The following is a 55,244-nucleotide window of genomic DNA, read 5'->3' as shown; positions in this document are numbered from 1 at the left end:
CACCAGCACCGGCACCAGGGCGAAGGCGATCACCACCGCCAGGGTGCCCGCGAGAATCGCCATCGGCCCGCCCTTGAGCGCGCCGTAGACGTTCTGCTGCGCGGCCATGGCCACCACGATGGGGATGTACACCGCGCCCCAGAACTCCACGCCCTGTTCGGACTTGCCGGCGAACAGCCCGCGCTTGTGCAGGTAGCTGCCCAAGCCGATCAACAGCAGCATGGCGATACCGACGCCGCCGACATTGGCCGGCACGCCGATCAATTTGCCCAGCAGCTCACCGATGAAAATACCCACCAGGGTACAAAAGGCCAGAAAGGCCACACCGTAGATAATCATTGTTGTTGTCCTCAAAGTGCATCGTCGAAGTTGTTGTTCTTGTGCTTCGTCAGCCTGAGTCGGTGCTCTATCGGTCGCGGCTTCCCTCCTCACTCAACAGGGCTTGCAGGGTGTCCAGGCGCGCGCCGTCGAAGGCAATCACCGTCCCTTGGGCAAACACCCGGCGGGCCAGCCCGGTCAGTACCGCACCGGGCGGCAATTCGATCTGCAGGCGCACCCCGCGCTCGTAGGCGCCTTGCACGGTGCCGCGCCAATCCACCACCCGGCACATGTTGAACGCCAGGTCGTCGCGCAGCTGCTCCAGCGTGCGCAGCGGTCGGGCCCGACTGCCACTGAGGTAACCCAGCACGGGCATCTGCAGGGGCACCTCGGCAAAGGCCGCGGCCAGGGTCTGGGCCGGTTGCTCCAGCAGCGGGCAATGGGACGGTACGCTGACCGCCAGCCGCTTGGCCACGCCGACTCCGCAACCCCGGGCCAGCTCGGCCACCGCCTGCATCGCCGCATCGCTGCCGGCGATCACCACCTGGCTGTCGGCGTTGATATTGGCCAGGTACACCGGCGTCTGCGGGCTGTGGACCTGGGCCAGCAAATCCTCCACCGCCGCCAGGTCCAGGCAGATCAATGCGGTCATGCCATAGCCCTGCGGATACGCCTGCTGCATCAACTCGCCCCGCAGGCGCACCAGGCGCAAGGCATCGGCAAACTCCAGGGCCCCGGCCACCACCGCCGCCGGATAGGCACCGATGGACAGGCCCGCCACATAGTCCGCCCGGAGCGGCGCTTGCAACAGGGTCCGGGCACTGGCCACGCCGGCGATCAGCAGGCACAACTGCACCGCCCGGGTGCTGGCCAGGGCCTGGGGCGAATCCAGGGTCAGTACGTCTTCCCCCAGGACCTCACTGGCTTCCTGCAGGCAGGCGCGGGTTTGCGGGCTTGGCGGCAGACGCTGGAGCATCCCCGGCTGCTGCGCGCCCTGGCCCGGAAACACCAACAGGCTGCTCATGCCACCTGCTCCAGAAGGCACCAAGGATCACTGACCAAGCGCGCGCCTTCGGCACTCTTGAGCAGCACCCGAGGCGCGGCTCCCGCCCATTCACGCAGCGCCACGGCCCCGGCCGGAACCTGCAGTTGCAGGTCTACCGGGCACTCGGCGCGCTCCAGCAGGGCCAGCAGCTCCCGGGCCTGAGCCCGGGAAAAGGGTTCCGGTGTGCGCAGGATCAGGTCCAGGTCACTGTGCTGATGCAGCGCAGCCACCCCGGAGGCCAGCTCGAAACCGGCACTGCCGCTGACGCCCCAGACCAGGCCCAGGGCATTCAGCTCGCCCCGCAGTTGCTGCAAGGCCTGAAGCGCCGGCAATGAGCGCGTGCCACTCAACTGGCACAGCGCTTCGGGGTACACCCCACGCTGCACCGAGTCCAGTGCCAGCAACGCCGGGTAGCGCTGCTCGCGGGTGCGGCCGCGCAGGCCGACCGCGATCTGCCCCGGCGCCGTCAGCGCCCGCCGCACCACCACCGGCTGCCCCGCCTCCAGCACGGCAAAGGCCCAATCCGGCGCATCGGCGGCCAACTGCGCCGGGGTCATGCCCCACAGCAGGTCGTGGGGCAGCCAGGGGCCGAGGCCGTTCACCATTGTTCCCGCAGCAATTGGCGGACCCGGCTCGACGCCGCCCGGTTCGCCGCCCCCAGCCGGCCGCTCAGGTCGACGCCCTTGGCCCGCACATCGACGATGGCCGCCAGCAGACACTCCTCGACCGCGACCCGATCCTCGGCCGTGGGCTGTTCGATCTGCCGCACCGACAGGCTTTCCCAGAGCAGGCCCAGGCCGGCGTAGCTGTCGATGTCATAGGCCATGGGCGGCACGCTGGCGGCCAGGGCTTCCAGTTCCTCGACGCTGCGCAGGGTGACCCGCGCCGCCGAGGCCTTGCCCATGGCGTGCACCATCACCCCCGGGTCGCGCAGGGCGATCAGGCGGTTGGCCTGATACCCGTGGGCCAGAAAGGCCCCGGACATGGCCTTGCCCACCAGCAGGGCAATCACCGGGTGCCCGGCCAGGCGCGCCCGGGCATAGCTGTCGGCGGCACCGGCCAGGGCCTGATGAATGCCCAAGGCTTCTTCACGCCGGCCATAGGCCTGGCTCGGGACATCGACGATGGCGATCAGCGCCCGCTTGTGGGGCTGGTCGCGGTCGGCATCGATCACCTCATCCACCGCCTTGGCCAGGCCCCAGCCTTCCAGCAGGCCGACCTCGCCCTGGCGGGCACGGGGAAAACGATTCTCCGGGTCGGCCACCACGGCGATAAAACGCACCGGCTGCCCGGCCAGCTCGCCATCGGCCACCCGCAGCGACGGCGGCAGGCCGGTCAGCGGCGCGACGCCGCCACTCAAGGCGTTGAACCAGTTCAGGCCCCGCAACGAACACGCACTCATGAGCGGTCTCCTTGATACAGATCGCGAACCGTCGCCGCATCGATTTGCGGCCCAGTGTCCAGACGAGCCAGACGTTGCAGGTAGTGTTCGGCCTCGCGGCTGCGCTGCCGTTGCGGCAAGCCGAGGGCCAGCAGTTCGCGGACCTGGGCCTGGATCTGCGCCACATCATCCGCCACATACCGGTCCACCAGGCCACTGGCGAAACGCTGCTCGCCGCCGGTCAGGCTCCAGATGAACGGCCGGTCCCGGGAGTCGTATTCCTCAAGCCCGGCCTCCTGTTCGATCACCTGCGGGCCGTTGAGCCCCAGGCGCGCTTCCTGGGTGACCAGCAGATAACTGCACAGCCCGGCGGCAATCGACATGCCGCCAAAGCAGCCGACGCTGCCGGCCACCACGCCGATCACCGGCTGGTACTGGCGCAGGTCGACAATCGCCGCATGGATGTCGGCAATCGCCGCCAGCCCCAGGTTGGCTTCCTGCAAGCGCACGCCACCGGTTTCCAGCAGCAGCACGGCGCGGGTCGGGGTGCCGTTGCGGTTGTCCTCGGCGGCCAGTTCCAGGGCCCCGGCGATCTTCGCCCCGCCCACTTCACCCAGGCTGCCGCCCTGGAAGGCACCTTCGATGGCGGCCACCACCACCGGCAGGCCATCGATGCTGCCCTTGGCGATCACCACCCCGTCATCGGCCTGGGGCACCACGCCCTGGCGCGCCAGCCACGGCGACATGACCCGCTGGAACGGGTCCAGCAACTCACGGAAACTGCCGGCATCCAGCAAGGCCCGAGCGCGCTGCCGAGCACCCAGCTCGACGAAGCTGTGCTTGTTCAATAAACGTGCGCTGTCAGTCATGGCCGATCTCCTCGAAGCCCTGTTCCAGGCGCAGGCGCACCACCCCCGGGGTGGCGCCGAAATCATGGATATCGATCAGCAGCGCCGGCGGCGTCTGGCCGTCGAACATGCGCTCGAACAGGTGCTGCCAGCGCGCGGCGCTGCCATTGACCGAGGTCTGCACCTGGATGGTCAGTTTGCCGGGCTGCCCCGGCTCCAGCAGCACTTCCAGGTCGCCGGAGCCGACACAGCCCACCAGGGCGCGGCCACGACCGGGCTGGCCGGCGGGAAATTCAAAGGACAAGGTTTCCATCAGTTCGCTCCCGGGTGAAAGGCGTCGGCGGATTCGATCCGGTCCAGCAGCAGGCTGGCCGCCAGCAAGTCGGCGGCACCGCCGGGCGAGGCATTCAAGGTCAACAGTTGCAGGTCCAGTTCGTGCAGGCGGCGGCGCCCGGCGAGGCTGGCGCTGCCACCGGCATCGAGCACCGCCTGGGCGCCCTGTTGCATGGCCTGCAGGCCTTGTTCACCGGCGCGGTAGAGCACGCAGGTGTCGGCCAGCTGGCTCATGATCGCCAGCAAGGCATCGAGTCGGGCGTTCTGTTCGCCATGGCCCTGGGCACGGCTGCGCTTGAGCTGCGGCAACCCCCATTGCAGCACCGCGGGAAAGCCCTGCTGGGCTTCTTCCCGAGCGCCACGCACGCCGTAACGCAGCGCCACCTGGGCGCCGTGGCTCAGGGGCCGTGGGGCATAGCGATCCTCCAGCAAGGCCAGGCGCGCGGCCCGCAGCGCGACACTGCCGGCACGGGTGGATCGCGGCTCCAGCGCGGCGGCGGCCACCAGCAGGCCCAGGGCCCAGATCGCCCCACGGTGAGTGTTCACCCCGCCGGTGGTGGTCAGCATGGCTCGCTCGCCTTCACGACCGATGCGCCCCAGGGCTTCGCGCAGGGGCAGGCCGACGGCGCCGAATGCCAGCGCCGCCTCGGCCATTTCCTTGAACGCCGGCCACAGGGCCAGGGCCGAAGCGTGCATCAGGCCCAGGTGCAGGTCGCTGTGGGCGCCATTGCCACGGCGGTCCACCAGGGCCGGCTTGGGCGACAGGTCGGCCTCGTCGATCAGCGCGTCCACCGCCAGGTCCGCCAGGCGCTCGGCCAGGCTCAGGGGTTGTGATTGCAGGTTGAGTGCGTGCATTACCAGCTCCTGAACTTGGCGGGTGGGTTGTACAAGCCACCGGACCACTGCACCAGATCGGCGACGCTTTTCGCCGCCAGCAGCTCGCGGCTGGCATCGGTGCGGCGGATGCCCAGGTCTTCCGGCAAGGCGATCAGGCCTTCACGGCGCATGCGCGCGGTGTCCTTGGGGTTGTGCCGCAGGCCGATGGCGGTCACCCCAGCCACGGCGGCAATCATCGCCTGACGCTCTTCCAGGGAGCGGGCCTTGTACAGGTAGGCGATGCCCTCCTCGGTCAGCAGGTGGGTGACGTCGTCGCCGTAGATCATGATCGGCGCCAGGGGCATGCCGCTCTTGCGCGCCACGTCCACCGCGTCCAGGGTCTCGACGAAGGTCGGTTTGCCGCCTTCCTGGAAGGTTTCCACCATCTGCACCACCAGCTTCTTGCCGCGTTCGAGCATGGCCTGGGGCGCATCGCTTTGATCCTGGCGCATATCCAGCCAGGCCGGAGTGCCGTGGCGCCGCCCGCGCGGGTCGTGGCCCATGTTCGGCGCACCACCGAAACCGGCCAGGCGGCCGCGGGTCACGGTGGAAGAATGACCGTCGCCATCCACCTGCAAGGTGGCGCCGATAAACAGATCCACCGCGTACTGCCCTGCCAGTTGGCAGAACATCCGGTTGGAACGCAGCGAGCCATCGCGGCCGGTGAAGAACACGTCCGGGCGCGCGGCGATGTAGTTCTCCATGCCCAATTCGGTGCCGAAGCAATGCACGCTGTCCACCCAGCCGCTTTCGATGGCGGGGATCAGGGTCGGGTGGGGATTGAGGGTCCAGTTGCGGCAGATCTTGCCCTTGAGCCCCAGGGATTCGCCGTAGGTGGGCAGGATCAGCTCGATGGCCGCAGTGTTGAAACCGATGCCGTGGTTCAGCGACTGTACGTTGTGTTTTTCGTAGATGCCGCGAATCGCCATCATCGCCATCAGCACGTGCACCGGCTTGATGTGGCGCGGGTCACGGGTGAACAGCGGCTCGATGTAGAACGGCTTGTCGGCCACCACCACGAAATCCACCCAGGACGCGGGAATGTCGACCCGGGGCAGCTCGCTGACGTCGTCCACCAACTGGTTGACCTGGACGATGACAATGCCGTCGCTGAAGGCCGCCGGCTCGATCAGCGCCGGGGTGTCCTCGGTACTGGGGCCGGTGTAGATGTTGCCGGCGCGGTCGGCCATGAAGCCGGCGGACAGCACCACATTGGGGATCAGGTCCACCACCAGCCGCGCATAGAGCTCGATGTAGGTGTGGATGGCGCCGATTTCCAGCAGCCCGTCTTCCAGCAACTGGCTGATGCGCAGGCTCTGGGTGCCGGCGAAGGAGAAGTCCAGCTTGCGGGCGATGCCGCGCTCGAACAGGTCCAGGTGCTCGGAGCGGCCGACGCTGGGCATGATCATGTGCAGGTCATGCAGCTTGGCCGGGTCGGCCTTGGCCAGGGAGCGGGAGAGAAAGTCCGCCTGTTTCTGGTTGTTGCCCTCCAGCACCACCCGGTCGCCGGGCAGGATCAGAGCCTCCAGCGCCGCGACGATCTTGTCGGTCGGCAACACCACGCCATCGGCGATGGCGCGCACCTGCTCGAGGCGCCGCTGCTTTTCGCTGCGCCGCCGCGACCAGCGCGCGTCGGGGGAAATTATTGTTGTCATGCTCACTCCACGGGTTCGCTGTCGTGGCAGTCACCTTAGGAGTGAAAACGGGGGGCATCAATCAAGCGCGGCGTTGGATCGTTACGCTGAGGGTAATGATTGAATCGAAGGCCGGCTGTAGGTAATGGCAACACATTGGCGGTTGTTGCAGCGCAGGGGAACCGCATAGTTGCCCGGTCGCCGATGCATCGGCGGCCGATCTTAGCCGGTCGAGCCTGTTCACGGACCCACAAGCGCTTGCCTATAATGCCGGCGCTTTTTGCCGCCTGGCATTTTGCTATGGCGGCTGTGCGCGGGACACCTTCGGGTGTGCCGGAGGTTCCGTGAATTCCTCTGGTCGGCTAACCCGCGTGCAGCTGCCACCCTCTTTGTTTAGCCGCAAAAGGTAGTAGCTCCTCAAAAAACACGGAGGTGCGCTATGTCTGATTTCATCCCGCTACACAGCAATCTCACCCCTACCCCAGTGTTCCACCTCGACCGCGACGCCCCGGCAGCGGACTTGCACGGCGGCGCGGTGCAACGCATCAAGGCCTCGCGCGACCTGCTGCACAGCCTCAACTGCCTGAGCCTCAAAGGCGTCGACGAGCGTGATCTGAACCACTTCGTCAACGCCGCCCACCTGCTGCTGCAAGACGGCTGCGATGCCCTGGACGCCTTGCAGTGGCGGCTGGAAGCGTAAAGACCTCGGTCAAACCTGCCCGGTTGGCCTCTTTGGGGGTCAACCGGCGGTCTGGTCTTGGCACCGACGAGGCCCCATCCAGGTGCCATACAGCTTCTTGGAGAAGGCCTGAGCGAGGCGCGCACTGTTGTCGACGTTCATAGACCGTTTGTGCGCCTACTGCCCTGCGCTTTGGCCACCACTTTTGAGGCGTCACCGCGAGCAAGCCGCAACAAGGTCTGCACCCTATCGCCACTACGCCAATCTTTGCCCTTTGAATGGTCTCTTCCAGCTTGCGGATCTCTTTCTCGGCCAACGATAAGGGATTGTGCTTCATAGACAAGAAACTTAATCATCGGTATTTATACGGGCTTAAACAGTCACTTAACTTGTTGATGAACGCTTATTGATTCGGGCTCTTATTAACAAAATAAATTCATCGGAGAATTCCATATTGCACAGCAGAAAACGTTGATTCTTCTCTTTTAACTCAATGATTAGCGAACTGAAAAATGGGTTTCGCCGAACTAGCACTTCGCGAAGATCTTTGTTTTCAATAAAGTCTTGACGTTCATAGCCAACACGCGCGTCACACACAAACAGCCCTTCTGGAACAACTGTAATGCTTACACCATGATCGCGTTTCGCAAAACTCGATATTGAGAGCAACACCAAGCTTATTAACACCGAAATCCAGAATGGTCGCCCCTCCAAGTAGCTGGAAAACTGAAACGGAAGAGGAATCGGGAAAAATATAATTGCAAGAATTAAAGCGGTTACTCCACAGCTAAAACAAGCCAACATCATCATTGAATAGCCAACTTTGGCGTTCCATACAGCCTTCATTAGAGCTCCTTAGTTATATGCAGTTTAACGATAGGGGTTGGGAGTCTTACCAGTCACTTTGCTGGTACAGCACCAGGCCTTTATCGCGAGCGGCTTGTTGCTGCGCCGTTAGTTGGGCCATGGCGGTGGTGGAAATCAGCAGGGCGCATAGCGCACCGATAAGAGTGCGCTTAATCATGCTTTGTCCTTTTATAGACAGGTGTTATTCAACGTTTAATAACGCGCTATATAGTTCCAATACCTTGACCGCCGTTCCGGCTCACTTAAGTAAACGGTCAATATCCGTAAACAGGCACAAAATAAGAAAGCGGAGGGTGTGCCTTCTCCCACTCCTCTGCAAAAGCCACTCCTTGTTTGATTTCATCAGAAGTTAATTGTGCAGATATTTCTCCCAGGACTTTTTTACTAAAATCGGCTATCCCTGCGCCGCCTCCCGCCCCCCACCTTCAAACTTTGACATTAAGTAGGTAAGCCCGTACCCCTCAATTAAGTTGAGCGGGCAATCAAGTTCATTCGGCAGATGAGCCAGGTTGCTAGCGTAGGTGCTTACTGAGCCTATATGCCCGCCTTCAGCACCTTTTTTTACCCAATAGCCAATCTCTTCTTTGCTGCCGCCATTTTCATATAAGTAGTTGGCATAAGAAAACATCCCCAACGGATAGCCGCCCTCTGCCGAAGCCTTAAACCATTTTTTAACCGCCTTTTGGCGATTACCCGGAATGAAAAACCAGCCAGCACCGTCCTCATAGGCGCCAGCCAATAATTTCTGCGCATAACTGTCTCCAGCCTCGGCAGCCTTTTCCAGCCATCCCAGGCCTTGGCTGGCGGTGTACAGCACAGTCATGGCCTCGGTGTCGCCCTGTTCAGCGCGCTCATGGGCTAGTTTCAAGGCGGTTTTCCGCCACTCTGGGCCGGCTTTGCCAGTGCAGGTGCCCATTTGATGGCACAGGTCACTGCTGTTGCTCAAGCGCAGCATTGCGTAGAGGTCGCCCTGCTCGGCGGCGGCCTCATACCATTTCCTTGCTTCGACAGTGGTGTAGCGTTTGCTAAGGCAAATCGCTTCGGCCAGGTAATACTGCGCGGTACGGTCGCCAGCGACAGCGGCCACTTGCAGCAGAGGTTGTGAGTCGTACCAGTCACTTTGCTGGTACAGCACCAGGCCTTTATCTCGAGCGGCTTGCTGCGACTCGGTTAGCTGAGCAGCAGCGCACGTGGAAAATAACAAACCGCATAGTGCGCCGATAAGAGTCTGTTTAATCATGCATTGTACTTTTATAGACAGGCGTCATTTAACGTTCGATAACGCGTCGTACAGCTCCAATATATTGACTATTACTCCGACTCACTTAAGTAAAAGGTCAATATCCGTAGATAGGCACAAAGTAAGAAAGTGGAGGATGTGTCCTCTCCCACTCTTCTGCAAAAGCCACGCCTTGTTTTATTTCATCAGGCGTCATCTTTGCGGCTATTTTTACAAGGCTTTCTTTGCCAAAATCGGCCACCCCTGCTCCGCCTCCCGCCCCCCCGCCTTCAAACTTTGATATCAAATAAGTAAGCCCGTAACCTTTTATTAAGTCCAGAGGATAACCATGCCTATCTGGAAGATGTGCAACATTTAGAGCATAGGTACTTACTGCATCAATATAACCAGCTTCGGCAGCTTTTTTTAGCCAATATCCGACTTCAGACTTACTTTCATTATTTTCATATAAATAGTTGGCGTACATCCCCATTCCCAATGGATAACCGCCCTCCGCTGAAGCCTTAAACCATTTTTTAACCGCCTTTTGGCGATTGCCCGGAATTAAAAACCAGCCAGCGCCACTTTTATAGCGACCGGCTAGTAACCACTGGGCATAACTATCTCCAGCCTCGGCAGCCTTTTCCAGCCATCCCAGGCCTTGGCTGGCGGTGTACAGCACAGTCATGGCCTCGGTGTCACCCCGCTCGGCGCGCTCATGGGCTAGTTTCAAGGCAGTTTTCCGCCACTCTGGGCCGGCTTTGCCAGTGCAGGTGCCCATCTGGTGGCACAAGTCACTGCTGTTGCTCAAGCGCAGCATTGCGTAGAGGTCGCCCTGCTCAGCGGCGGCCTCATACCATTTCCTTGCTTCGACAGTGGTGTAGCTGCTGCTAAGGCGAATCGCTTCGGCCAGGTAATACTGCGCGGTACGGTCGCCAGCGACAGCGGCCACTTGCAGCAGGGGTTGGGAGTCGTACCAGTCACTTTGCTGGTACAGCACCAGGCCTTTATCGCGAGCGGCTTGTTGCGACTCGGTTAGCTGAGCAGCGGCGCACGTGGAAAATAACAAACCGCATAGTGCGCCGATAAGAGTGTGCTTAATCAATGTTCGGCCCCTCATAACGAATCTTGATGGCTTGAACCGGCGCAAAGGCCGGCCCTTTATAAACGCGGTCGGAGATGCAGTAATCATCTAGTCGCCGCCCTAGGTTGGCAGCACACTCACGGTATTGGGCCCGCATAGTGTTATTGGCCTCATAGAGCACCAAAACTCGCTCAGCCATAAACAAGTCAAGCCGCAGCCTATTTTCACAGTAGGCCAGCCCTGCCTGCTCCGGGCGTACACCCTCGCGGTTCATGCAGATAAGCGCATCCTCGAATTGACGTTGCGCGTCCGGCTTGCGTGAGATCCAGATCAGGCATTGGTGAATGGCCTGTTGCTGCAGCAGCCAAGCTCGATCTTCATCAAAATGTTCGGGGTCCTTGCCTTCCTCTTTGATGGTGAATACCCGCGGGGTGCTGATCAGCGCCATCAGCAGCGGGCCGAACGCCTGGGGCGGTAGGTTCAGCACCCAGTCATGCATGACTTTCTGGTTTTTGCCCCGCTTCAAGGTGTAGGCGATCTGCCCGCCGCGGCCGCCGTCGGTCAGGGCCTGATAGAGGGCCTTGATCGTCATGTAACCGCGCAGGTAGAGAAACCCCACGTCAATATTGAGGGCGCCCAGAAATCCCAGCTGCTTGACCAACTGCAAGGCGTCGCTGTCGATCCACTCCAGGTTTTTGTAGTGGTTCCTGGCCATTTCCCGGCACACCAACTCCAGCAGTTGGCCCACGCATTCGTAGCCAATCTCGAACGACATATAGCCTTTGAGGCCCACGCCCCAGATCAGCGAGCGTTGGATGGAGAAGATGAAGCGGCCCTTATGCAGTTGCAGTTTCAGCTCGCCCGAGAGGCCGGCGCCCACACCCGCCGCCACTTCAATGTCGAGCTTGGCCAAGGGCAGCCAGGGGTTGTTCGGGCTGCGGTGGGGGACCGGAGCCGGGGGCAGCACGCTGGCCGGTGGGTACCAGTAGAGTTGGCCGCTGAGCTTGCAGCCGGCTTGCGCCCCGACGAACAGATTGAACTTGCCCAGCTCGCCTTTCTTCTCGGCGATGTCCAGCCCAGCGATGCTGGTGTAACCGGTTGCCTGGTCCAGGGTCAGGTCGCGGGCCAGCAGCAGACTGGCACCGGTAAACCCCCAGGCCTTGGCGCTCAGGTTAAGCGATAGCCGGCCTAAATCCAGGGTTCGACGGCTGCCGTCGTAAGCGATGTAGCTGGGCGTCAGGGGCAGGGCGTTGCTGCGTTTGGGCAGTTCGACATTGAACAGGCTGACCTCACCGCGCCACAGGGCGACATCCAGGGTCAATTGGGCGTTGAGAACCTGTGCGCCCTTGCCCTTTTTCCATTGCGGCCCCTGCACCTTGAACGCGGTTTGCTGCATGCGGTCTGCCGGCAGCAGGCAACGTATCAGCTGTGCCTGGGTGCTGTTGTCGAACAACATCATGTTGCGCAGTTGTCGATCCTCGAAAACCATGGCCTTGAGGGTGGCTCCCCAGCGCTGGCGTTTATCCTGCGCTTGCAGGCTTTCAACCTGAAAGCCACTGGCCTCTAGGGCGGCAAAGAACTGCTCGGGCACAAACAGGCCATTGTCGTCGAACCAGGGGCCTTTTTCGTCTAGCGGATGCGCGCCCTCCTGCTGCAGCCAGGCGCTGAACACCTGATCATCGTCCGCTTGCTTGGCAATCGACTGCGGCAACACCTTAAGGCCGCCGGACGCTGCGCCGAGTACGTCCATGCCCAGCTTGGCGAAGTTCTTGAGGCTGATGTGATTCAACACATCCAAGGCATCTGCGCTGCTGAATTCGCGCAGAGGAATGTCCATCTTGACCAGGCGCTCGATGGGTTGGGGGCTATAGCTTTGCGGGTCCCAGAGAAACAGGCGCGGTGGCAGCGAATCTCGCACCCGCGCCTCAGCGGCGTCTTTGATCTGTTGCGCCTCTTCGTTCAAGCGACGCCACTGGTCTTGCAGTTCAGTAAAAACCTCCCCGGGCGGCGCGGCGTTACCGGCTGTGGCCGACACCCAGTGCGCGTAGCGCTCCTCTATACGCACTTCGAGGGCGCGGCGCTGGGCCAAGAGTTTGCCGTAGGCCTGGAAGTCTTCGCTGCCTTGGTTTTGATCATCCGGGCTGAGGGCAAACTCGGGAACGGCGATGCCGCACTCGGCGAGGTTGACAATGGCATCCAGGTAACCGCGCATTGGCGCTTCAAGGTTGAGGATATTGATCCGGACGCCGCGCAGCGCCCTCTCATCGATAACGCCGCTGCTGACGAGTGTTTCGTGCAGCTTCTTGTAGTCTCGCAGGTGCTCCCAGTACGTCGCGATGTTGCGGCCGCCGGGATCGAACAGGGTGAAACCGCGCTCGACCGCCTTGCGTTGCTCGGCGATATAGACATCCACCGCGTCACGGGCCTCCAAGGCACGCGGGGTGTAGAACACGCCGTTCTCACGTTTGTAGCCGAGGGCCTCTGCACGGCGATAGCCAATCTCATCCAGCTCGGCAATGTTCTGTTGATGCTTTATGACCCGACGCTGGCTACGGAACAGCGCGCGCTCGGCCTGCATGGCTGCCGTGCTGTCACCCTTGGCCTTGGCGATCTCCCAATCGCTGCGGTACTGGGCTTGTTTGTCCGGTTCTTCGAGGAGCGTGGCTTTGCTGTGTTCATATCGGTGGCGTTCGCCGGTATCGCTTTCGCTGACGTCGAGAAAAGCCTCAGGGCCAGGGGTGATGAAATAGTCCAGCAAGCCGGAGTCGGCAATGCTGCTCATGCGCGCCGCTCTGTCGCTATCAACGGTCTGTTGGCGCAGGAGGAGGATGTTCTCCTGCAACTGATCCTTGACCCGCTTGGGCAATAACCAGAATCGACGCTGGCCGGTGACATAGATGATGTCATGGTAGTTTTTGCTGCAACCGGGCTGGGTGTCCCGGCAGTTCACCTCAGGGTCTACGGCTGCGCTCGGCCCATCAGCCGGGAGCTGTATCGGGAAGTCCGAGTCAGTATTCACTTGCGCTTCAGACGTACCTGTCATGTCAGATTTCCAATCGCTGTATTTTTTCGAATGCCGGTAATTCGCTGCGCAGCACCTCCATCAGGCGAGGATGTTCCCGGAGCGAGCGTTGGCTCAGATGGGGTAGCAAAGGGCCCAGGTGTCGTCCTTCATCAACCCCGTGTTCCACAAGCAGGCGCAGGTTAGCCAGCACTCGCGGCAGTTGTTCGTCGGCCAGGCTGCCTGCCGTTTCGGCTTGATAGGCACGCACCCAATACCACCAGCGGATTTCATCCGCAGCGGGCAGGGTGCTGTCAGGCAAGCGCAGTGGGTAGCCCACATCATGGGAAACCTCACTGACGACCTCAGCCTGCTCCCAGACGCGCCACATCCGGTCGTCAGGATGCGCCGGTGGGGTGTAGACGCTATGCCAGGGGCCAAAGAGGAATGGGCTGGCGGTCGTCAGCGCCAACGCACTCCAAAATGCCGGATCGTAAAATCGCGCCAGGGCCGCACCGTGAGTTGGGCTATGCATCTGCAGCAAGCGGCGGGCGTGCTGCAGTGCCTTGGACGGGTCAGTGCTGGAGGTCAACAGGACGCCGGAGCGGCGGGCCTGGCAGAGCCTCGCGACCTCCGATAGCGCCGGGCTTTGCACGTCTACGTGCAACCAAAGCGGGCTCACCTGATTAAGCTCGGCAAACGCAGTGCCTTGAAAAACCTGTTCGATATGCGACACGCCAGTCAGTTGATAGAGCTGCTCCAGAACACGAGGTTGTCGCACGTTGTCGATGAGGCAATACACCTGGCGCTTACCCGCATGGCTCCAGGGTTCCGCAGTTACCGGTCGTTTAAGGAACTCACTCAACCACGTAGACATGTGCAATCCTCGCGTTTGCAAACACCGTTGGTTTGCAGGCCACAGGTCGGTATCAATGGCAGCCCCTGCCGGCTTTTGCGCAGAAACGGATTGAGCAGCGCAGATGCCGGCAGACTTCCCGGCTTATCCCTATCCGCCACCCGCAACGGCCCCGGCAACAACGGCGCCGCGCCAGTGCCACTGCCCGGGCTGCCGCCGGAGTTGTTATTGACCAGGGCGCCGCTGAGGGCCACGCCGCCGGCGTCGATCCTGATCCAGCTACCGCCGCCCTTGAGGGTCAGTTCGCTGCCGGCTTCGAGCACCACTTTCAGGCCACTGGCGAGGTGGATTTCCTGGCCGGCCTCGATGAACAGGCCGTTGCCCAGTTGCAGGTGCTGGCTGCCGGCGATGCTCAGGTGATCACTGGCGCGGGCTTCGACTTTGCGCTCGCCATGCACGGTGTGGTGTTCTTCGGCCTTGAGTTCGCTGTAGCTGTTGGCCTCCACCGTGTCGTGGCGCTGGTGGCCGACGCGGATTTTCTGGTCGTGCTGGACCTGCTGGTCCCAGTCGCGCTGGGCGTGGATGAAGATCTGCTCGGCGCCTTGTTTGTCTTCGATGCGCAGTTCGTTGAAGCCGCCGCCGTCGGGGCTGCTCAAGGTCTTGAAGGTGCTGCGGGTCTTGTGCGCCGGCAGCGGATAGGGGACGACGTTTTCCTTGTGGTACAGGCAGCCGGTGATCAGGGGCTGGTCGGGGTCGCCTTCGAGGAAGGTCACCAGCACTTCCATGCCCACCCGGGGGACGGCGATGGCGCCGTACCAGGCGCCGGCCCAGGCCGAGGACACCCGCAGCCAGCAGCTGCTCTTGTCGTTGCCCTGGCCCTCGCGGTCCCAGTGAAACTGCACCTTGACCCGGCCGTGGGCGTCGGTGTGGATGTCCTCGTCCTGAGGGCCGGTGACCTTGGCGGTCTGGCTGCCGAGAATCCGCGGCTTGGGGTGTTCCAGGGGCGGGCGATGGGGCACTTCCCAGGGGGTGGCGGTGAAGCGGTTGCGGTAGCCCTGGTGAAAGCCTGTTCCGGCCCGGGTGTCGCTGGTGATGGACTCTTCCAGCACCTGCGGCTGTTTGCCTTCGTGGAGGACTTCGGTCAGCAGCCACAGGTCGTTCCAGGCCGGGTGGGGGTGCCCGCTCAGGGGCAGGAAATGCCCGCTGCGCAGGCTTGGCTGGTCGCTGTGGCCGCTGGCCTGGCGGTAGTCGCTGCGGTGCCGTTCCAGGGCGCGCCTGGCCAGATGCTTGCCGCGCTCGCGGTCGGTGAAGCGTCCGGGGTAGGCGTAGTCTTCAAGGTCCGGCTCGGCTTTTGGCTCTTGCGATTTGGCCGCTCCCTGCATCTGCAGGCGCGGTTTTTCGAAGTCGTAGTCGCGGCGCGTGGTGCGGCTGGGGCGCGCCTCCAAGCGCAGCTCGAAACGCTTGATCACCGGCTCGCTGGCCACCAGGCCGGAGTCTTGCCGGTAGGCCACCGGGGCCAGTTTGCGGAACACCGTCTGGTCTTCGCCGAACACCAGTCGATGCCCGTCGCGGCTGTGCTGAAAGTGGTAGTGCAGGCCCTCTTCCTCGCACAGGCGCTGGATGAAGCGCAGGTCCGATTCGTCGTACTGCACGCAGTACTCGCGCTCCGGGTAGGGGCCGGCGAGGTGGAAGTGGTAGTCGTTGCCGAGGATGCCGTGTTCCTCCAGCACCCGGGCGATGATCTGCGGCACGCTCAGGTGCTGGAAGATCCGTTGGTTGATGCGCTGGCCCAGATAGGCCAGGCGTGGGCCGAGGGTGATCTGGTAGTGGCTCAGGCGACGACCGCGGTCGCCTTGGGCGATGCGCTGGATCTGCCCGTGAATGCCGCTGCCATCAGCCGCCAGTTGCAGGAAGGCCGGGGTGTGCAGCAGCGCGTCCAGGTCCAGGTTGGAGCGTTCGCTGACCAGCTCCAGGTCGAAGGCAAAGGGCCGGCTGATGCGCTCCCGGCCCTGCAGGCCGAGCACTTGAAAGTCGTGGGGGCGACCCTCCAGGGTCAGGCTGAAATGCGTCTGGTCGGCGGCGGCGAACATTCCCTGTGCCTCGATGCGGGCAGTGCAACTGCTGGATGAATATGGGCCCGGACCAGCGAGGCTGGCCAGGGCGCGGTAAGGGTCGAGCGGCCTTCCTTAGCCGGTGACCGGGGTCCGCCAGTCATCGGAGCCGGAAGTGCCGGAGACTTCGTGGGTCCAGGTGATCTTGCGGTAGGTGAAGTGCACGTCTTCCAGGTGGGTGAAGTGGGCATTGCCCGGGTCCTGGCAGTTGTGCATGTAGTCCTTGATGTCGACGATGATCGCGTCCTCAAGGGTGGTGGTGTAGTAGTGCTCCTGGGTGCCGGCGGCGGAGGTGCGGTACCACTGGATGACGATCTCGGTCAGGCGCTCGCCCGAGGTCAGCGCCGCCAGCAGCAGCGGCGAAGCCTTGTCGAAGACCTTGGTGATGATCACCGGCTTGTGCACCCGCTGGCCGGTGGGCTGGCCGGACTGCGGATCGCGGGGAATGATCACTTCGTGCTGAAAGCCCTGGACCATGACCTGGTCTTCATGACCTTCCTGGTAGGTGTTACCCACGGAATCGGCGGTAAAGGCCCCGGCGGTGATCAGCCCCTGTTTGGTGCCGGTGACCGACATATACGCTGGCGTTGCCATGCATGCTCTCCTTGCAAATCACTAAAGAAACCCCGGCCGGATGACCGTGGGCTGCCGGAGTGATTACAAGGTCTGTGCCAGCAACTGATTAGTTGTTTTGAATCAGTGAGTTACTGATTTATTGGCGGTGTTTGGCGGACTTTTTCGAGGAAATACCGGGAAAAGTGCGCAACATGTTGCGCAGTGCTGTGCAAGATCTTGCGCACCTTGAGGCAGGCCATGCGGCAAGGCCATTACCGCGATCTGTGCACAGGCTTACCCACAGATGGCTGCGCAAGATGTTGCGCAGTTGCAAGATTATCCACAGGGTTGGCATCCGGCCGCCCTCTGGGGCCACAATGCGCGCCGGACCGGCCAGTCAATGGCCTGAGCAGACAATGATGAGAGTCAGCATGGACACACCGATTCGCTCGAACCAGACACTGCTGGAACAGATCAAGCATGGCCTTGAGCCCGACTACCTGATGTTCTGGGGCCACCAGCCGACCCGCGACGGGCGCCTCTCCCCGAGCTGCTTCAGCCAGTGGTTCGCCGCCGGCCTGGAACTTGAGGGCATTCACTACCCCAGCGCCGAGCACTTCATGATGGCCGGCAAGGCCCTGCTGTTCGATGACCGGGAAACCCACGGGCGGATCCTCAAGGCGACCACCCCGGCGGACGTCAAACAGCTGGGCCGCGAAGTGCGCGGCTTCGATGACGCCCGTTGGTCCGAGGCGCGTTTCGAGATCGTGGTGCAAGGCAACCTGGCCAAGTTCAGCCAGCACCCGGCCCTGGGCGACTACCTGCTGTCCACCCGCGATCAGGTGCTGGTGGAAGCCAGCCCGGTGGATCGGATCTGGGGCATTGGCCTGGCGGCGGACGATGCCAAGGCCAGCCGGCCGGAGCAGTGGCGCGGCCTGAACCTGCTGGGGTATGCCTTGATGGAGGTGCGGGACAGGTTGCGGGGGGCCTGAGGCGCAGCTTTCGCCGGCACGCCAGGGTCTAGCGACGCGCGCGTGCTTCACGCCACCGGCTTGCCGGCAAAACACGCCTAGGACAGCAGCCCCGCCCCCACCAGCAACTCCTCCAGCGCCAGCAGATCCGGGACCTTGGCCACTTGCTCGGCCACCTGCACCGCGGCCTTTTCCAGAGGCGCCAACGGCACATCGACATAACTCAACTGGCTGTCGAGCTTGCAGGAGCGGGGAATGCCCTGCACCAGCAAGGCCATGAACTTCAGCTCCGGGCGTCCGCCCAGGGCGTTGAGCACGACGATACGCGCCCGCTCGCCCAACACCGTCTTGCCACCACAGGCCGACTCGAAACTGATCAGCGCAATCCACCGCTCGCGCCACAGCACCCGGCCCAGGTACCAGGGCGGCGAATCCAGGTCGAAGCTGCCCTGCTGATAGTCGATCAGTTCGGCCACCGCCACGTTGGGCAGGATCAGGGTACGGTCCGCCAGGGGCAGCAACAGACCGGTCAGGGTGCTGGCGCGGTGATCAAGCATGGGGCTTGCTCCACAGGGCGATGCTTTCCAGCAGCACCGATTCTTGATAGGGCTTGCCGAGGTAGTCATTGACCCCGATGGCCATGGCCCGGTCGCGGTGTTTCTGCCCGGTGCGGGAGGTGATCATGATGATCGGCAAGTGTTGCAGGCGCGGGTCGTTGCGTACCTGGATCGCCACTTCGAAACCGTCCATGCGCGGCATCTCGATGTCCAGCAGCATCAGGTCCGGGGTGTGCTCGGCCAGCAGCGTCATGGCGTCGACCCCGTCCTTGGCGGTGAGCACGTTCATGCCATGACGTTCCAGCAGGCGGCTGGTGACCTTGCGCACGGTGACCGAATCGTCCACCACCAGCACCAGCATCGGCCGTGGCGGCTGGACTTCGGCGGCCACGGCCTCGCCGCTCGGCCCCGGCCGCGGTGCCTGGAGCTGCAGCGCACGGAGGTGCGCCAGCAGATCGAGAATCAGCACTACCCGGCCATCGCCGAGAATGGTCGCCCCGGACAGGCCCTGCACCGCCGCGAATTGCGGCCCCAGGCTCTTGACCACGATCTCCCGGGTGCCGGCCGTGACATCCACCTGCACCGCGATGCGCTGTTCGTTGCAGTGCACCAGCAGCACCGGCAGCGGCAGCACCTGGCCCAGCAGTTTCGGGCGCGGCACGGTGTGCAGCAGTTCCCCCAGGTAGCACAGGTCATAGCCCTGCCCGGCGTATTCGTAACGGGGCGGATCGAGCTGGTAATGGGCGTCCAGCTCACCCGGCAAGACCCGCACGATGCCTTCGACGGTGTTCAGCGGGATCGCGTACTGCTCATCGGCGCACTGCACCATCAACGCCCGGTTGACCGAGACGGTGAAGGGCAGGCGAATGCGGAAATGCACCCCCTGCCCGGCCACCGAATCAATGCTCATGCTGCCGCCCAGTTGCCGCACTTCCTCGTGCACCACGTCCATGCCCACCCCGCGCCCGGAGATCTGGGTGATCTTCTCGGCGGTGGAAAACCCCGGCTGCATGATGAACTGCAGCACCTCGCGGTCGCTGATCGCGGCTTGCGGATCCAGCAGGCCGCGCTTGATGGCTTTGGCGCGCACCGCTTCCAGGGGCACCCCGGCGCCGTCGTCGCGCATGTCGAAGATGATGTCGCCGCCTTCCCGGGACAGATCGAGGCTGATCCGCCCCCGGGGCGGCTTGCCCGCGGCGCGGCGCACGTCGGCGGCCTCCAGGCCGTGATCCACGGCATTGCGCAACATGTGCTCCAGGGGCGCGACCATGCGTTCGAGAACGTTGCGGTCCATTTCCCCTTCGGCGTTGCCCACCACGAACTCCACGTCCTTGCCCAGCTCTTCGGCCACCTGCCGCACGATGCGCTTGAGCCTGGGCACCATGCGCTCGAAGGGCACCATGCGCGTGCGCATCAGGCCTTCCTGCAATTCGGTGTTGATCCGTCCTTGCTGCTGCAACAGGTTCTCGGCGTCGTGGTTGCGCCGGTCGAGGGTTTCCTTGAGGTCCAGCAGGTCCGAGGCGGACTCGAACAGGGCCCGGGACAACTGCTGCAACTGCGAATGCCGGTCCATTTCCAGCGGGTCGAATTCCTCGTAGCCCAGGCGCTCGGCCTCCACTTGCTGGCGACTGAGGATGCGGCCCTGGGTTTCGGTGTCCAGGCGCCGCAACTGGTCACGCATGCGCTCGATGGTGGTTTCCATCTCGCCAAGCGCTACCCGGGCATCGTTGACCTGTTGTTCGATGCGCCCCCGGAAGATCGAGGTTTCCCCGGCCAGGTTCACCAGATCGTCCAGCAGTTCCGCCGACACCTTGACCATGTCGCCCACCACCGCGGCCTCCGCGGCGGGGGCCGTCGGCTCCGGCTTGCTCGCCGGCATCGGCGCAGGCGCCCCGGGCACGGACGGCACGCGCGGATGGCTCAGGTCGTGGATTGCCTCGATCAGTTTCTGCGCCGGCTCGATGGGTTGCCCGGCGCGGGCCGCATCGAGCATCTGCGCCAGGCGGTCGTGGCTTTTCTGCAGCAGGGTGAACAATGCCGGGCTGGGTTGCAGCAGCCCGGCGGACAAGCCTTCGAAGAGAAACTCCAGCTCGTGGGCCAGGTCGCCGATGGGGGCGATTTCCACCATTCGCGCCCCACCCTTGAGGGTGTGCAGGTCCCGCAGCAGGGTTTCCACCTCCTGACGCGCCTGGGGGTCGGCCTGCCAGCGCGCCAGGGCCGCGGCGGAGCTGTCGATGATGTCGAAGCCTTCTTCGAGAAAGATCTCCAGCAGCTCCGGATCCTGGGCCGCGCTGTCCTCGGAGGGCGCGTTCTCGGCCGTCTCGGCCGTCTCGGCGGGGCTGGCTGCCTGCTGCCGGTAGGCGCGCACGGCTTCGACCTGAGCCCGGGAATCATCCAGGGGCCGCGCGCTCTGCAACTGATGCAGCAGCAACGCCAATTGCTCATGACTGCTGCGCAACAGCAGGCCCAGGTGCTGGCTGTGGCTGTAGCGCCGGTCCACCAGGCCCTCGTACAACGACTCCAGCTCCTGGGCCAGCTCCGCCACCGGCGTCACTTCGGCCATTCGCGCGCCCCCCTTAAGGGTGTGCAGGTCCCGCTGCAGGGAGGACAGCGGCGCGCCGTTTTCCGGGTCCGCCAACCAGCGTTGCAGGGCCTGATCGGCGCTTTCGAGGAGGTCCACCGCTTCTTCGAGGAAGATCTCGACGATCTCCGCGTCTGCGTCCGCCTGCCCCGGCGTCTGCTCCAGGCGCGCGGTGGCCGCCCCCAGTTCACTGATGCTCAAGGCCCGACTGCCATCGCTCTTGATCAGGCCGGTGGCACTCGGATCAAGGCCTTCGTGCAGCAAATCGCGCAGGGCCTGGACCCGCTCCGCGCAGGGGCTGACCGCCTGGCCTGCGGCCAGTTCGTCGAGCATGTTGAGCAAGGCCTCGTGGGCGCTTTCAGCCTCGTGGAAGAAGCGCTCGCTGACCGCCAGGCTGCTCTCCTCCACCGCGCCATAGAGGTCGAGCAGGGCTTCGCAGAGTTCATCCACCGGGTGCAGGTCGGCCAGGTGCGCGCCTTCACCGAGGGTGGTCAGTTCGTCCAGCAGGGCACTGAGTTCCTGACGCTCGCCGGGATGCTGCTGCCAGCGCCGCAGCAGGCTTTCGGCGTCCAGCAGGATGTCCATGCCCTGGGCCAGGAAGTTGGTGATCAAGTGCGGATCGCGCTTGGCCCGGGGGGCGGCGTCCGGGGCGTTGAGCAGGGTTTCCAGGCGCTCGCCGAGCAGTGCCAGGGCGCGCCCCACCAGTGAGCGGGCGCCGTCGATGGGCGCCAGCGGATCGCTGTCCAGTTGCCGCAACCCGCGGCGCAGCAGGCCTTCGGCTTCCAGCAACAGCTCGACTTCGTCCAGGTCCAGGGGAATCAGGTGGGCCCGGTATTCCCGGGCCAGCTGGTCGAAGGGCCCGGCCAGCTCGGCCATCGGCAGCACCCCGGCCATGGAGGCGCTGCCCTTGAGGGTATGCAGGGCCCGTTGCAGTTCATCGCTGGCCTGCAGCGGCAGGTGCTCGGCAGCCCGTTCGAGAAAACGCTGGATGCTGTCCAGGTGGGTCTGGGCTTCGGCGCGGAAGATCTCCAGCAACTGCGGGTCCAGCGCCTGGCCTTCAGCGAGGGCGTCGGCTGCGGCACCTTTGGCCAGGGCATGGGCGCGAGCGGCGAGGCGGTCGACATCCTCGCGCTGGCGCTGGGCCCGGGCGGCGAATTCGCCGATCAGGTCCGGCAGCAGTTGCAGGGTGTCGGCCACCAGTTGCCGGACTTCGGCGCTGGGGGCAACGCTGTGCTCCAGCACCCGGTTGAGCAGGTTCTCCACCGCCCAGGCCAGTTCCCCCAGGACCAGGGCACGCACCATGCGCCCACTGCCCTTGAGGGTGTGGAAGGCTCGACGCAGTTCGCTCAGGGCGGCCTGGCCCTGGGGCTCGGCCGTCCAGCGCGGCAGGTACTCGCGGAGCATGTCCAGCACTTCCTCGGTTTCTTCAAGGAAGACTTCCCGCAGTTCGTCGTCGACCGGCTCTTCGTCCACCGGCGGCGGCAGCAGGCTGCCGGGGGTGATCAGGGCCGGCGGGTTGAGCGCCGACACCGGGGCCGCCAGCGCATCGGCCAGAGACTGCGCCGGCCGGGGCTCGTCCGCTGCCTGTGACACCGGCAGCGCCGGCGCCTCGCCGCCGCTTGCGGGCCGCTCCGGCAATGCCGCTTGCGCCACGGGGGCATGCCCCAAGGCCGTCAGGCCCTGCTCCGCCAGGTCGAGGAACTTCTCCCCCGGCGCCTGGTGGTCCTCCTTCAAGCGCTCCAGGTAGTACTCAAGGCTGGTGATCACATCCGCCAGGTGGTCCAGTTGCCGCCAGTCCGGCCGGGGCGAATCCTGCAGCAGCTGTTCGCTGATGAAGCGATTGCAGGCTTCCATCAGGCTGGCGGCACGGGGCAACGGGATCATCGCCAGCGCGCCGCGCACCTGGGTCAGCAACTCGGGCACCGACACCAGTTGCTCGCGCTCCCAGTCGGCCTCGATGCACTCGCCAATCAGGTCCTTGGCCTGACGCAGACAGACCAGGGCTTCCTGGATCACCAACTGATGGATCTGGGTCAGGTCGGTGGTGGGCAGGCGGCTGTCCTCGGGACTTTCCGGCTCCACGGTACCGACCATCCCGGCCAGGGTCGCCTCGACATACAACAAGGCCCCGGCCACATCCATCAGCACCGCGTCGTCCGGCGCGCGCTGGCCCTGGGCCAGGCTCTGGACCACCGCCAACTGGTCGATGATCACCTTGCGTGGCTGGCCGAAACCCAGCACCGCCAGGGTGTCGGCGATCTGCCGCAAGGGAGACAGCAGGCTGTCCAGATCGCCGGTGTGCTGGCGGTCGCTGCGCACGAACAGGTCGAGGCGCTCCTTGACCCGCACCAGGCCATCGCACACCGCGGTCAGCACCGAGCGCATGGCATCGCGGTCGGGCCCGGCCAGGCGGGCCCGTTCCTCATCCACCACCGCGCTGTCGGGCAGCGCGTCGTCCAGTCCGTAACGTTCTTTCATGGTCAGCATCAATGGGGTGGGATGGCGCGCCTTGGCGATGTAGAACAACAGGCTCTTGAGCAATTCGTCGGGCGCGGCCTGGTTGATTCCGGGCATGCCCTGTTCCAGCAGGCGCTTGAGTTCCTTGTCGGCGTCCTTGAGCAGGCTGCGCACCGCCGGGCTGTTGGCGATCACGCCCTGGCGCATGCCTTCCACCAGGGCCGAGGCGATGTGCCACAAGGGCGCCAGCGGTGCGTCCTGGCACAGCGCCTCCAGGCGTTCGAAGACCTTGGCCATGTGGCCCAGGCAGTGTTCGGCGTCCTGCTCGCGCAGCAGGTCCACCAGCGCGGTTTGCAGCAGGTGCCGCAACTTGCGCATCTGGGTGGGAAACTCCAGCGGCTCCAGAGCCGCCAGGGCCTTGTCGGACAGGGTCGGCAGGCTGGGCAGTTGCGGGCTGAACAGGCTGGTTTCCGAGAGCAGGCCTTCGCCCCGGGCACTGCGCAGATCGTTGAGCAGCGGCAGCACCACCAGGGGCAGGTCGCGGCGGGCACTCTGCACCCGGTCCAGGTACTGGGGCAGTTGGCCGATGGCCTGGCGCAGCAGGCGCAGGGCTTCGTCGCGCTGGGCCACCCGGTTCTGCTGCAGGGCCAGGGCGAGCTTTTCCATTTCCTCGGCCAGCAGCGCGGCGCCGTAGAACTCCACCATCTGCAGACTGCCATGGACCTGGTGGATCCCCGCCAGGCACTGGCCGAGGGCATCCGGGTCCTGGGGGTCATCCGCCAGGTGTTCCAAGGCCTGATGCGCCTGCTTCAAGGTTTCGGCAATTTCGCCCTTGACCCATTCCAGGGCCACATAGTCATGCCGGTCCACCATCACCACTCCCGTCAAGGCCTTGCGTCAGCGATTGTCATTCGGGGCCGGGGCCCGGGTGGCCGGCAAGGTGAAGCCGGACACCGAGCGGCGCAGTTGGCTGGCCATTTTCGCCAGGTTGCCGATGCTCTCGGCGGTCGCGGTGGAGCCGGACGAGGTTTGCGAGGTGATCTGCTGGATCACGTTCATGGTCAGGGAGATCTGCCCGGCCGACGTGGTCTGCTGCTGGGCCGCGTTGGAAATGCTCTGGATCAGCGCCGCCAGGGTCTTGGACACGCCTTCGATCTCTTCCAGGGCCACCCCCGCGTCCTGGGCCAGACGCGCGCCGCGCACCACTTCGGTGGTGGTTTGCTCCATGGAGATCACCGCTTCGTTGGTGTCGGTCTGGATCGCCCGCACCAGGGTCTCGATCTGCCGCGTGGCGGCCGAGGAGCGCTCCGCCAGCCGTTGCACTTCGTCGGCCACCACGGCAAAACCACGCCCGGCATCGCCGGCCATGGAGGCCTGGATCGCCGCGTTGAGGGCCAGGATGTTGGTCTGGTCGGCGATGTCGTCGATCAGGCTGACGATGTCACCGATTTCCTGGGAGGACTCGCCCAGTCGCTTGATGCGCTTGGCGGTGTCCTGGATCTGCTCGCGGATGTTGTCCATGCCGTGGATGGTGTTGTGCACCACCTCGTTGCCCTTGTTGGCGATTTCCACCGAACGCTCGGCCACCGCCGAGGACTCGGCGGCGTTGGCCGACACCTGATCGATGGACTGGGCCATCTCGTTGATCGCCGTGGAGGCTTCGGAAATCTGCTGGGCCTGGTGCTCCGAGGCTTCGGCCAGTTGCATGGCGGTGGCCTGGGTTTCCTGCACCGCGCCGGCCACCTGACCCGCCGTGAGGTTGATGGTGGCCACCAGGTCGCGCAGCTGGTCGACGGAATAGTTGATGGAGTCGGCGATGGTCCCGGTGAAGTCCTCGGTCACCGAGGCGGTCACCGTCAGGTCGCCGTCGGCCAGGTCCTCGATCTCGTCCAGCAGGCGCATGATCGCGTTCTGGTTGCGCTCGTTCTTCTCGGCGGTTTCCCGCAGCTGGCGGTTGGTTTCGCGGACCATCACCAGGCCGATGAGGATGATCGAGGCCAGGGCCAGCAGGCCCAGGACATAACCGCCGATGGTGTCCAGCTTGCGGCTGCCGGCCAGGTTCTCGAAGCCGGTGGCCAGCAGCGAGGCTTCGTCCAGCAGGGTCTGGGACAGGCTGAAGATGTTGCTCGCCGATTCGCGGACCTGGAACAGCTCGGGGGAGGTTTCGAGGATCTCGTCCACGGAACCGGAGACGAACTCGAACAATTCGGAAATCTCCGCCAACCGGGCCCGGGCGTCCGGGTCTTCGACCTGGCTGATCTTCAACCCTGGGTTGCCCTGCAGCATGCCGTTGAGGACCTGGCCGAAGCGCGCGGCATCCCGGCCAAAGGCGTCGGCGGCCTGGACCGCATTTTCGTCGCCGGCCAGCACCGTGTTGACCGCCCCCAGAATCCGCTCGGCCAACAGCGACTGGCGCTGGGCCATGGCCACCTGGGCGGCCGGGGCACCGCGCTGCAGGAGGATCTCCACCACCTTCTCGTATTCCACCTGCAACTGGGGCACGGTTTCCGCCAGGGTCGCCGCCACTTGATGCAGGGACAGCACCGTCTGCTCGCTGCCGAGGATGACATCGGCGTTCTTCAGCAGTTTTTCCCAGTCCAGCTGCACGGCGCGCATTTCCTGGCGCAGCACCACCGGCGCGCCGGGCAGGCCGGTGGCCGGGTCGCCCTTCTTCAGGTAGCCCCAGCGCTGGGCAAAGTCGTTGCGCGCATCCCCCAGCAGCTTGAACGCCGCGGCCTTGCCGGCTGCCGCTTCGGTGGCGTTCTTGGCGATGCGCTGGGACAGCACCCGCAGCTCGCCGGCATGGCCGATGTACTGCTTGTCGTAGGTGGCCTGGGTGTTCAGGTAAGCGAAGTTGGCGAACAGCAGCATGATGAACACGATCAGTGCGATGAACAGCACGATGATCTGCGAGCGGCTGCGGGAGCCCTCCAGGGGCTTGCCGGTTTTGGCTTTGGTCATCGATCAGGCCTGTGGCGAGCGGGTGATCCCGCTTTCAGGAGCCCGGGGCGCACGCAACGCTCGGGCAGCATGGATGGAACCAGGGCAGCAAGGCTGGCCGGGGTACAGCGAACGCAGGGCAAGCGGGACCGGGCGAGGCTCACGCCGCCACCTGCAGAAACGCCGGCGAGCGGGCCAGGGCGAAGGGGCTGAAGACCTGCCAGAGCTGGTCGCTGCGAAACTGCCCCTGCAGGTAGGGGTTGATCGCGGCAATGGCAAAGTCGCCGGGGCCGGGCTCCAGACTGTCCTGGGCAAAATGCTTGAGGCCCGCCACTTCATCCACCAGCAGGCCGGCAAACAGTTCCTTGTACTCCACCACCAGCACCCGTCGCTGCTTGCGCAGGGGCGACAGCTCATGACCGAAGAAGGCGCACAGGTCCATGACCGGCAGCAGCCGCCCGCGCAGGTTGGCCACGCCCTTGACCCAGGGCTTGACCCCGGGCAGCAGGGTGTAGCGCGGCTCGTGCAGCACCTCGCTGATTTCGCCCATGGCGGCCACGTACCAGTGCTCCCCGAGGCGGAAGCCGATACCGCTCCAGCCGTGCTGGCGGGTTTCCTGGGACGGCAGGTCGGCGGCCAGCAGGCGGCAGCGCTGGTCGATCTCCAGCAGCAGCTCGAAGGCGGTCTGGGTTTCGCTCATGGCCGGGCGATCAGCCGGCCAGGACGCTGTTCAGGGTCTTGATCAGGGTCTCTTCGTCCACCGGCTTGGTCAGGTAGTCCTTGGCGCCCTGGCGAGTGCCCCAGACCTTGTCGGTTTCCTGATCCTTGGTGGTGATGATGATCACCGGGATATGGCTGGTCTCGGCGTCCTTGGTCAACTGGCGGGTGGCCTGGAAGCCGTTGAGGCCGGGCATGACGATGTCCATCAGTACCGCATCGGGCTTTTCTTCCCGGGCCAGGGCCACGCCGTCGGCACCGTTCTCGGCCTTGAGCACTTCATGGCCGTGCTTTTCCAGCATGCCGGTGAGTTTGTACATTTCAGTCGGCGAGTCATCGACGATCAGAATACGAGCCATGGTCTTCCCCATACGGTATGGGCGCGCGGCCCGCGGGCCGAACGCCATTGTGCGTGTCTACTGTGGCGCAAGCGCGACAAAGTCCGGAACGTGGGCCTTGATTGCGCTCAGCAGTTCTTCCTTGCTGAAGGGTTTGGTCAAAAACTGATCGGAGCCGACGATGCGCCCCTTGGCCTTGTCGAACAGGCCGTCCTTGGAGGACAGCATGATCACGGGAATGGACTTGAACGCGCTGTGGTTCTTCACCAGCGCACAGGTCTGATAGCCGTCGAGCCGCGGCATCATGATGTCGACGAAGATGATGCCGGGATGATGATCGACGATCTTGGCCAGGGCCTCGAAACCGTCCACGGCGGTGATGACCTCGCAGCCGACGTTCTTCAACAGCATTTCGGCCGTGCGGCGAATCGTCTTCGAATCGTCGATCACCATCACCTTCAAGGCGTTGGAATGCTGTTCCATATCTGCTCTGCCATCGCCCCAGCGAATGATTTGATCCGGTACCGCTGGCCTACGCCCCAAACCCTTGAACTTCAAGGCCTCGGCCCGGCATGCGAGCCTTTTTAGCACACTCTCCCCTCTGCAATCTATGGACCACGCCAGGCAGTGGTTTTTCCTTGACCCAGGCCCTTGTCAGCGCCACTCTGACGCCACTTTTTTTGCCTTGCTTCCACTTATTTTCTTAAAGGAATCCACCCATGAGCGTTCGCGTCGGGATTGTCATGGACCCTATCGCCAGCATCTCCTACAAGAAGGACAGCTCGCTGGCCATGCTGCTGGCCGCCCAGGAGCGCGGCTGGACCCTCTTCTATATGGAGCAGCGCGACCTGTACCAGGGCGCTGGCGTGGCGCGGGCGCGCATGCGCCCGCTGCAGGTGTTCGCCAACCCGGAGAAATGGTTCGAGCTGGACGCCGAGATCGACTGCCCGCTGAGCGATCTGGACGTGATCCTGATGCGCAAGGACCCGCCGTTCGACATGGAGTTCGTCTACTCCACCTACCTGCTGGAACAGGCCGAAAGCGCCGGCGTGCTGGTGGTCAACAAGCCCCAGAGCCTGCGCGACTGCAATGAAAAGCTGTTCGCCACCCTGTTCCCGCAGTGCACCCCGCCGACCGTGGTCAGCCGGCGCGCCGATGTTTTGCGCGAGTTCGCCGCCGAGCATGGCGACGTGATCCTCAAGCCTCTGGACGGCATGGGCGGCACCTCGATCTTCCGCCACCGCGCCGGCGACCCGAACCTGTCGGTGATCCTGGAAACCCTGACCGTGCTCGGCAGCCAGCAGATCATGGCCCAGGCCTACCTGCCGGCGATCAAGGACGGTGACAAGCGCATCCTGATGATCGATGGCGAACCGGTGGATTACTGCCTGGCGCGCATCCCCGCCGCCGGTGAAACCCGTGGCAACCTGGCCGCCGGCGGGCGTGGCGAAGCCCGTCCACTGAGCGACAAGGACCGCTGGATCGCCGCCCAGGTCGGCCCGACCCTGCGGGCCAAGGGCTTGCTGTTCGTCGGCCTCGATGTGATTGGCGAGCACCTGACGGAAATCAACGTCACCAGCCCCACCTGCATCCGTGAGATCGACAACGCCTTCGGCACGCAAATCGGCGCGCGGCTGATGGATGCCATCGAACGCAAGCTGCAAGCCGCCAGCAACAAGCCGCAAGCTTGATCTGCGTCATCTGCAGCTTGTCGCTTGAAGCTTGGCACTCAAGGCTTGAAACCAACATTGCGTTATCATGCGCCGCCTGTGAAAACGTGATGTTGGTTGTGTGATGCCTGCCGTGATGTCGAAACGCCCATGAGCCTGCCGTCCGATCTGCCCCCCGAGCTAGCCCATGGCGGCGTGCGCGCGGCCGATCGCCTGGGATTTACCCTGTTCCTGGCGGCGCTCCTGCACCTGGCACTGATCCTCGGCCTGGGCTTTTCCTTCGCCGAGCCCCAGACCATCAGCAAGACCCTGGAAATCACCCTGGCCACCTTCAAGAGCGAGACCAAGCCGAAGAAGGCCGACTTTCTCGCCCAGGAGCACCAGGAAGGCAGCGGCACCCTGGACAAGAAGGCCATTCCGAAAACCACCGAGGTGGCGCCGTTCCAGGACAATTCGGTGAAAAAGGTGGTGCCTCCGCCGTCGGTCAAGCCCGAGGTCAAGGAAGCCGCGCCCAAGGCAGCCGTGGCCACCACCGCGCCGAAACCGAAAAAGACCGTGACCCAGCGTGAAGAGGTCAGGAAAGACCCGACGCCCAAGGCCGAGACTCCGACGTTCGACAGCTCCCAGCTGTCCAGCGAGATTTCTAGCCTGGAAGCGGAGCTGGCCAACGAACAACAGCTGTATGCCAAGCGCCCGCGCATCCACCGCCTGAGCGCCGCCTCCACCATGCGCGACAAGGGTGCCTGGTATAAGGACGAATGGCGCAAGAAGGTCGAGCGCATCGGCAACCTCAACTACCCCGAGGAGGCCCGCCGCAAGCAGATCTACGGCAACTTGCGGCTGATGGTCTCGATCAACCGCGACGGCTCACTGTATGAAGTGCTGGTACTGGAGTCCTCCGGCCAGCCGCTGCTGGACCAGGCCGCCCAGCGCATCGTGCGCCTGGCCGCGCCGTTCGCGCCCTTCACCGGCGACCTGTCGGACATCGACCGCCTGGAAATCATCCGCACCTGGCGCTTCGCCCGGGGCGACAAGCTGTCCAGCAATTAATCCGCACCCGCTGGCAAGCGCCCAGCACCCGCAACAGCCGGTTGGCCGGCGCAGAGGCCCCTCAGCGGATACGCCCTCCCCCGCGCCACCTGCACCGGCAGGCCAGTACCCACCGGCTGGCGCTTGTCAGCCGGGCCCGCCATCGCCACACTAGCGCTCATGAAAAATGTCAGCCCAAGCTATCTCAAGCATCACTTCCTGATCGCCATGCCCCATATGGCCGACCCGAACTTTGCGCAGACCTTGACCTACATCGTCGAGCACAACGCCAGTGGCGCCATGGGCCTGGTGATCAACCGGCCCCAGGACCTGAACCTGGCGGATATCCTCGAACAACTGCGCCCCGACGAAGAGCCGTCGCTGCTGTGCCAGCACGTGCCGATCTTCAGTGGCGGCCCGGTGCAGACCGATCGCGGCTTTGTCCTGCATCCCAGCGGCCCGGTCTACCAGGCCACGGTGGAGCTCGAAGGGCTGTCCCTGTCCACCTCCCAAGACGTGCTGTTCGCCATCGCCGACGGTGTCGGCCCGGCCAAGAGCCTGATCGCCCTGGGCTATGCCGGCTGGGAAGCCGGGCAACTGGAAGCCGAGCTGGCGGACAACGCCTGGCTGACCTGCCCCTTCGACGCCGACATCCTGTTCAACACCAGCAGCGAACTGCGCCTGGAAGCCGCCGCCCGGCACTTGGGGGTCAACCTCAACCTGCTCACCAGCCAGGCGGGCCACGCCTGATGGCCTTGCGACTGATCCTCGGCTTCGACTACGGCACCAAGCAGATCGGCGTCGCCGTGGGCCAGGCCATCACCGGCCAGGCCCGCGAGCTGTGCACCCTCAAGGCGCAGAACGGCGTGCCGGACTGGAATCAGGTGCAAGCGCTGATCGAGGAATGGAAACCCGACGCCGTGGTGGTAGGCCTGCCCCTGAACATGGACGGCAGCCCCAGCGATATGTGCGTGCGGGCCGAGAAGTTCGCCCGGCGCCTGAACGGCCGCTTCAATGTGCCCTTCTATACCCACGATGAACGCCTGACCACCTTCGAGGCCAAGGGCGAACGCCTGGCCCGGGGCGGGCAGAAAGGCAGTTACCGCGACAACCCGGTGGACGCCATCGCCGCGGCCCTGCTGCTGCAGGGCTGGCTCGATGAAAACGCCGGCCTGTTGAACACCTGAAACCCGAATCCTGAAGAGGCGCGGCCCCCTGCTGCGCGCCTCCTGGCCCAACACCAGCCGCAAGTCCCACGCGCCTCGCTGCCCGGCAACCCGGCGCGAGCCCACGAAGGAGCCACCATGAGCCTGCCCAATCCCGCCGCCCTGATCAGCCAGATGGCCACTGATCTCAACGCCCACCTGGCCCAGCGCGCTATCAGCGAGCCCCGCTTCATCGGTATCCGTACCGGCGGCGTCTGGGTGGCCCAGGCCCTGCTGGAAGCCCTGGGCAGCGACGCGCCCCTGGGCACCCTGGACGTGTCCTTCTATCGCGACGACTTCAGCCAGAACGGCCTGCACCCACAAGTGCGTCCCTCGGAGCTGCCGTTCGAGATCGAAGGCCAGCACCTGGTGCTGATCGACGACGTGCTGATGAGCGGCCGGACCATCCGCGCCGCCCTCAACGAACTGTTCGACTACGGCCGCCCGGCCAGCGTGACCCTGGTCTGCCTGCTGGACCTGAACGCCGCCGAGCTGCCGATCCGTCCGAATGTGGTGGGCGCGACCCTGTCGCTGGCCGCCCACGAGCGGGTAAAATTGTCCGGTCCTGCGCCGCTTCAACTCGAGCTCCAAGACCTCGCCCTCTAACTCGCCCTTTTAAGAGTCCATTGCGATGACGCCTCTAGACGCCAAGCGCCCGCTGCAGCTCAACGATCAGGGCCAGCTGCGCCATTTCCTGTCCCTCGACGGCCTGAACCGCGAGCTGCTGACGGAAATCCTCGACACCGCCGACTCCTTCCTCGAAGTCGGCGCCCGGGCGGTGAAGAAAGTCCCGCTGCTGCGCGGCAAGACCGTGTGCAACGTGTTCTTCGAAAACTCCACCCGCACCCGCACCACCTTCGAACTGGCGGCCCAGCGGCTGTCGGCGGACGTGATCACCCTGAATGTCTCGACCTCCTCGGCGAGCAAGGGTGAAACCCTGCTGGACACCCTGCGCAACCTGGAAGCCATGGCCGCCGACATGTTCGTAGTACGCCACGGCGACTCCGGCGCCGCGCACTTCATCGCCGAACACGTGTGCCCGCAGGTGGCGATCATCAACGGCGGCGACGGCCGTCACGCCCACCCGACCCAGGGCATGCTCGACATGCTGACCATCCGCCGGCACAAGGGCGGCTTCGAGAACCTCTCGGTGGCCATCGTCGGCGACATCCTGCACTCGCGGGTGGCGCGCTCGAACATGCTGGCGCTGAAAACCCTCGGCTGCCCGGACATCCGCGTGATCGCACCGAAAACCCTGCTGCCCATCGGTATCGAGCAGTACGGGGTCAAGGTCTACACCGACATGACCGAAGGCCTGAAGGACGTGGACGTGGTGATCATGCTGCGCCTGCAACGTGAGCGCATGCAGGGCGGCCTGCTGCCCAGCGAAGGCGAGTTCTACCGCCTGTTCGGCCTGACCACCGCGCGCCTGGCCGGGGCCAAGCCCGACGCCATCGTCATGCACCCGGGCCCGATCAACCGTGGCGTGGAGATCGAATCGGCGGTGGCCGACGGTCCGCACTCGGTGATCCTCAATCAGGTGACCTACGGCATTGCAGTGCGCATGGCCGTACTGTCCATGGCCATGAGCGGGCAGACCGCCCAGCGACAATTCGAGCAGGAGAACGCCCAGTGAAGCTCAGCATTCTCGGCGCCCGCGTCATCGATCCAAGCAGCGGCCTGGATCAAACCACTGATCTGCACCTGGAAGCCGGCAAGATCGTCGCCATCGGCGCCGCCCCGGGTGGTTTCAATGCCGTCACCAGCATCGACGCCAAGGGCCTGGTGGCCGCGCCTGGCCTGGTGGACCTGAGCGTGGCCCTGCGCGAGCCGGGCTACAGCCGCAAGGGCAGCATCGCCAGCGAAACCCGCGCCGCCGCGGCCGGTGGCGTCACCAGCCTGTGCTGCCCACCGCGCACCAAGCCGGTGCTGGACACCTCGGCGGTGGCCGAACTGATCCTCGACCGCGCCCGCGAAGCCGGCAACAGCAAAGTCTTCCCGATCGGGGCTCTGAGCAAGGGACTGGAAGGCGAGCAACTGGCGGAGCTGATCGCGTTGCGTGACGCCGGTTGCGTGGCCTTCGGCAACGGCCTGGACGGTTTCCGCAGCACCCGCACCCTGTGCCGTGCCCTGGAATACGCCGCCACCTTCGACCTGACGGTGATCTTCCACTCCCAGGATCGCGACCTGGCCGAAGGCGGCCTGGCCCACGAAGGCGCTACCGCCAGCTTCCTCGGTTTGCCGGGGATTCCCGAAAGCGCGGAAACCGTGGCCCTGGCCCGGGACCTGCTGCTGGTGGAACAAAGCGGCGTGCGCGCGCACTTCAGCCAGCTGACCAGCGCCCGCGGCGTGGAACTGATTGCCCAGGCCCAGGCCCGCGGCCTGCCAGTGACCGCCGATGTGGCGCTGTATCAGCTGATCCTCACCGACGAGGCGCTGATCGACTTCTCCAGCCTGTATCACGTGCAGCCGCCACTGCGCTCGCGGACCGACCGTGACGCCCTGCGCGAGGCGGTGAAGTCCGGGGTGGTGCAAGCCATCTCCAGCCATCACCAGCCCCATGAACGTGACGCCAAGCTGGCACCGTTCGGCGCCACCGAGCCGGGCATCAGCAGCGTCGAGTTGCTGCTGCCACTGGCCCTGACCCTGGTTCAGGACGGTTTACTGGACCTGCCGACCCTGCTGGCGCGCCTCAGTGCCGGCCCTGCCGAGGCCTTGCGCCTGCCGGCGGGCAAGCTGGTGGAAGGTGGCGCGGCGGACCTGGTGCTGTTCGACCCGGCCAGTTCCACCGTGGCCGGCGAGCGCTGGCTGTCCAAGGGCGAGAACTGCCCGTTCCTCGGCCATAGCCTGCCGGGCGCGGTGCGCTACACCCTGGTGGACGGGCACATCAGCTATCAAGGCTGACTCCCTGGCTGGCACCCTGTAGCCGCTGCCGCAGGCTGCGAACGGCTCCGAAGGAGCCGCCGCTCCTGATGGCGGCCTGCGGCAACAGCCCCATGCAACGCCATCACCGCCTGCGCCGCTGACTGAATCAGCGGCGCTTGGCGTTTTCCAGGGACACCTGATCGTTCAGGGTCCAGAAGTCGTACAGCACCCCGAGGAAGAACAGGCCGCCGGTGAACAGATAGATCACCCCGCTCAGCCATTTGCCCTGGTACATGCGATGTACGCCAAAGACTCCGAGGAAGGTCAGGAGTATCCAGGCGACGCTGTACTCCAGTGGGCCCGAGGTGAAACGCAAGTCCGCTTCCCGGTCCATGGACGGGATCAAAAACAAGTCGATCAGCCAGCCAATGCCCAACAGACCGAAGGTGAAGAACCAGAGGGTCCCGGTTACCGGCTTGCCGTAATAGAAGCGGTGGGCACCGGTAAAACCGAAAATCCACAACAGGTAACCGATCACCTTGCTGTGAGTGTCATGAGCGGATGCATCCTGACGATAGGTGTTCATTAAGAGCCTCTTTGCAGGTGATAGATAAATATTCTTAAAAACTTTGTGACTTTTTTACAGGCGTTCGACATGTGGACGATGTTACCTTCTCTCCCGTCAAAGCCTTGTACTGCCTGACTTCTGACAGTTTTCTGCGTCAAGTTGCCACCTCTTTGCCGAAGTTGACCCCAAGGTTGAATCGACAAACGGCCACGGAAGTGACCCGAAAGCTGTTATAAAGTTGCGCGCAAACCAAATAAGAGCCTTGCCTAATGCGACCATTTTTCAAGACATGGCTAACCATTTGCCTATTAATGCCACTGGCCGCCCACGCCACCAACCGTGAGCAACGACTTCCCAACGTTAATGGCTACACCCCGAAACCGCATGTTTCGACGGTCACCGCCAAGAACAAGACCACCATCAAGCACCCCACCCGCCTGAGCAAGACCGATAGCAAGCTGGTGGCCAACAACGCCGGCCGGCCGAGCACCACAGTCCTCAGCCGCGCGGTCAACGTTCTCGGTACTCCTTATCGTTGGGGCGGCAGCAGCCCAAGTAAAGGCTTCGATTGCAGCGGCCTGGTGCGTTACGCCTTCAACGACGTTGCCGCCGTGGACCTGCCGCGCACGTCCAACGCCATGGCCAGCGGCCACGGGCAGAAGGTCGAGCGCAAGGACCTGAAGCCGGGCGACCTGCTGTTCTTCAACATCAAGAGCCGCAAGGTCAACCACGTCGCCATCTACCTGGGCGAAGACCGCTTCATCCACGCCCCGCGGCGCGGCAAGGCGGTGACCATCGACACCCTGAAGAAACCCTACTGGCAGAGCCACTACGTGGTTGCCAAGCGGGTCCTGCCCAAGGAGCACGCGCCCCTGCGGGTCGTGCAGCGCTGATCTGCTGATTCGCCCATTCGCCGGCAAGCCGGCTCCTACGCCCACCTGTAGGAGCTGGCTGCCGGCGAATGCATTTGCAGCCCGGTCAAAAGCTCTCCGGCATCCGCGCCTGTTCCCGAGCCTGCTCGCGGCTGATCAACCCCTGCCCGAGCAACGCCTTGAGGCTCATGTCCAGAGTGCGCATGCCCTGGGCGCCGCCAGTCTGGATCGCCGAATACATCTGCGCCACCTTGTCCTCGCGAATCAGGTTACGAATCGCCGGGCTGCCCAGCATGATCTCGTGCGCCGCCACCCGGCCACCACCGACCTTCTTCAGCAGCACCTGGGCAACCACCGCCTGCAGAGACTCGGCCAGCATCGAGCGCACCAGGGCCTTTTCCTCCCCCGGGAACACGTCCACCAACCGATCGATGGTCTTGGCCGCCGAAGCGGTGTGCAGAGTGGCCAGTACCAGATGCCCGGTTTCTGCGGCGGTCAGCGCCAGGCGGATGGTTTCCAGGTCCCGCAGCTCTCCCAGCAGGATCACGTCCGGATCTTCCCGCAGCGCCGCGCGCAAGGCGCTGGCGAAGCTCTGGGTATCGCGCTGCACCTCGCGCTGGTGCACCAGGCAGCTGTGCTGCGGATGCACGAACTCGATGGGATCTTCGATGGTGAGGATGTGCTGGCGCCGATGGCGGTTCAGATGATCGATCATCGCCGCCAGGGTGGTGGACTTGCCGCTGCCGGTGGGCCCGGTCACCAGCACCAGCCCCCGGGGCACCTCGGCAATGCGCCGAAACACTTCCCCCAGCCCCAACGCTTCCAGGCTCTGTACCTGCGCAGGAATCAGGCGCAGCACCGCGCCGACGCCCCGGGCATGCTGGAAGGCGTTGACCCGAAAGCGCGCCACGCCCGGCAGCTCGTAGGCGAAGTCCAGGTCCCGGGTGACGGCGAAGGCTTGGCGCTGCGATTCGCTCATCAGGCTGTGGATCAAGGCCAGCGTCTGCTGCCCGTCCAGGGCCGGCCCCTCCAGCGCGCCGATATCGCCGTCGATACGCAACATCGGCGCCAGTCCGGCGGACAGATGCAGGTCGGAAGCACCTCGGGCGACGCTCAAGAGCAAGAGTTCGGTGATGTCCATAGTGACTCCCAATTCCAGTAGAATGCCGCGAGCTTCAGACCCGCCCGCCTCTGGGCGGCTGCCATTGCCCGAGGCAAGGGCAAGGTCCGCCACGGCCATCGAGCAATGCTCTGGCCAGTGGCGGGTGAGGGTCTGGTGGATTCACGCGGCAGCCGGCAGGCCGAGGCCGCCGGTACTTTTGAGAAGAAATCGAATGTCCACGATAGCAGACAACATTGCCCGGCTCGCCGAGCGCATCCGCAGCGCCTGTCAGGCCGTACAGCGCGACCCGGCCAGCGTCCGGTTGCTGGCCGTGAGCAAGACCAAGCCCGCTGCCGCCCTGCGTGAAGCCTACGCCGCCGGCCTGCGGGACTTCGGCGAGAACTACCTGCAAGAAGCCCTGGGCAAGCAACAGGAACTGGCCGACCTGCCCTTGAGTTGGCACTTCATCGGCCCCATTCAGTCGAACAAGACCCGTGCCATCGCCGAGCACTTTGCCTGGGTGCACTCCGTGGATCGCCTGAAAATCGCCCAACGCCTGTCAGAGCAACGCCCGGCCGAGCTGCCGCCGCTGAACATCTGCATCCAGGTGAACGTCAGTGGCGAAGCCAGCAAGTCCGGCTGCACCCCGACCGACCTGCCAGCCCTGGCCAGCGCCATCAGCGCCTTGCCGCGCCTGCAACTGCGCGGGCTGATGGCGATTCCCGAGCCCACCGAGGATCGGGCCGCCCAGGAGGCCGCCTTCGCTGCGGTGCAGGCCTTGAACAATCAACTGCGGGACAGCCTCAAGCTGCCCCTGGACACCCTTTCCATGGGCATGAGCCACGACCTCGAAGCGGCCATCGCCCAAGGCGCCACCTGGGTGCGGATCGGCACCGCGCTGTTTGGCGCCCGCGACTACAGTCAGTCCTGATGCGACTGACCCTGACCTCTCATAAGGACCTGTCATGAACACGACTCGTATCGCTTTTATCGGTGCCGGCAACATGGCGGCCAGCCTCATTGGCGGCCTGCGCGCCAAAGGCCTGGAGGCGGACCAGATCCGCGCCAGTGACCCCGGGGCCGAAACCCGGGCCAAGGTGGCCGCCGAGCACGGTATCCAGGTGTTCGCCGACAACGCCGAGGCCATCGCCGGCGTCGACGTGATCGTCCTGGCGGTCAAGCCCCAGGCCATGAAAGCCGTGTGCGAGGCCCTGCGTCCGAGCCTGCAGCCGCAGCAACTGGTGGTGTCCATCGCCGCCGGCATCACCTGTTCAAGCATGAACAACTGGCTCGGCGCCCAGCCCATCGTGCGCTGCATGCCCAATACCCCGGCGCTGCTGCGCCAGGGCGTCAGTGGTCTGTACGCCACCGCCCAGGTCAGCGCCCAGCAGCGCCAGCAGGCCGAGGAACTACTGTCCGCCGTGGGCATCGCCCTGTGGCTGGACCAGGAGCAGCAACTGGACGCGGTGACCGCCGTATCCGGCAGCGGCCCGGCGTATTTCTTCCTGCTGATCGAAGCCATGACCGCCGCCGGCGAGAAACTCGGCCTGCCCCGGGAAACCGCCGCCCAACTGACCCTGCAAACCGCCCTGGGCGCCGCCCACATGGCTGTTTCCAGTGACGTCGATGCCGCCGAACTGCGCCGCCGCGTAACCTCGCCGGCCGGGACCACGGAAGCGGCCATCAAATCCTTCCAGGCCGGTGGCTTTGAAGCTCTGGTGGAAAAAGCATTGGGTGCCGCCGCGCACCGCTCGGCCGAAATGGCCGAACAACTGGGCCAATAAGGAGCCAATGATGATTGGATTGAACACCGCCGCGGTGTACGTGCTGCAAACCCTGGGCAGCCTGTACCTGCTGATCGTGCTGATGCGTTTCGTCCTGCAACTGGTCCGCGCCAACTTCTACAACCCGCTGTGCCAGTTCATCGTGCGGGCCACCCAGCCGCTGCTCAAGCCGATGCGCCGGATCATTCCCAGCCTAGGCGGCCTGGACATGTCCTCGCTGTTGCTGGCGATCCTGGTGCAGCTGGCGCTGATGGCCCTGACCCTGCTGCTGACCTACGGCACCACCGGCAACCCGCTGCAACTGCTGATCTGGTCGATCATCGGCGTGACCGCGCTGTTCCTGAAGATCTTCTTCTTCGCCCTGATCATCAGCGTGATCCTGTCCTGGGTCGCGCCGGGCAGCCACAACCCCGGCGCCGAGCTGGTGAACCAGATCTGCGAACCGGCCCTGGCGCCATTCCGCCGCATCCTGCCGAGCATGGGCGGCCTGGACATCTCGCCGATCCTGGCCTTCATGGTGCTCAAGCTGCTGGACATGCTGGTGATCAACAACCTGGCGGCCATGACCATGATGCCGGACATCCTGCGTCTGCTGATCTGACCCAGGCGGCCTGCATGAGTTATTTCCGCTGGGACGGTGACGATCTGATCCTCGATTGTCACCTGCAACCCAAGGCCAGCAGCGACGAGTTCGCTGGCCTGCATGGGGAGCGCTTGAAAATCCGCCTCACCGCCCCGCCGGTGGAGGGCAAGGCCAACGCGCACCTGATGGCGTTCCTGGCCAAGGCTTTCGGCATCCCCAAGAGCCACGTCAGCCTGGTCAGCGGCGAGTTGAACCGGCAGAAGCGCGTGCGCCTGCAAGCGCCGAAGAAACTCCCCGAGCTACCGGGGCTGGCGCGTCCCGCCTGATTCGTCCGATTCGCCGGCAAGCCGGCTCCCGGGGCCCACGCCCACTGCAGGAGCCGGCTTGCCCGCGAACCTTCCGCCGCCATCTACGCCGGCGAAACACAGCCCCGGGCTTTGCTTGCCGCTGGAGACAGCGGTCTTTAGACTTACGCCTCATTTGAACGAGAGCAGGATCGATGCCAACTGCCTTCCCCCCCGATTCTGTTGGTCTGGTCACACCGCAACTGGCCCACTTCAGCGAACCCCTGGCCCTGGCCTGCGGGCGCTCGCTGCCAGCCTACGACCTGATCTATGAAACCTACGGCCAGCTCAACGCCAGCGCCAGCAACGCGGTGCTGATCTGCCACGCCCTGTCCGGCCATCATCACGCCGCCGGCTACCACAGCGTCGATGACCGCAAGCCCGGTTGGTGGGACAGCTGCATCGGTCCCGGCAAGCCCATCGATACCAACAAGTTCTTCGTGGTCAGCCTCAACAACCTCGGCGGTTGCAACGGCTCAACCGGCCCCAGCAGCCTCAACCCGGAAACCGGCAAGCCGTTCGGCGCCGACTTCCCGGTGCTCACCGTGGAAGACTGGGTGCACAGCCAGGCGCGCCTGGCGGACCGCCTGGGCATCAGCCAGTGGGCAGCGGTGATCGGCGGCAGCCTGGGCGGCATGCAGGCCCTGCAATGGACCATCACCTACCCGGACCGGGTACGGCATTGCCTGGCCATCGCCTCGGCGCCCAAGCTCTCGGCGCAGAACATCGCCTTCAACGAAGTGGCGCGCCAGGCGATCCTCACCGACCCCGAGTTCCACGGTGGCTCGTTCCAGGAACAGGGCGTGATCCCCAAGCGCGGGCTGATGCTGGCGCGCATGGTGGGGCACATCACCTACCTGTCCGACGATTCCATGGGCGAGAAATTCGGCCGTGGCCTCAAGAGCGAGAAGCTCAATTACGACTTCCACAGCGTCGAGTTCCAGGTGGAAAGCTACCTGCGCTACCAGGGCGAGGAGTTCTCCGGGCGGTTCGACGCCAACACCTACCTGCTGATGACCAAGGCCCTGGACTATTTCGACCCGGCGGCGAACTTCGACGACGACCTGGCCAAGACCTTCGCCAACGCCAGCGCCAAGTTCTGCGTGATGTCCTTCACCACCGACTGGCGCTTCTCCCCGGCCCGCTCCCGGGAGCTGGTGGACGCGCTGATGGCCGCGCGCAAGGACGTCTGCTACCTGGAGATCGACGCACCCCAGGGGCACGACGCCTTCCTGATCCCGATCCCGCGCTACCTGCAGGCCTTTAGTCACTACATGAACCGCATAACGCTGTGAGGACACGATGAGAGCCGATCTGGAAATCATCCAGGAATGGATCCCCGCCGGCAGCCGCGTCCTCGACCTGGGCTGCGGTAACGGCGAGCTGCTGAGCTGGCTGCAGGAACACAAGCAGGTCACCGGCTACGGCCTGGAAAACGACCCGGACAACATTGCCCAGTGCGTGGCCAAGGGCATCAACGTGATCGAGCAGGACCTGGACAAGGGCCTGGGCAACTTCGCCAGCAACAGCTTCGATATCGTGGTCATGACCCAGGCCCTGCAGGCCGTGCACTACCCGGACAAGATCCTCGACGAGATGCTCCGGGTCGGCCGCCAGTGCATCATCACCTTCCCCAACTTCGGCCACTGGCGCTGCCGCTGGTACCTGGCCAGCAAGGGCCGGATGCCGGTTTCGGAATTCCTCCCGTACACCTGGTACAACACGCCGAACATCCACTTCTGCACCTTCGAGGACTTCGAAGAGCTGTGCCGCGAGCGCCAAGCCCGGGTGATCAACCGCCTTGCCGTCGATCAACAACACCGCCACGGGTGGGCCAGTAAGCTATGGCCTAATCTCTTAGGGGAGATCGGCATCTACCGCGTCAGCAGTCCCGGCCTGCAAGATCACAAGGTCGCGGTATAAACCACGTTGCATCGAGGAGAACCATCATGGGACGTCTGGTGACATTTCTATTGGCTGCCTGCCTGAGCTTCAGTGCCCTGGCGGCAGACCCGATCAAGAGCGAGCGCAAGGAGGTGTTCGGTGACATCACCGTGCACTACAACACCTTCAACTCCACCTACCTGCAACCTGACGTCGCCAGGGCCGCGGAGCTGGTTCGTAGCAAGAATCAGGGCGTGATCAACGTTTCGCTGATCAAGGACGGCAAGCCGCTGGTCGGCCAGGTCAGCGGTACGGTCAAGGACCTGACCAGCAAGAGCATCCCGCTGAAATTCCGCCAGATCACCGAACAGGGCGCGATCTACTACATCGCCCAGTTCCCGGTGGAACAGCAGGAAACCCGTACCTTCACCATCACCGTGCAAACGGGTGGCGATACCAACAGCTTCAGCTTCAACCAAGAGCTATTCCCGGGCGAATAATGAACCTTACGCAACTCGTACTGGCCAGCCACAACGCCGGCAAACTCAAAGAACTCCAGGCCATGCTCGGCGCCTCGGTGCAACTGCGCTCGATCGGCGAGTTCAGCAGCGTCGAGCCCGAGGAAACCGGCCTGTCGTTCGTCGAAAACGCCATCCTCAAGGCACGCAACGCTGCGCGCATTTCCGGCTTGCCGGCACTGGCGGATGATTCCGGCCTGGCGGTGGACTTCCTCGGCGGCGCGCCGGGCATCTACTCGGCACGCTATGCCGACGGCCAGGGCGACGCGGCGAACAACGCCAAGTTGCTGGACGCCCTGAAGGACGTGCCCGAAGCCCAGCGCGGCGCGCAGTTCGTCTGCGTCCTGGCCCTGGTGCGGCACGCCGACGATCCATTGCCGATCCTCTGCGAAGGCCTGTGGCACGGGCGCATCCTCACGGCTGCCAGCGGCGAGCACGGCTTCGGCTACGACCCGCTGTTCTGGGTGCCGGAACGTGACTGCTCCAGCGCCGAGCTGGGACCGGTGGAGAAAAACCAGCTCAGCCACCGCGCTCGCGCCATGGCCATTTTGCGGCAACGCCTGGGCCTGCAATGAGTCATGACCCTTCCGCGTCGCCGCTGATTCTCGGCGGCGCGCCAACGCCTCGGGCGGCGCTGCCCCAGTTGCCGCCCCTGGCGCTGTACATCCACATCCCGTGGTGTGTACGCAAATGCCCCTATTGCGATTTCAACTCCCACGCCGCCAGCCCGACGCTGCCGGAAGAAGAGTACGTCGACGCCCTGCTGGCCGACCTCGATCTGGAGCTGCACGCGGTCTATGGCCGCGAGCTGAGTTCGATCTTCTTCGGCGGCGGCACCCCGAGCCTGTTCAGCGCCCAGGCCCTGGGCCGGCTGCTCAAGGGCGTGGAACAGCGCATCCCCTTCGCCGGCGATATCGAGATCACCCTGGAAGCCAATCCCGGGACCTTCGAGCAGGAGAAGTTCACCGCCTACCGCGCCCTGGGGATCAACCGCCTGTCCATCGGTATCCAGAGCTTCCAGGAACAGAAGCTCAAGGCCCTGGGCCGCATCCACAACGGTGACGAAGCGGTACGGGCCGCCGGCATGGCGCGCCAGGCCGGGTTCGACAACTTCAACCTGGACCTGATGCACGGCTTGCCGGACCAGTCCCTGGACGATGCCTTGGACGACCTGCGCCAGGCCATTGCGATGAAGCCGACCCACCTGTCCTGGTATCAGCTGACCCTGGAGCCCAACACGGTGTTCTGGAACCAGCCGCCGGTGCTGCCGGAAGACGACACCCTGTGGGATATCCAGGAAGCCGGCCAGGTCCTGCTGGCCGAGCATGGCTACGCCCAGTACGAAGTGTCGGCCTATGCCCAGCCCGGCCGCGCGGCGCGGCACAACCTGAACTACTGGAGCTTTGGCGACTTCATCGGCATCGGCGCCGGGGCCCACGGCAAGCTCAGCCATCCGGACGGGCGTATCCAGCGCACTTGGAAGACCCGCCTGCCCAAGGACTACCTGAACCCGGCCAAGCCGTTCAAGGCCGGCGAGAAGACCCTGGGCAACGACGAGCTGCCGTTCGAGTTCCTGATGAACGCCCTGCGCCTCACCGACGGCGTCGACGCCGCGCTGTTCGCCCAGCGCACCGGCCTGGACCTGGCCAGCCTGGCCGAAGGCCGGCGCCAGGCCGAACAAAGCGGCTTGTTGCAGGTCGAACCGTCACGCCTGGCGGCTACGGCCCGCGGGCAACTCTTCCTCAATGACCTGCTGCAATACTTTCTGATCTAAGGAAATCACATGGATCTGGTACTCGACCTGCTTGCCACCGTGTCCCGCTGGAGTCGCAGCAACCTCTCGGAAATCGCCCTGGCATTGGTGGGCTGCCTGCTGGTGCTGTTCGGCGCGGACATCAAGGGCTGGGTCGAGCAACGCCTGGGCGGCATCGCCGGCGCCCTGCGCGTGCCGCTGATGGCCCTGCTGTGCATGGTCGGCAGCGGCCTGGCGCTGATCTACGCCACGCCGTGGATCGTCCGCGGCCTGAGCCAGTTCAACAACTACAGCCTGGCGCCGGTGCTGCTGGTGGTGCTGGTGCTGATTGGCGTAGTCGCTGATCGTCGCTGACCTGTCGCCCCCCTTCGCCGGCAAGCCGGCTCCTACAGCCCCCCGTAGGAGGCGGCTTGCCGGCGAACGCAATCCAACGGCTGCCCCCGTTATCAAGGAAGAACATGAGCAAGAAAGTTATCGAGGACACCAGCAAATTCCTCAGCTACGTGCTGCGCCACGAGCCCCAGGCCATCGGCCTGGAACTGGATAGTGAAGGCTGGGGCGATATCGAAGCGCTGATCAGCGGCGCCGCCAAGGGCGGCCGGCAACTGAGCCGGGAACTGATCGAGCGAGTCGTCGAAGGTAATGACAAGAAGCGCTTCGCCCTCTCGGCTGACGGCCAGCGGATTCGTGCCGTTCAGGGGCATTCCAACAAGACCGTGCAATTGCAGCTTGAGGCAAAGCAACCGCCCGCCGTGCTCTACCACGGCACCGCCACGCGCTTCATGGATTCGATCAATGAGAAGGGGCTGATCCCTGGTTCACGGCATCACGTGCACCTGTCCCAGGAGATCGACACCGCCAAGGCCGTGGGCCAGCGCTATGGCAAGGTGGTGATCCTGCAGATCGACGCCCAGGCCATGCAGGCCCAAGGCTTCAGTTTCTATCAGGCCGAGAATGGGGTGTGGCTGACCGACCAGGTGCCGGTCAGTTTCATCCTAGCCCTGTAGGAGCCAGCTTGCTGGCGAAGACGTCCTTGCCGGCCTCTTCGCTGGCAAGCGGAACACCGCCCGGCCAGCTCCTACAACAGCGAGTCCGGCTCAGTCGATTTTTTCGAACTTCAGATCCCACACGCCATGCCCCAGGCGCTCGCCACGACGCTCGAACTTGGTGATCGGGCGCTCGGCCGGGCGCGGCACGCACTTGCCGTCTTCGGCCAGGTTGCGATAACCCGGGGCGACGTTCATCACTTCCAGCATGTATTCGGCATAGGGCTCCCAGTCGGTGGCCATGTGCAGAATACCGCCGACCTTGAGCTTGCTGCGCACCAGCTCGGCGAAGGAGGCCTGGACGATGCGGCGCTTGTGGTGCCGGCTCTTGTGCCATGGATCGGGGAAGAACAGCATCAGCCGGTCCAGGCTGTTGTCGGCGATGCAGCGGTTGAGCACTTCAATCGCGTCGCAATCGTAGACCCGCAGGTTGGTCAGGCCCTGGGTCAGCACGCCATTGAGCAGCGCGCCGACACCCGGACGGTGAACTTCCACGCCGATGAAATCCTGCTCCGGGGCCGCCGCGGCCATTTCCAGCAGCGAGTGGCCCATGCCGAAGCCGATTTCCAGGGAGCGCGGCGCCGAGCGGCCGAACACCTGGTCGTAGTCCACCGGGGCGTCAGCCAGGGGCAGCACGTACAGCGGTGCGCCCTGGTCCAGACCGCGCTGCTGGCCTTCGGTCATGCGCCCGGCGCGCATCACGAAACTCTTGATGCGGCGGTGTTGGCGCTCGTCGCCGGCTTCCGGCTGGATTGGCGTGTCGTTTGATTCAGTCATCAATGGCTCTTACTTGATCAGACCATCCAGCGGCGAAGAGGCGCTGGCATAGAGTTTCTTCGGCATGCGACCGGCGAGGTACGCCAGGCGGCCCGCAACAATCGCGTGTTTCATGGCTTCGGCCATCATGACCGGCTGCTGCGCGTGGGCGATGGCCGAGTTCATCAGCACCGCTTCACAGCCCAGCTCCATGGCGATGGTGGCATCGGAAGCGGTGCCGACACCGGCATCCACCAGCACCGGAACCTTGGCTTCTTCAAGAATGATCTGCAGGTTGTACGGGTTGCAGATCCCCAGCCCGGTGCCGATCAGTCCGGCCAGCGGCATCACCGCGATGCAGCCCATTTCCGCCAGCTGGCGGGCGATGATCGGGTCGTCGCTGGTGTAGACCATGACGTCGAACCCTTCCTTGACCAGCACTTCGGCGGCCTTGAGGGTTTCCAGCACGTTGGGGAACAGGGTCTTCTGGTCCGCCAGGACTTCCAGCTTCACCAGGTTGTGGCCATCGAGCAGCTCACGGGCCAGACGGCAGGTGCGCACCGCTTCCACCGCGTCATAGCATCCGGCGGTGTTGGGCAGGATGGTGTAGCGATCCGGCGGCAGGATATCCAGCAGGTTCGGTTCGCCCGGGTTCTGGCCGATATTGGTCCGGCGCACGGCGACGGTGACGATCTCGGCACCCGAGGCCTCGATGGCCAGGCGGGTTTCTTCCATGTCGCGGTACTTGCCGGTACCTACCAGCAAACGCGACTGGTACGTCCGACCGGCCAGGACGAAAGGCTTGTCACTACGAACGTTGCTCATCGGAAATCCTCTGTTGGGGTGAGGTTCTTGCAGAATTCTGTATCAGGCCCGGGGCGCTGCTGACCCAGGCTCCGGGGCCGCTGAACGCAGTCGTCCATGAGAGGGCCCGGCGGCGGGCCTGGGCGCTGCGCAGGGGAGCGCCAGCGCTGTCGAGGCCAGCGGCTAGCCGCCGCCGATGGCGTGGACCACTTCCACCTGATCGCCCTCGCTGAGGGCCGTCTCGGCGTGCTGGCTGCGCGGAACGATATCCAGATTGAGTTCCACCGCGATCCGCCGGCCGCTCAATTGCAGCTGGCTCAGCAGGGCCGCAACGGTCGAGCCGTCGGGCAGTTCAAAGGATTCACCGTTCAACTGAATGCGCATGCTCGAAGCCGCCATCATTTTTAGGGGCCAGCATTCTAGCCCGATCGTGACCCAAAGGTCAGCTACAAGCGTCAGCCGGCGACTTGCAGGCGCCAGGCGGCGAGCCCCAGCAGCAACCAGCCGACAAGGAAGGCCAGACCGCCGAAGGGGGTGATGATGCCCAGCTTGCCGATGCCGCTCAGGGTCAACAGATACAGGCTGCCGGAGAACAGCAGGATGCCCAGGGTGAACGCGGCGCCAGCCCAGGTCACCAGCCGCCCGGGAACATGGGCCGCCAGCAAGGCGACGCCGAACAGGGCCAGGGTGTGCACCAGCTGGTAGGTCACGCCTGTATGAAAAATCGCCAGGTATTCCGTGCTCAGGCGGTTTTTCAGGCCGTGGGCGGCGAAGGCGCCGAGGGCAACCCCGGTAAAACCGAAGAAGGCGGCCAGCATCAGGAAGCCACGCAGCATGAGGAACTCCAGTCAGATTCAGGGCAAAGGGTCTGTATAATGGCGCGCTCAACGGGTTCGGCCAAGCCATCTCTATGCTGCGTTATCTGTTTCGTCGCCTTGTAAAAGCCTTGATGTGGTTCCTGGTCGGCAGCGTGCTGCTGGTGCTGCTGTTTCGCTTCGTGCCGCCACCGGGCACCGCCCTGATGGTGGAACGCAAGATCGAATCCTGGATCGACAACGACCCCATCGACCTGCAGCGCACCTGGAAACCCTGGGACGACATCTCCGACAACCTCAAGGTGGCGGTAATCGCCAGCGAGGATCAGAAATTCCCCGATCACTGGGGCTTCGATATCGATGCGATCCAGGCGGCCCTGGCCCACAACGAACGTGGCGGCTCGATCCGCGGTGCCAGCACCCTGAGCCAGCAAGTGTCGAAGAACCTGTTCCTGTGGTCCGGCCGCAGCTACCTGCGCAAGGGCCTGGAAGCCTGGTTCACTGCCCTGATCGAGGTGCTCTGGCCCAAGCAGCGGATTCTCGAGGTCTACCTCAACAGCGCCGAGTGGGATGAAGGGGTGTTCGGCGCCGAGGCCGCCGCACGCCATCATTTCGGCGTCAGCGCGGCCAATCTGTCGCGCCAGCAGGCCAGCCTGCTGGCCGCGGTGCTGCCCAATCCACGGGTGTTGAGCGCTGCGCGACCCAGTACATATGTGCTGCAGCGGGCCGGCTGGGTTCGGCGGCAGATGAGCCTGCTCGGTGGCGCCGATTATCTGAATCGATTGAACGAGTCGCGCAAGGCGCCCTGGGCGGAGTAATCCGCATTCGGCCTAGCGCCTGCCCTGCCTGAGCCTGTTCGAGAGGGACGTTGGGCCAGGGTTTCGCCGCCAAGCCGGCGCCTGCGACAGCCGCACAAACAAAAACGCCCCGATCATCTCGGGGCGTTTTGCATGACGCTGCAGACTTAAGCGGCGATGGACAGCTTCAGCTTGTTCATCGCGCTCTTTTCCAGCTGGCGGATACGCTCGGCGGAAACGTTGTACTTCTGCGCCAGGTCGTGCAGCGTGGCTTTTTCTTCGGCCAGCCAGCGCTGGTAGAGAATGTCGCGGCTGCGTTCGTCCAGCACTTCCAGCGCTTCGTGCAGGTTGTGGGTGGAGTTGTCGCTCCAATCGGCGTCTTCCAGTTGCAGGGCCGGATCGTAGCGATGGTCTTCCAGGTAATTGGCCGGCGATTGGAAAGCGCTGTCGTCATCCGCTTCAGCCGCTGGATCGAAGGCCATGTCCTGGCCGGTCAGCCGGCTTTCCATCTCGCGCACTTCACGGGGCTCGACGCCCAGGCTTTCCGCCACACGGTGCACTTCTTCGTTGTTCAGCCAGGCCAGGCGCTTCTTCTGGCTGCGCAGGTTGAAGAACAGCTTGCGCTGAGCCTTGGTGGTCGCGACTTTGACAATCCGCCAGTTACGCAGGATGAACTCGTGAATCTCCGCCTTGATCCAGTGCACGGCAAAGGACACCAGGCGCACGCCCATTTCCGGGTTGAAGCGCTTCACGGCTTTCATCAGGCCAACGTTGCCTTCCTGGATCAGGTCGGCCTGGGCCAGCCCGTAGCCGGAATAGCTGCGGGCGATATGTACGACAAAACGCAGGTGGGCGAGCACCATCTGCCGAGCCGCCTCAAGATCCTGCTCATAGTAGAGACTCTCGGCCAGTTCACGCTCCTGCTCGGGCGTCAGCAATGGAATGCTGTTCACCGTGTGCACATAGGCCTCCAGGTTTGCGCCTGGAACCAATGCGTAAGCAGGTTGCAAAGAAGTGGTCATACGAAAAAACCTCCGACTCACATAACTCGTGCAGTTCAGCACTGCGAAAATTGACCGGAAACCGCGAAACAAGTTCCCAAATATTCAGAAAGGTCAATACAAGCAAAAAGACATTACTTCGGTGCCAGCTCCCTCAGGTGGCGGGCCACCGCAATCCACGCACCGATATAACCCAACAGCACCGCCCCAAGCAAGAGCGACAGACCATCGGCAACCGGTACTCCTGCAAGGGCAAAATCACTGCCATACAGGCCGGCCAGACCGACCACCGCGTCGTTCAACCAGTCCAGGCCGAACGCCAGTACCCCCCAGGACAGAATCCCCGCACCGAAGCCATACAGCGCGCCCATATAAAGGAAGGGACGTCGTACATAGCTGTCCGTGCCGCCGACGAGTTTAATCACTTCTATCTCGGTGCGGCGGTTTTCAATATGAAGACGAATGGTATTGCCTATCACCAAAAGTAATGCAGAAACCAACAGCACCGTCAGACCGAAGACAAAACGGTCCCCCAGCTTGAGGATCGCCGCCAGTCGCTCGACCCAGACCAGGTCCAGCTGCGCCAGTTGCACCTTGGGCATGTCCGCCAAACGCTGGCGCAAGGCTTCAAGCGTAGCCTTGTCCACCTCGTTCGGCGTCACCAGCACCACACCCGGCAACGGGTTGTGCGGCAACTCGCGCAAGGCCTCCCCCAGCCCGGACTGCTGCTGGAACTCTTCCAGGGCCTTTTCCTTGCTGATGAACTCGGCATCCGCGACCCCGGGCAGGCCCTTGATCTCGGTACTGAGTTTCTCGCCCTCGGCCGCCGAGGCGCCCAGCTCCAGGTACAGCGAAATCTGCGCCGCACGCTGCCAGGAACCGCCCAGGCGCTCGACGTTGTTGAGCAACAGCGACAGGCCCATGGGCAGGCTCAGGGCCACGGCCATCACCAGGCAGGTAAAGAAGCTGCCGATGGGCTGCTTGCCCAGGCGCCGCAGGCTGTCCAGCAGGCTGGCACGATGGCTTTCGATCCAGGCGTGCAGCAGGGTGGCGAAATCCGGACCGTCGTCCTCGTCGCGTTTTTTCTTCGGCGGCGGCGCCTCGGAGGCCTTGGGCGCCACGCGCTCCGCCACTTTAGGGGTACGTGTTGCACTCATACGCCGGCCTCCCCATCACCGATCAGTCGGCCGCGCTGCAGGGTCAGCATGCGGTGACGCATGCGCGCGATCAGCGCCAGGTCGTGACTGGCGATCAGCACGCTGGTGCCCAGGCGGTTGATATCTTCGAACACGCCCATGATTTCCGCCGCAAGACGCGGGTCGAGGTTACCGGTGGGCTCGTCCGCCAGCAGCAAGGCTGGACGGTGGACGATGGCCCGGGCGATGCCCACGCGCTGTTGCTGGCCGGTGGACAGATCGCCGGGGTACAGGTCGGCCTTGTCCGACAGCGCCACGCGCTCCAGGGCCGAGTCCACCCGCTTGGCGATTTCCGCCTTGGACAGCCCAAGAATCTGCAGCGGCAGCGCGACGTTATTGAACACCGTGCGATCGAACAACAGCTGGTGGTTCTGGAACACCACGCCGATCTGGCGCCGCAGGAAAGGGATCTGCGCATTGCTGATCTGCCCCAGATCCTGGCCGGCCAGCAGCAGCTTGCCCGACGTCGGACGCTCCATGGCCAGCAGCAGGCGCAGCAAGGTGCTCTTACCGGCGCCGGAGTGGCCGGTGACAAACAGGAATTCGCCACGACGGACGCGAAAGCTCAGCTCATGCAGGCCAACGTGGCCGTTGGGATAGCGCTTACCGACCTGTTCGAAACGAATCATGAACGCTCCCGCTCGGCAAACAGTGCCTGGACAAAGGGTTCGGCTTCAAAGGTACGCAGGTCATCGATGCCTTCACCGACCCCGATATAACGGATCGGCAGACCGAACTGCTTGGCCAGGGCGAAGATCACCCCGCCCTTGGCAGTGCCATCGAGCTTGGTCAGGGCCAGGCCGGTCAGTTCCACGGTCTGGTTGAATTGCTTGGCCTGGTTGATGGCGTTCTGGCCAGTACCGGCGTCCAGCACCAGCAGCACCTCGTGGGGCGCGTCGGCATCCAGTTTGCCGATTACCCGACGGACTTTCTTCAGCTCTTCCATCAGGTTGTCTTTGGTGTGCAGGCGCCCTGCCGTGTCAGCGATCAGCACGTCAATGCCACGGGCCTTGGCCGCCTGCACCGCATCGAAGATCACCGAGGCGGAATCGGCACCGGTGTGCTGGGCGATCACCGGGATCTTGTTGCGCTCACCCCAAACCTGCAGTTGCTCCACCGCTGCGGCGCGGAAGGTGTCGCCGGCCGCCAGCATGACTTTCTTGCCTTCCAGCTGCAGCTTCTTCGCCAGCTTGCCGATGGTGGTGGTCTTGCCTGCACCGTTGACGCCCACCACCAGGATCACGAAAGGCTTGTTCTGGGCGACGATTTTCAGCGGCTGCTCCACCGGCTTGAGCATGCTGGTGAGTTCGGCCTGCAACGAAGCGTAGAGCGCGTCGGAATCGGTGAGCTGCTTGCGCGCCACCTTCTGGGTCAGGTTCTGGATGATCACCGACGTGGCTTCGACCCCGACGTCGGCGGTCAGCAAACGGGTTTCCAGGTCTTCCAGCAACTCGTCATCGATGGCCTTCTTGCCCAGGAACAGGCTGGCCATGCCTTCGCCGATACTGGCGCTGGTCTTGGACAGGCCCTGCTTCAAACGGGCGAAGAAACCGACCTTGTTCTCTTCAGCAGGACGGACCGGCTCGACCACAGGCTCCGCCACCTGGACAACCGGCTCGGCAACAGGAGCAGGAGCAGGAGCAGGAGCAGGAGCAGGAGCAGGAGCAGGAGCAGGAGCAGGAGCGACAGGCTCGGGGGCGACCGGGGTCGGGGCCAGCGGAGCCTGCACCTCGATCACCGGGGCCGGCGCGACAACCGCCTCGACAACCGGCTCGGGCGCCGCGCTCAAGGCCGGGATCGGCGGCGTGACATGTTCTGCCTGCGTATCCTCCACCAGGGCCACCGGCTCTTCCGCTACCGGCAGCGTCAGCCAGGGCTTGTGCTCCGGGCTCGGAGTCAGGGGCAGCTCGGGGGCGACGGCCGCTACCGGCTCAGCCTCGACCCGGGGTTGCAGCACCGGCTCGCCGGTCGACAGCACCACCGGCTCGCTCGGGGCTACGCTGGGGGCGGTTTCAATGGCCGGAGCCGGCGCTGGCTCGACAGGCACTTGCGGCTGTTCGACGACGGGTTCCTGCGGCTTTTTGCGCAGCCATCCGAACAGGCCTTTCTTCTCGCCAGCCGCGGCTGGGGTCTTTTTGTCGTCGTTGGAACCAAACATGGAGACGGCTATCTCAAGGTAGCGATGCGCCACTGGGCGCCTCGGTAAATAAATATTCGATGCAGAACAGACTGTGTTTATTCCAGCTTGTTCACGCGCAACATGTTGTCGAAATGCCCAAAAGCACTTCAAGGATCGATTTTACTAAAGGACTGGAACGGCAAAATCGGCGAAAAGTCGCAGTTTAGCTGACAAATCAAGGCTTATTGCCGGTAACTCATACAACCTGCTCAAGTACCTGCTGATCCGCGAAGACCTGATAGGCGTGGCCGCCAGTAAAACGGATCAGTATCCTAGCACCTCCTCGCCCGCACAGGCTAAGACCAAGCGGGCAGCCCAACAGGTTTAAAAACGAATGAATGCTCTAGCCCGCCGCGCCGCAGGCCTGCTGCTCAGCACAGTTTGTCTGCCCCTTGCAGCCCTGGCTGCCGACCCGCAACCCACCCACGAATTCACCCTCGACAACGGCCTCAAGGTCGTGGTCCGCGAAGATCATCGCGCGCCGGTGGTGGTGTCCCAGGTCTGGTACAAGGTCGGCTCCAGCTACGAAACCCCGGGCCAGACCGGTTTGTCCCACGCCTTGGAACACATGATGTTCAAGGGCAGCGAGAAGGTCGGCCCCGGCGAGGCCTCGTTGATCCTGCGGGACCTGGGCGCCGAAGAGAACGCCTTCACCAGCGACGATTTCACCGCCTATTACCAGGTCCTGGCCCGCGACCGCCTGGGCGTGGCCCTGGAGCTGGAAGCCGATCGCATGGCCAGCCTGCGCCTGCCGGCCGACGAGTTCGCCCGCGAGATCGAAGTGATCAAGGAAGAACGCCGCCTGCGTACCGACGACAAGCCGCTGTCCAAGGCCTACGAGCGCTTCAAGGCCATGGCCTACCCGGCCAGCGGCTACCACACGCCGACCATCGGCTGGATGGCCGACCTGAACCGGATGAAGGTCGAGGAACTGCGCCACTGGTACCAGGCCTGGTACGTGCCGAACAACGCCACCCTGGTGGTGGTCGGCGACGTCACCCCCGACGAAGTGAAGACCCTGGCCCAGCGTTACTTCGGCGCCATCCCCAAGCGTGACGTGCCACCGGCGAAGATCCCCATGGAGCTGGCCGAACCCGGCGAGCGCCTGATCACCCTGCACGTGAAGACCCAACTGCCGAGCCTGATGCTGGCCTTCAACGTGCCCAGCATCGCCACCGCCGAGGACCAGCGCTCGGTGCACGCCCTGCGCCTGGCCGCGGCCCTGCTGGACGGCGGCTACAGCGCGCGCATCCCGACCCAGCTGGAGCGCGGCGAAGAGCTGCTGTCCAACGGCTCCACCAGCTACGACGCCTACACCCGGGGCGACAGCCTGTTCATGCTCTCGGCCACCCCCAACAGCCAGAAGAAGAAAACCATCGCCCAGGCCGAAGCCGGGCTGTGGCGCATGCTAGACCAACTCAAGACCACCCCGCCGTCCGCCGAGGAACTGGAGCGGGTGCGGGCCCAAGTGATTGCCGGGCTGGTCTACGAGCGTGACTCCATCACCAGCCAGGCCAGCGCCATCGGCCAGCTGGAAACCGTCGGCCTGTCATGGAAGCTGATGGACACCGAGCTGGCGGAACTGCAAAGCGTGACCCCGGAAGACATCCAGAAGGCCGCCCGCACCTATTTCACCCGGGAGCGTATGAGCGTGGCCCACGTACTGCCTGAGGAGTCCGCTCATGAGTAAGCGCAAGAATGCTTCACCGGTCCTGCTGGGCCTGGCCCTGGTCGCCCTGCTCACCGCCGGTGGCCTGTACCTGTCGCGCTCCGGCGAGAGCAATGCCAGCCAGGCCCTGGACAAGGCCAAGAGCAGCCAGAAGCTGCAATCCCTCGCCGAGCTGGATGGCAAGGCCCCCAGCCATCGCAACCTCAATGTGCAGACCTGGAACACCGCCGAAGGCGCCAAGGTGCTGTTCGTCGAAGCCCGCGAGCTGCCGATGTTCGACATGCGCCTGATCTTCGCCGCCGGCAGCAGCCAGGACGGCGCCACCTCCGGCCTGGCCCTGCTGACCAACGCCATGCTCAACGAAGGCGTGCCCGGCAAGGATGTAGGCGCCATCGCCCGGGGCTTCGAGAGCCTGGGCGCGGATATCGGCAACGGCGCCTACAAGGACATGGCCGTGGTCTCGCTGCGCAGCCTCAGCGCCGTGGATAAACGCGAACCGGCGCTGAAGCTGTTCGCCGAAGTGGTGGGCAAACCGACCTTCCCTGCCGACTCCCTGGCGCGGATCAAGAACCAGCTGCTCGCCGGTTTCGAATACCAGAAGCAGAACCCCGGCAAGCTGGCCAGCCTGGAACTGATGCAGCGCCTGTACGGCACTCATCCCTATGCACACGCCAGCGAAGGCAATGCCAAGAGCGTTCCGGGCATCAGCCTGGCGCAACTGCAGGCCTTCCACGCCAAGGCCTACACCGCCGGCAACGTGGTGATCGCCCTGGTCGGCGACCTCTCGCGCAGCGACGCCGAAGCGATTGCCGCGCAGGTTTCCGCCGCCCTGCCCAAAGGCCCGGCCCTGGCCAAGGTCGAGCAACCCACCGAACCCAAGGCCAGCATCGGCCATATCGAATTCCCGTCGAGCCAGACCAACCTGATGCTGGCGCAGCTGGGCATCGACCGTGACGATCCCGACTACGCCGCCGTATCCCTGGGCAACCAGATCCTCGGCGGCGGTGGTTTCGGCACCCGGCTGATGAGCGAAGTGCGCGAGAAACGCGGCCTGACCTACGGCGTCTACTCCGCCTTCACCCCGATGCAGGCCCGCGGCCCGTTCATGATCAACCTGCAGACCCGCGCGGAAATGAGCGAAGGCACCCTGAAACTGGTGCAGGACGTGTTCGCCGACTACCTGAAGAACGGCCCGACCCAGAAGGAACTGGACGACGCCAAGCGTGAACTGGCCGGCAGCTTCCCGCTGTCCACCGCCAGCAACGCCGATATCGTCGGCCAGTTGGGGGCCATGGGCTTCTACAATCTGCCGTTGAGCTACCTGGAAGACTTCATGCGTCAATCCCAGGAACTGACGGTGGAACAGGTCAAGGCCGCCATGAACAAGCACCTGAGTGTCGACAAGATGGTCATCGTCAGCGCCGGCCCCACCGTCG

Annotated in this window: 56 protein-coding genes (2 of these 56 running past the window's edge); 24 read left to right on the top strand and 32 right to left on the bottom strand. The window is 64.2% G+C overall.

Annotated elements, in window-relative coordinates; all coding sequences use genetic code 11:
* From madL to mdcA, 8 genes are all read right to left on the bottom strand, one after another.
* Positions 1–339 carry the 5' portion of a malonate transporter subunit MadL gene (gene madL, locus ACMGG8_RS06010; RefSeq protein ID WP_060841513.1) on the bottom strand. The gene continues 54 nt to the left of window position 1, outside the view, so only the first 339 of its 393 coding nucleotides appear in the window; the start codon lies at positions 337–339; the stop codon falls past the left edge of the window.
* Positions 340–406: 67 nt separating this feature from the next.
* Complete coding sequence (gene mdcH / locus ACMGG8_RS06005; RefSeq protein ID WP_414159310.1) at positions 407–1,342, bottom strand: malonate decarboxylase subunit epsilon; 936 nt, start codon at positions 1,340–1,342, stop codon at positions 407–409.
* Positions 1,339–1,965 (bottom strand): malonate decarboxylase holo-ACP synthase, encoded by a 627-nt coding sequence (locus ACMGG8_RS06000; protein ID WP_129405930.1) that lies wholly within the window; start codon positions 1,963–1,965, stop codon positions 1,339–1,341. The genes mdcH and ACMGG8_RS06000 overlap by 4 nt, the downstream gene beginning before the upstream one ends.
* Complete coding sequence (mdcE, locus tag ACMGG8_RS05995; RefSeq protein WP_414159309.1) at positions 1,962–2,765, bottom strand: biotin-independent malonate decarboxylase subunit gamma; 804 nt, start codon at positions 2,763–2,765, stop codon at positions 1,962–1,964. Before mdcE ends, ACMGG8_RS06000 begins: the two co-directional genes overlap by 4 nt.
* A complete protein-coding gene (locus ACMGG8_RS05990) occupies positions 2,762–3,613 on the bottom strand; it encodes a biotin-independent malonate decarboxylase subunit beta (protein WP_060841516.1) in 852 nt (283 codons plus the stop codon). The genes mdcE and ACMGG8_RS05990 overlap by 4 nt, the downstream gene beginning before the upstream one ends.
* Positions 3,606–3,905, bottom strand: a complete 300-nt coding sequence (locus ACMGG8_RS05985; RefSeq protein WP_016968739.1) for a malonate decarboxylase subunit delta — start codon at positions 3,903–3,905, stop codon at positions 3,606–3,608. The genes ACMGG8_RS05990 and ACMGG8_RS05985 overlap by 8 nt, the downstream gene beginning before the upstream one ends.
* Positions 3,905–4,780 carry a triphosphoribosyl-dephospho-CoA synthase gene (locus tag ACMGG8_RS05980; protein WP_414159308.1) on the bottom strand — a complete coding sequence of 292 codons (876 nt, stop codon included), beginning with the start codon at positions 4,778–4,780 and terminating at the stop codon, positions 3,905–3,907. The genes ACMGG8_RS05985 and ACMGG8_RS05980 overlap by 1 nt, the downstream gene beginning before the upstream one ends.
* Positions 4,780–6,456 (bottom strand): malonate decarboxylase subunit alpha, encoded by a 1,677-nt coding sequence (gene mdcA / locus ACMGG8_RS05975; protein WP_060844864.1) that lies wholly within the window; start codon positions 6,454–6,456, stop codon positions 4,780–4,782. Before mdcA ends, ACMGG8_RS05980 begins: the two co-directional genes overlap by 1 nt.
* A gap of 418 nt (positions 6,457–6,874) precedes the next feature.
* Here mdcA and ACMGG8_RS05970 point away from each other — a divergent pair, with 418 nt between their 5' ends.
* Positions 6,875–7,135: a hypothetical protein gene (locus ACMGG8_RS05970; protein ID WP_060841519.1), complete on the top strand. Its 261-nt coding sequence runs from the start codon at positions 6,875–6,877 to the stop codon at positions 7,133–7,135.
* Positions 7,136–7,498: 363 nt separating this feature from the next.
* On the opposite strand, the gene ACMGG8_RS05965 is transcribed toward ACMGG8_RS05970, so the two are convergent.
* The 8 genes from ACMGG8_RS05965 to ACMGG8_RS05930 all read right to left on the bottom strand — a co-directional run bounded on the left by ACMGG8_RS05965 (position 7,499) and on the right by ACMGG8_RS05930 (position 16,846).
* Positions 7,499–7,960 carry a hypothetical protein gene (locus tag ACMGG8_RS05965; protein WP_414159307.1) on the bottom strand — a complete coding sequence of 154 codons (462 nt, stop codon included), beginning with the start codon at positions 7,958–7,960 and terminating at the stop codon, positions 7,499–7,501.
* 46 nt (positions 7,961–8,006) lie between these two features.
* Entirely contained in the window at positions 8,007–8,138 is a 132-nt protein-coding gene (locus tag ACMGG8_RS05960; protein WP_414159306.1) for a hypothetical protein, read from the bottom strand.
* A 237-nt stretch (positions 8,139–8,375) separates the two neighbouring features.
* Positions 8,376–9,221, bottom strand: coding sequence for a tetratricopeptide repeat protein (locus tag ACMGG8_RS05955; protein WP_414159305.1), 846 nt, complete (start codon positions 9,219–9,221; stop codon positions 8,376–8,378).
* 97 nt (positions 9,222–9,318) lie between these two features.
* Positions 9,319–10,305, bottom strand: coding sequence for a tetratricopeptide repeat protein (locus tag ACMGG8_RS05950; RefSeq protein WP_414159304.1), 987 nt, complete (start codon positions 10,303–10,305; stop codon positions 9,319–9,321).
* Positions 10,298–13,234 carry a hypothetical protein gene (locus ACMGG8_RS05945; RefSeq protein WP_414159303.1) on the bottom strand — a complete coding sequence of 979 codons (2,937 nt, stop codon included), beginning with the start codon at positions 13,232–13,234 and terminating at the stop codon, positions 10,298–10,300. The genes ACMGG8_RS05950 and ACMGG8_RS05945 overlap by 8 nt, the downstream gene beginning before the upstream one ends.
* Before the next feature lie 94 nt (positions 13,235–13,328).
* Positions 13,329–14,162, bottom strand: coding sequence for a DUF4123 domain-containing protein (locus ACMGG8_RS05940; RefSeq protein WP_414159302.1), 834 nt, complete (start codon positions 14,160–14,162; stop codon positions 13,329–13,331).
* Positions 14,147–16,231: a type VI secretion system tip protein TssI/VgrG gene (gene tssI, locus ACMGG8_RS05935; protein ID WP_414159301.1), complete on the bottom strand. Its 2,085-nt coding sequence runs from the start codon at positions 16,229–16,231 to the stop codon at positions 14,147–14,149. Before tssI ends, ACMGG8_RS05940 begins: the two co-directional genes overlap by 16 nt.
* Positions 16,232–16,327: 96 nt before the next feature.
* Positions 16,328–16,846, bottom strand: coding sequence for an Hcp family type VI secretion system effector (locus tag ACMGG8_RS05930; RefSeq protein ID WP_047305413.1), 519 nt, complete (start codon positions 16,844–16,846; stop codon positions 16,328–16,330).
* A 392-nt stretch (positions 16,847–17,238) separates the two neighbouring features.
* Between ACMGG8_RS05930 and ACMGG8_RS05925 the strand changes: the two genes are divergently transcribed.
* The gene (locus ACMGG8_RS05925; protein WP_060841524.1) at positions 17,239–17,799 is read left to right on the top strand and encodes an NADAR family protein; all 561 of its coding nucleotides are present in this window, start codon (positions 17,239–17,241) and stop codon (positions 17,797–17,799) included.
* A 77-nt stretch (positions 17,800–17,876) separates the two neighbouring features.
* On the opposite strand, the gene ACMGG8_RS05920 is transcribed toward ACMGG8_RS05925, so the two are convergent.
* The 6 genes from ACMGG8_RS05920 to pilG all read right to left on the bottom strand — a co-directional run bounded on the left by ACMGG8_RS05920 (position 17,877) and on the right by pilG (position 27,851).
* Entirely contained in the window at positions 17,877–18,335 is a 459-nt protein-coding gene (locus tag ACMGG8_RS05920) for a chemotaxis protein CheW (protein WP_129405924.1), read from the bottom strand.
* Complete coding sequence (locus tag ACMGG8_RS05915; RefSeq protein WP_414159300.1) at positions 18,328–24,246, bottom strand: Hpt domain-containing protein; 5,919 nt, start codon at positions 24,244–24,246, stop codon at positions 18,328–18,330. The genes ACMGG8_RS05920 and ACMGG8_RS05915 overlap by 8 nt, the downstream gene beginning before the upstream one ends.
* A gap of 24 nt (positions 24,247–24,270) precedes the next feature.
* Complete coding sequence (locus ACMGG8_RS05910; protein WP_129405922.1) at positions 24,271–26,334, bottom strand: methyl-accepting chemotaxis protein; 2,064 nt, start codon at positions 26,332–26,334, stop codon at positions 24,271–24,273.
* Between the two features lie 139 nt (positions 26,335–26,473).
* Positions 26,474–27,013, bottom strand: a complete 540-nt coding sequence (locus ACMGG8_RS05905; protein WP_414159299.1) for a chemotaxis protein CheW — start codon at positions 27,011–27,013, stop codon at positions 26,474–26,476.
* Positions 27,014–27,023: 10 nt separating this feature from the next.
* Positions 27,024–27,389, bottom strand: a complete 366-nt coding sequence (gene pilH / locus ACMGG8_RS05900; protein WP_042941009.1) for a twitching motility response regulator PilH — start codon at positions 27,387–27,389, stop codon at positions 27,024–27,026.
* A gap of 57 nt (positions 27,390–27,446) precedes the next feature.
* Positions 27,447–27,851: a twitching motility response regulator PilG gene (gene pilG / locus ACMGG8_RS05895; RefSeq protein WP_016964938.1), complete on the bottom strand. Its 405-nt coding sequence runs from the start codon at positions 27,849–27,851 to the stop codon at positions 27,447–27,449.
* Positions 27,852–28,087: 236 nt separating this feature from the next.
* Here pilG and gshB point away from each other — a divergent pair, with 236 nt between their 5' ends.
* The 7 genes from gshB (at position 28,088) to ACMGG8_RS05860 (ending at position 34,176) form a co-directional block, all read left to right on the top strand.
* The gene (gene gshB, locus ACMGG8_RS05890) at positions 28,088–29,059 is read left to right on the top strand and encodes a glutathione synthase (RefSeq protein ID WP_060841529.1); all 972 of its coding nucleotides are present in this window, start codon (positions 28,088–28,090) and stop codon (positions 29,057–29,059) included.
* A gap of 129 nt (positions 29,060–29,188) precedes the next feature.
* Positions 29,189–30,088 (top strand): energy transducer TonB, encoded by a 900-nt coding sequence (locus tag ACMGG8_RS05885; protein ID WP_060841530.1) that lies wholly within the window; start codon positions 29,189–29,191, stop codon positions 30,086–30,088.
* A gap of 159 nt (positions 30,089–30,247) precedes the next feature.
* Positions 30,248–30,817, top strand: a complete 570-nt coding sequence (locus ACMGG8_RS05880; RefSeq protein ID WP_414159298.1) for a YqgE/AlgH family protein — start codon at positions 30,248–30,250, stop codon at positions 30,815–30,817.
* Positions 30,817–31,254 (top strand): Holliday junction resolvase RuvX, encoded by a 438-nt coding sequence (gene ruvX, locus ACMGG8_RS05875; RefSeq protein ID WP_060841532.1) that lies wholly within the window; start codon positions 30,817–30,819, stop codon positions 31,252–31,254. Before ACMGG8_RS05880 ends, ruvX begins: the two co-directional genes overlap by 1 nt.
* Before the next feature lie 117 nt (positions 31,255–31,371).
* Positions 31,372–31,878: a bifunctional pyr operon transcriptional regulator/uracil phosphoribosyltransferase PyrR gene (gene pyrR, locus ACMGG8_RS05870; RefSeq protein WP_060841533.1), complete on the top strand. Its 507-nt coding sequence runs from the start codon at positions 31,372–31,374 to the stop codon at positions 31,876–31,878.
* Positions 31,879–31,903: 25 nt separating this feature from the next.
* Positions 31,904–32,908, top strand: coding sequence for an aspartate carbamoyltransferase catalytic subunit (locus tag ACMGG8_RS05865; protein WP_011064007.1), 1,005 nt, complete (start codon positions 31,904–31,906; stop codon positions 32,906–32,908).
* Positions 32,905–34,176 (top strand): dihydroorotase, encoded by a 1,272-nt coding sequence (locus tag ACMGG8_RS05860; protein ID WP_414159297.1) that lies wholly within the window; start codon positions 32,905–32,907, stop codon positions 34,174–34,176. The genes ACMGG8_RS05865 and ACMGG8_RS05860 overlap by 4 nt, the downstream gene beginning before the upstream one ends.
* Positions 34,177–34,303: 127 nt before the next feature.
* Here the strand turns inward: ACMGG8_RS05860 and ACMGG8_RS05855 are convergent, their stop codons facing one another.
* The gene (locus tag ACMGG8_RS05855; protein ID WP_060841535.1) at positions 34,304–34,723 is read right to left on the bottom strand and encodes an NINE protein; all 420 of its coding nucleotides are present in this window, start codon (positions 34,721–34,723) and stop codon (positions 34,304–34,306) included.
* A gap of 251 nt (positions 34,724–34,974) precedes the next feature.
* Between ACMGG8_RS05855 and ACMGG8_RS05850 the strand changes: the two genes are divergently transcribed.
* Positions 34,975–35,598 carry a C40 family peptidase gene (locus ACMGG8_RS05850; protein WP_060841536.1) on the top strand — a complete coding sequence of 208 codons (624 nt, stop codon included), beginning with the start codon at positions 34,975–34,977 and terminating at the stop codon, positions 35,596–35,598.
* An 85-nt stretch (positions 35,599–35,683) separates the two neighbouring features.
* On the opposite strand, the gene ACMGG8_RS05845 is transcribed toward ACMGG8_RS05850, so the two are convergent.
* Positions 35,684–36,718: a type IV pilus twitching motility protein PilT gene (locus ACMGG8_RS05845; RefSeq protein WP_414159296.1), complete on the bottom strand. Its 1,035-nt coding sequence runs from the start codon at positions 36,716–36,718 to the stop codon at positions 35,684–35,686.
* A 193-nt stretch (positions 36,719–36,911) separates the two neighbouring features.
* Between ACMGG8_RS05845 and ACMGG8_RS05840 the strand changes: the two genes are divergently transcribed.
* The 11 genes from ACMGG8_RS05840 (at position 36,912) to ACMGG8_RS05790 (ending at position 44,552) form a co-directional block, all read left to right on the top strand.
* Positions 36,912–37,610, top strand: a complete 699-nt coding sequence (locus ACMGG8_RS05840) for a YggS family pyridoxal phosphate-dependent enzyme (protein ID WP_060841538.1) — start codon at positions 36,912–36,914, stop codon at positions 37,608–37,610.
* Positions 37,611–37,644: 34 nt separating this feature from the next.
* Entirely contained in the window at positions 37,645–38,463 is an 819-nt protein-coding gene (proC, locus tag ACMGG8_RS05835) for a pyrroline-5-carboxylate reductase (protein ID WP_108545069.1), read from the top strand.
* A gap of 10 nt (positions 38,464–38,473) precedes the next feature.
* Positions 38,474–39,064, top strand: coding sequence for a YggT family protein (locus ACMGG8_RS05830; protein ID WP_060841540.1), 591 nt, complete (start codon positions 38,474–38,476; stop codon positions 39,062–39,064).
* Between the two features lie 14 nt (positions 39,065–39,078).
* Complete coding sequence (locus ACMGG8_RS05825) at positions 39,079–39,372, top strand: DUF167 domain-containing protein (RefSeq protein ID WP_060841541.1); 294 nt, start codon at positions 39,079–39,081, stop codon at positions 39,370–39,372.
* A 173-nt stretch (positions 39,373–39,545) separates the two neighbouring features.
* The gene (gene metX, locus ACMGG8_RS05820; RefSeq protein ID WP_060841542.1) at positions 39,546–40,685 is read left to right on the top strand and encodes a homoserine O-succinyltransferase MetX; all 1,140 of its coding nucleotides are present in this window, start codon (positions 39,546–39,548) and stop codon (positions 40,683–40,685) included.
* 7 nt (positions 40,686–40,692) lie between these two features.
* The gene (gene metW, locus ACMGG8_RS05815; RefSeq protein WP_060841543.1) at positions 40,693–41,313 is read left to right on the top strand and encodes a methionine biosynthesis protein MetW; all 621 of its coding nucleotides are present in this window, start codon (positions 40,693–40,695) and stop codon (positions 41,311–41,313) included.
* A gap of 26 nt (positions 41,314–41,339) precedes the next feature.
* Positions 41,340–41,774, top strand: coding sequence for a DUF4426 domain-containing protein (locus tag ACMGG8_RS05810; RefSeq protein WP_060841544.1), 435 nt, complete (start codon positions 41,340–41,342; stop codon positions 41,772–41,774).
* Positions 41,771–42,367 (top strand): RdgB/HAM1 family non-canonical purine NTP pyrophosphatase, encoded by a 597-nt coding sequence (rdgB, locus tag ACMGG8_RS05805; RefSeq protein WP_060841545.1) that lies wholly within the window; start codon positions 41,771–41,773, stop codon positions 42,365–42,367. Before ACMGG8_RS05810 ends, rdgB begins: the two co-directional genes overlap by 4 nt.
* Complete coding sequence (hemW, locus tag ACMGG8_RS05800) at positions 42,364–43,566, top strand: radical SAM family heme chaperone HemW (RefSeq protein ID WP_108545066.1); 1,203 nt, start codon at positions 42,364–42,366, stop codon at positions 43,564–43,566. The genes rdgB and hemW overlap by 4 nt, the downstream gene beginning before the upstream one ends.
* Before the next feature lie 9 nt (positions 43,567–43,575).
* On the top strand, positions 43,576–43,899 hold the full coding sequence (locus ACMGG8_RS05795; protein WP_011064021.1) for a DUF3392 domain-containing protein: 324 nt from the start codon (positions 43,576–43,578) through the stop codon (positions 43,897–43,899).
* Positions 43,900–44,003: 104 nt separating this feature from the next.
* A complete protein-coding gene (locus ACMGG8_RS05790) occupies positions 44,004–44,552 on the top strand; it encodes an RNA 2'-phosphotransferase (protein ID WP_108545065.1) in 549 nt (182 codons plus the stop codon).
* A 90-nt stretch (positions 44,553–44,642) separates the two neighbouring features.
* On the opposite strand, the gene trmB is transcribed toward ACMGG8_RS05790, so the two are convergent.
* The 4 genes from trmB to ACMGG8_RS05770 all read right to left on the bottom strand — a co-directional run bounded on the left by trmB (position 44,643) and on the right by ACMGG8_RS05770 (position 46,987).
* Complete coding sequence (trmB, locus tag ACMGG8_RS05785) at positions 44,643–45,368, bottom strand: tRNA (guanosine(46)-N7)-methyltransferase TrmB (protein ID WP_016967620.1); 726 nt, start codon at positions 45,366–45,368, stop codon at positions 44,643–44,645.
* Between the two features lie 9 nt (positions 45,369–45,377).
* Complete coding sequence (locus ACMGG8_RS05780) at positions 45,378–46,172, bottom strand: thiazole synthase (RefSeq protein WP_011064024.1); 795 nt, start codon at positions 46,170–46,172, stop codon at positions 45,378–45,380.
* 162 nt (positions 46,173–46,334) lie between these two features.
* Positions 46,335–46,535 carry a sulfur carrier protein ThiS gene (gene thiS / locus ACMGG8_RS05775; protein ID WP_060844880.1) on the bottom strand — a complete coding sequence of 67 codons (201 nt, stop codon included), beginning with the start codon at positions 46,533–46,535 and terminating at the stop codon, positions 46,335–46,337.
* A 71-nt stretch (positions 46,536–46,606) separates the two neighbouring features.
* Positions 46,607–46,987: a DUF423 domain-containing protein gene (locus ACMGG8_RS05770; RefSeq protein WP_060841548.1), complete on the bottom strand. Its 381-nt coding sequence runs from the start codon at positions 46,985–46,987 to the stop codon at positions 46,607–46,609.
* A 74-nt stretch (positions 46,988–47,061) separates the two neighbouring features.
* Here ACMGG8_RS05770 and mtgA point away from each other — a divergent pair, with 74 nt between their 5' ends.
* A complete protein-coding gene (gene mtgA / locus ACMGG8_RS05765; RefSeq protein WP_060841549.1) occupies positions 47,062–47,784 on the top strand; it encodes a monofunctional biosynthetic peptidoglycan transglycosylase in 723 nt (240 codons plus the stop codon).
* Positions 47,785–47,930: 146 nt separating this feature from the next.
* On the opposite strand, the gene rpoH is transcribed toward mtgA, so the two are convergent.
* The 4 genes from rpoH to ftsY form a co-directional block, all read right to left on the bottom strand.
* A complete protein-coding gene (rpoH, locus tag ACMGG8_RS05760) occupies positions 47,931–48,785 on the bottom strand; it encodes an RNA polymerase sigma factor RpoH (RefSeq protein ID WP_016967616.1) in 855 nt (284 codons plus the stop codon).
* A 113-nt stretch (positions 48,786–48,898) separates the two neighbouring features.
* Entirely contained in the window at positions 48,899–49,921 is a 1,023-nt protein-coding gene (ftsX, locus tag ACMGG8_RS05755) for a permease-like cell division protein FtsX (protein ID WP_016967615.1), read from the bottom strand.
* Positions 49,918–50,589 carry a cell division ATP-binding protein FtsE gene (gene ftsE / locus ACMGG8_RS05750; protein WP_060841550.1) on the bottom strand — a complete coding sequence of 224 codons (672 nt, stop codon included), beginning with the start codon at positions 50,587–50,589 and terminating at the stop codon, positions 49,918–49,920. Before ftsE ends, ftsX begins: the two co-directional genes overlap by 4 nt.
* Positions 50,586–52,118, bottom strand: a complete 1,533-nt coding sequence (ftsY, locus tag ACMGG8_RS05745; RefSeq protein ID WP_414159295.1) for a signal recognition particle-docking protein FtsY — start codon at positions 52,116–52,118, stop codon at positions 50,586–50,588. The genes ftsE and ftsY overlap by 4 nt, the downstream gene beginning before the upstream one ends.
* A gap of 355 nt (positions 52,119–52,473) precedes the next feature.
* On the opposite strand from ftsY, the gene ACMGG8_RS05740 reads away from it, so the two are divergent.
* Together ACMGG8_RS05740 and ACMGG8_RS05735 are read left to right on the top strand one after the other, a co-directional pair.
* Positions 52,474–53,829 carry a M16 family metallopeptidase gene (locus ACMGG8_RS05740; RefSeq protein ID WP_060844882.1) on the top strand — a complete coding sequence of 452 codons (1,356 nt, stop codon included), beginning with the start codon at positions 52,474–52,476 and terminating at the stop codon, positions 53,827–53,829.
* Positions 53,822–55,244, top strand: the 5' portion of a protein-coding gene (locus ACMGG8_RS05735) for a M16 family metallopeptidase (protein WP_414159294.1). The gene runs 68 nt beyond the window's last position; only the first 1,423 of its 1,491 coding nucleotides appear in the window; its start codon is at positions 53,822–53,824; its stop codon lies beyond the right edge, outside the window. Before ACMGG8_RS05740 ends, ACMGG8_RS05735 begins: the two co-directional genes overlap by 8 nt.

Source organism: Pseudomonas sp. BNK-45 (assembly GCF_047456255.1).
In the GTDB taxonomy this organism is placed as follows: domain Bacteria; phylum Pseudomonadota; class Gammaproteobacteria; order Pseudomonadales; family Pseudomonadaceae; genus Aquipseudomonas.
Note: the sequence above shows the minus strand (reverse complement) of the source record. Positions and strands in the feature narration are given on the sequence as shown.

Excerpts from the sequence above, each read along its gene's own strand:
- ACMGG8_RS05740 (WP_060844882.1), top strand. The coding sequence starts at position 52,474 with ATGAATGCTCTAGCCCGCCGCGCCGCAGGCCTGCTGCTCAGCACAGTT.
- metW (WP_060841543.1), top strand. The coding sequence starts at position 40,693 with ATGAGAGCCGATCTGGAAATCATCCAGGAATGGATCCCCGCCGGCAGC.
- ACMGG8_RS05985 (WP_016968739.1), bottom strand. The coding sequence starts at position 3,905 with ATGGAAACCTTGTCCTTTGAATTTCCCGCCGGCCAGCCCGGTCGTGGC.
- ACMGG8_RS05905 (WP_414159299.1), bottom strand. The coding sequence starts at position 27,013 with ATGAGCGAAACCCAGACCGCCTTCGAGCTGCTGCTGGAGATCGACCAG.
- ACMGG8_RS05885 (WP_060841530.1), top strand. The coding sequence starts at position 29,189 with ATGAGCCTGCCGTCCGATCTGCCCCCCGAGCTAGCCCATGGCGGCGTG.
- gshB (WP_060841529.1), top strand. The coding sequence starts at position 28,088 with ATGAGCGTTCGCGTCGGGATTGTCATGGACCCTATCGCCAGCATCTCC.
- pyrR (WP_060841533.1), top strand. The coding sequence starts at position 31,372 with ATGAGCCTGCCCAATCCCGCCGCCCTGATCAGCCAGATGGCCACTGAT.
- ACMGG8_RS05825 (WP_060841541.1), top strand. The coding sequence starts at position 39,079 with ATGAGTTATTTCCGCTGGGACGGTGACGATCTGATCCTCGATTGTCAC.
- ACMGG8_RS05980 (WP_414159308.1), bottom strand. The coding sequence starts at position 4,780 with ATGCACGCACTCAACCTGCAATCACAACCCCTGAGCCTGGCCGAGCGC.
- mdcA (WP_060844864.1), bottom strand. The coding sequence starts at position 6,456 with ATGACAACAATAATTTCCCCCGACGCGCGCTGGTCGCGGCGGCGCAGC.
- ACMGG8_RS05845 (WP_414159296.1), bottom strand. The coding sequence starts at position 36,718 with ATGGACATCACCGAACTCTTGCTCTTGAGCGTCGCCCGAGGTGCTTCC.
- ACMGG8_RS05830 (WP_060841540.1), top strand. The coding sequence starts at position 38,474 with ATGATTGGATTGAACACCGCCGCGGTGTACGTGCTGCAAACCCTGGGC.
- ACMGG8_RS05810 (WP_060841544.1), top strand. The coding sequence starts at position 41,340 with ATGGGACGTCTGGTGACATTTCTATTGGCTGCCTGCCTGAGCTTCAGT.
- rpoH (WP_016967616.1), bottom strand. The coding sequence starts at position 48,785 with ATGACCACTTCTTTGCAACCTGCTTACGCATTGGTTCCAGGCGCAAAC.
- trmB (WP_016967620.1), bottom strand. The coding sequence starts at position 45,368 with ATGACTGAATCAAACGACACGCCAATCCAGCCGGAAGCCGGCGACGAG.
- ACMGG8_RS05880 (WP_414159298.1), top strand. The coding sequence starts at position 30,248 with ATGAAAAATGTCAGCCCAAGCTATCTCAAGCATCACTTCCTGATCGCC.
- tssI (WP_414159301.1), bottom strand. The coding sequence starts at position 16,231 with ATGTTCGCCGCCGCCGACCAGACGCATTTCAGCCTGACCCTGGAGGGT.
- ACMGG8_RS05960 (WP_414159306.1), bottom strand. The coding sequence starts at position 8,138 with ATGATTAAGCGCACTCTTATCGGTGCGCTATGCGCCCTGCTGATTTCC.
- mdcE (WP_414159309.1), bottom strand. The coding sequence starts at position 2,765 with ATGAGTGCGTGTTCGTTGCGGGGCCTGAACTGGTTCAACGCCTTGAGT.
- ACMGG8_RS05915 (WP_414159300.1), bottom strand. The coding sequence starts at position 24,246 with ATGGTGGACCGGCATGACTATGTGGCCCTGGAATGGGTCAAGGGCGAA.
- ACMGG8_RS05790 (WP_108545065.1), top strand. The coding sequence starts at position 44,004 with ATGAGCAAGAAAGTTATCGAGGACACCAGCAAATTCCTCAGCTACGTG.
- ACMGG8_RS05865 (WP_011064007.1), top strand. The coding sequence starts at position 31,904 with ATGACGCCTCTAGACGCCAAGCGCCCGCTGCAGCTCAACGATCAGGGC.
- ACMGG8_RS05795 (WP_011064021.1), top strand. The coding sequence starts at position 43,576 with ATGGATCTGGTACTCGACCTGCTTGCCACCGTGTCCCGCTGGAGTCGC.
- ACMGG8_RS05925 (WP_060841524.1), top strand. The coding sequence starts at position 17,239 with ATGGACACACCGATTCGCTCGAACCAGACACTGCTGGAACAGATCAAG.
- ACMGG8_RS05955 (WP_414159305.1), bottom strand. The coding sequence starts at position 9,221 with ATGATTAAACAGACTCTTATCGGCGCACTATGCGGTTTGTTATTTTCC.
- ftsY (WP_414159295.1), bottom strand. The coding sequence starts at position 52,118 with ATGTTTGGTTCCAACGACGACAAAAAGACCCCAGCCGCGGCTGGCGAG.
- ruvX (WP_060841532.1), top strand. The coding sequence starts at position 30,817 with ATGGCCTTGCGACTGATCCTCGGCTTCGACTACGGCACCAAGCAGATC.
- ACMGG8_RS05930 (WP_047305413.1), bottom strand. The coding sequence starts at position 16,846 with ATGGCAACGCCAGCGTATATGTCGGTCACCGGCACCAAACAGGGGCTG.
- hemW (WP_108545066.1), top strand. The coding sequence starts at position 42,364 with ATGAGTCATGACCCTTCCGCGTCGCCGCTGATTCTCGGCGGCGCGCCA.
- ACMGG8_RS05920 (WP_129405924.1), bottom strand. The coding sequence starts at position 18,335 with ATGCTTGATCACCGCGCCAGCACCCTGACCGGTCTGTTGCTGCCCCTG.
- proC (WP_108545069.1), top strand. The coding sequence starts at position 37,645 with ATGAACACGACTCGTATCGCTTTTATCGGTGCCGGCAACATGGCGGCC.
- metX (WP_060841542.1), top strand. The coding sequence starts at position 39,546 with ATGCCAACTGCCTTCCCCCCCGATTCTGTTGGTCTGGTCACACCGCAA.
- ACMGG8_RS05840 (WP_060841538.1), top strand. The coding sequence starts at position 36,912 with ATGTCCACGATAGCAGACAACATTGCCCGGCTCGCCGAGCGCATCCGC.
- ACMGG8_RS05855 (WP_060841535.1), bottom strand. The coding sequence starts at position 34,723 with ATGAACACCTATCGTCAGGATGCATCCGCTCATGACACTCACAGCAAG.
- mtgA (WP_060841549.1), top strand. The coding sequence starts at position 47,062 with ATGCTGCGTTATCTGTTTCGTCGCCTTGTAAAAGCCTTGATGTGGTTC.
- ACMGG8_RS05780 (WP_011064024.1), bottom strand. The coding sequence starts at position 46,172 with ATGAGCAACGTTCGTAGTGACAAGCCTTTCGTCCTGGCCGGTCGGACG.
- ACMGG8_RS05850 (WP_060841536.1), top strand. The coding sequence starts at position 34,975 with ATGCGACCATTTTTCAAGACATGGCTAACCATTTGCCTATTAATGCCA.
- ACMGG8_RS05910 (WP_129405922.1), bottom strand. The coding sequence starts at position 26,334 with ATGACCAAAGCCAAAACCGGCAAGCCCCTGGAGGGCTCCCGCAGCCGC.
- ftsE (WP_060841550.1), bottom strand. The coding sequence starts at position 50,589 with ATGATTCGTTTCGAACAGGTCGGTAAGCGCTATCCCAACGGCCACGTT.
- ACMGG8_RS05990 (WP_060841516.1), bottom strand. The coding sequence starts at position 3,613 with ATGACTGACAGCGCACGTTTATTGAACAAGCACAGCTTCGTCGAGCTG.
- ACMGG8_RS05965 (WP_414159307.1), bottom strand. The coding sequence starts at position 7,960 with ATGAAGGCTGTATGGAACGCCAAAGTTGGCTATTCAATGATGATGTTG.
- ACMGG8_RS05940 (WP_414159302.1), bottom strand. The coding sequence starts at position 14,162 with ATGTCTACGTGGTTGAGTGAGTTCCTTAAACGACCGGTAACTGCGGAA.
- pilG (WP_016964938.1), bottom strand. The coding sequence starts at position 27,851 with ATGGAACAGCATTCCAACGCCTTGAAGGTGATGGTGATCGACGATTCG.
- ftsX (WP_016967615.1), bottom strand. The coding sequence starts at position 49,921 with ATGAGTGCAACACGTACCCCTAAAGTGGCGGAGCGCGTGGCGCCCAAG.
- mdcH (WP_414159310.1), bottom strand. The coding sequence starts at position 1,342 with ATGAGCAGCCTGTTGGTGTTTCCGGGCCAGGGCGCGCAGCAGCCGGGG.
- ACMGG8_RS05970 (WP_060841519.1), top strand. The coding sequence starts at position 6,875 with ATGTCTGATTTCATCCCGCTACACAGCAATCTCACCCCTACCCCAGTG.
- pilH (WP_042941009.1), bottom strand. The coding sequence starts at position 27,389 with ATGGCTCGTATTCTGATCGTCGATGACTCGCCGACTGAAATGTACAAA.
- thiS (WP_060844880.1), bottom strand. The coding sequence starts at position 46,535 with ATGCGCATTCAGTTGAACGGTGAATCCTTTGAACTGCCCGACGGCTCG.
- ACMGG8_RS05770 (WP_060841548.1), bottom strand. The coding sequence starts at position 46,987 with ATGCTGCGTGGCTTCCTGATGCTGGCCGCCTTCTTCGGTTTTACCGGG.